Annotated in this window: 53 protein-coding genes (1 of these 53 running past the window's edge); 29 read left to right on the top strand and 24 right to left on the bottom strand. The window is 72.0% G+C overall.

Translation table 11 applies throughout. The features are described from left to right. From ACFCZ1_RS09170 to ACFCZ1_RS09155, 4 genes are all read right to left on the bottom strand, one after another. A protein-coding gene (locus ACFCZ1_RS09170) for an ABC transporter ATP-binding protein (RefSeq protein WP_376677763.1) crosses the window boundary here: on the bottom strand, positions 1–677 show its 5' portion. It extends 70 nt beyond the left edge of the window; 677 of the gene's 747 nt are visible here — the first part of the coding sequence; the start codon lies at positions 675–677; the stop codon falls past the left edge of the window. Positions 678–701: 24 nt separating this feature from the next. Next, positions 702–1,409, bottom strand: a complete 708-nt coding sequence (locus tag ACFCZ1_RS09165; RefSeq protein WP_376677762.1) for a PadR family transcriptional regulator — start codon at positions 1,407–1,409, stop codon at positions 702–704. Positions 1,410–1,495: 86 nt separating this feature from the next. After that, on the bottom strand, positions 1,496–2,104 hold the full coding sequence (locus ACFCZ1_RS09160) for a hypothetical protein (protein ID WP_376677761.1): 609 nt from the start codon (positions 2,102–2,104) through the stop codon (positions 1,496–1,498). Between the two features lie 139 nt (positions 2,105–2,243). Next, a complete protein-coding gene (locus ACFCZ1_RS09155; protein ID WP_376677760.1) occupies positions 2,244–3,896 on the bottom strand; it encodes a protein kinase in 1,653 nt (550 codons plus the stop codon). Positions 3,897–4,124: 228 nt separating this feature from the next. On the opposite strand from ACFCZ1_RS09155, the gene ACFCZ1_RS09150 reads away from it, so the two are divergent. Further along, positions 4,125–5,714, top strand: coding sequence for a protein kinase (locus ACFCZ1_RS09150; RefSeq protein ID WP_376677759.1), 1,590 nt, complete (start codon positions 4,125–4,127; stop codon positions 5,712–5,714). Between the two features lie 269 nt (positions 5,715–5,983). On the opposite strand, the gene ACFCZ1_RS09145 is transcribed toward ACFCZ1_RS09150, so the two are convergent. Continuing rightward, on the bottom strand, positions 5,984–6,646 hold the full coding sequence (locus ACFCZ1_RS09145; protein ID WP_376677758.1) for a response regulator: 663 nt from the start codon (positions 6,644–6,646) through the stop codon (positions 5,984–5,986). Between the two features lie 324 nt (positions 6,647–6,970). Here ACFCZ1_RS09145 and pdhA point away from each other — a divergent pair, with 324 nt between their 5' ends. The 5 genes from pdhA (at position 6,971) to ACFCZ1_RS09120 (ending at position 12,436) form a co-directional block, all read left to right on the top strand. Continuing rightward, positions 6,971–8,182 (top strand): pyruvate dehydrogenase (acetyl-transferring) E1 component subunit alpha, encoded by a 1,212-nt coding sequence (gene pdhA / locus ACFCZ1_RS09140; protein WP_376677757.1) that lies wholly within the window; start codon positions 6,971–6,973, stop codon positions 8,180–8,182. After that, positions 8,182–9,162 carry an alpha-ketoacid dehydrogenase subunit beta gene (locus ACFCZ1_RS09135; protein WP_376677756.1) on the top strand — a complete coding sequence of 327 codons (981 nt, stop codon included), beginning with the start codon at positions 8,182–8,184 and terminating at the stop codon, positions 9,160–9,162. Before pdhA ends, ACFCZ1_RS09135 begins: the two co-directional genes overlap by 1 nt. Before the next feature lie 12 nt (positions 9,163–9,174). Next, a complete protein-coding gene (locus tag ACFCZ1_RS09130) occupies positions 9,175–10,581 on the top strand; it encodes a dihydrolipoamide acetyltransferase family protein (RefSeq protein WP_376677755.1) in 1,407 nt (468 codons plus the stop codon). A gap of 128 nt (positions 10,582–10,709) precedes the next feature. After that, on the top strand, positions 10,710–11,645 hold the full coding sequence (locus ACFCZ1_RS09125) for a GNAT family N-acetyltransferase (RefSeq protein WP_376677754.1): 936 nt from the start codon (positions 10,710–10,712) through the stop codon (positions 11,643–11,645). A 26-nt stretch (positions 11,646–11,671) separates the two neighbouring features. Then, positions 11,672–12,436 carry a hypothetical protein gene (locus ACFCZ1_RS09120; protein WP_376677753.1) on the top strand — a complete coding sequence of 255 codons (765 nt, stop codon included), beginning with the start codon at positions 11,672–11,674 and terminating at the stop codon, positions 12,434–12,436. A 28-nt stretch (positions 12,437–12,464) separates the two neighbouring features. Here the strand turns inward: ACFCZ1_RS09120 and ACFCZ1_RS09115 are convergent, their stop codons facing one another. From ACFCZ1_RS09115 to ACFCZ1_RS09105, 3 genes are all read right to left on the bottom strand, one after another. Next, the gene (locus tag ACFCZ1_RS09115; RefSeq protein ID WP_376677752.1) at positions 12,465–12,806 is read right to left on the bottom strand and encodes a pyridoxamine 5'-phosphate oxidase family protein; all 342 of its coding nucleotides are present in this window, start codon (positions 12,804–12,806) and stop codon (positions 12,465–12,467) included. A gap of 144 nt (positions 12,807–12,950) precedes the next feature. After that, positions 12,951–14,177: a DUF1266 domain-containing protein gene (locus tag ACFCZ1_RS09110; protein WP_376677751.1), complete on the bottom strand. Its 1,227-nt coding sequence runs from the start codon at positions 14,175–14,177 to the stop codon at positions 12,951–12,953. 9 nt (positions 14,178–14,186) lie between these two features. Further along, entirely contained in the window at positions 14,187–14,591 is a 405-nt protein-coding gene (locus tag ACFCZ1_RS09105; protein ID WP_376677750.1) for an ATP-binding protein, read from the bottom strand. Positions 14,592–14,798: 207 nt separating this feature from the next. Between ACFCZ1_RS09105 and ACFCZ1_RS09100 the strand changes: the two genes are divergently transcribed. Genes ACFCZ1_RS09100 through ACFCZ1_RS09090 form a run of 3 tightly spaced genes read left to right on the top strand, consistent with a single transcriptional unit; the run spans position 14,799 to position 16,103 of the window. Continuing rightward, positions 14,799–15,680 (top strand): helix-turn-helix domain-containing protein, encoded by an 882-nt coding sequence (locus ACFCZ1_RS09100; RefSeq protein ID WP_376677749.1) that lies wholly within the window; start codon positions 14,799–14,801, stop codon positions 15,678–15,680. Between the two features lie 4 nt (positions 15,681–15,684). Beyond that, complete coding sequence (locus ACFCZ1_RS09095; protein WP_376677748.1) at positions 15,685–15,861, top strand: DUF397 domain-containing protein; 177 nt, start codon at positions 15,685–15,687, stop codon at positions 15,859–15,861. After that, positions 15,858–16,103: a glutaredoxin domain-containing protein gene (locus ACFCZ1_RS09090; protein ID WP_376677747.1), complete on the top strand. Its 246-nt coding sequence runs from the start codon at positions 15,858–15,860 to the stop codon at positions 16,101–16,103. The genes ACFCZ1_RS09095 and ACFCZ1_RS09090 overlap by 4 nt, the downstream gene beginning before the upstream one ends. A 9-nt stretch (positions 16,104–16,112) precedes the next feature. On the opposite strand, the gene ACFCZ1_RS09085 is transcribed toward ACFCZ1_RS09090, so the two are convergent. Next, positions 16,113–17,120 (bottom strand): GntR family transcriptional regulator, encoded by a 1,008-nt coding sequence (locus ACFCZ1_RS09085; RefSeq protein WP_376677746.1) that lies wholly within the window; start codon positions 17,118–17,120, stop codon positions 16,113–16,115. A gap of 166 nt (positions 17,121–17,286) precedes the next feature. Here ACFCZ1_RS09085 and ACFCZ1_RS09080 point away from each other — a divergent pair, with 166 nt between their 5' ends. From ACFCZ1_RS09080 to ACFCZ1_RS09070, 3 genes are all read left to right on the top strand, one after another. Then, positions 17,287–18,396: an FAD-dependent monooxygenase gene (locus tag ACFCZ1_RS09080; protein ID WP_376677745.1), complete on the top strand. Its 1,110-nt coding sequence runs from the start codon at positions 17,287–17,289 to the stop codon at positions 18,394–18,396. Positions 18,397–18,531: 135 nt separating this feature from the next. Further along, entirely contained in the window at positions 18,532–20,433 is a 1,902-nt protein-coding gene (locus tag ACFCZ1_RS09075; protein WP_376677744.1) for a C1 family peptidase, read from the top strand. A gap of 19 nt (positions 20,434–20,452) precedes the next feature. Next, positions 20,453–20,764, top strand: a complete 312-nt coding sequence (locus ACFCZ1_RS09070) for a protease inhibitor I42 family protein (RefSeq protein ID WP_376677743.1) — start codon at positions 20,453–20,455, stop codon at positions 20,762–20,764. On the opposite strand, the gene ACFCZ1_RS09065 is transcribed toward ACFCZ1_RS09070, so the two are convergent. Next, complete coding sequence (locus ACFCZ1_RS09065) at positions 20,748–21,929, bottom strand: DUF418 domain-containing protein (protein ID WP_376677742.1); 1,182 nt, start codon at positions 21,927–21,929, stop codon at positions 20,748–20,750. The genes ACFCZ1_RS09070 and ACFCZ1_RS09065 overlap by 17 nt on opposite strands. Before the next feature lie 175 nt (positions 21,930–22,104). Here ACFCZ1_RS09065 and ACFCZ1_RS09060 point away from each other — a divergent pair, with 175 nt between their 5' ends. The 3 genes from ACFCZ1_RS09060 to ACFCZ1_RS09050 are packed head-to-tail and all read left to right on the top strand — an operon-like array spanning position 22,105 to position 25,111. Continuing rightward, positions 22,105–22,752 (top strand): GntR family transcriptional regulator, encoded by a 648-nt coding sequence (locus ACFCZ1_RS09060; RefSeq protein ID WP_376677741.1) that lies wholly within the window; start codon positions 22,105–22,107, stop codon positions 22,750–22,752. Then, positions 22,749–24,083 carry a nitrate/nitrite transporter gene (locus tag ACFCZ1_RS09055; protein ID WP_376677740.1) on the top strand — a complete coding sequence of 445 codons (1,335 nt, stop codon included), beginning with the start codon at positions 22,749–22,751 and terminating at the stop codon, positions 24,081–24,083. Before ACFCZ1_RS09060 ends, ACFCZ1_RS09055 begins: the two co-directional genes overlap by 4 nt. 47 nt (positions 24,084–24,130) lie before the next feature. Continuing rightward, the gene (locus ACFCZ1_RS09050) at positions 24,131–25,111 is read left to right on the top strand and encodes a helix-turn-helix domain-containing protein (RefSeq protein ID WP_376677739.1); all 981 of its coding nucleotides are present in this window, start codon (positions 24,131–24,133) and stop codon (positions 25,109–25,111) included. 12 nt (positions 25,112–25,123) lie between these two features. On the opposite strand, the gene ACFCZ1_RS09045 is transcribed toward ACFCZ1_RS09050, so the two are convergent. Continuing rightward, positions 25,124–25,948 (bottom strand): maleylpyruvate isomerase family mycothiol-dependent enzyme, encoded by an 825-nt coding sequence (locus tag ACFCZ1_RS09045; RefSeq protein ID WP_376677738.1) that lies wholly within the window; start codon positions 25,946–25,948, stop codon positions 25,124–25,126. A gap of 155 nt (positions 25,949–26,103) precedes the next feature. Here ACFCZ1_RS09045 and ACFCZ1_RS09040 point away from each other — a divergent pair, with 155 nt between their 5' ends. The 4 genes from ACFCZ1_RS09040 to ACFCZ1_RS09025 are packed head-to-tail and all read left to right on the top strand — an operon-like array spanning position 26,104 to position 28,473. Beyond that, complete coding sequence (locus ACFCZ1_RS09040; RefSeq protein WP_376677737.1) at positions 26,104–26,889, top strand: carbon-nitrogen family hydrolase; 786 nt, start codon at positions 26,104–26,106, stop codon at positions 26,887–26,889. 22 nt (positions 26,890–26,911) lie between these two features. Continuing rightward, positions 26,912–27,079, top strand: a complete 168-nt coding sequence (locus ACFCZ1_RS09035) for a hypothetical protein (protein ID WP_376677736.1) — start codon at positions 26,912–26,914, stop codon at positions 27,077–27,079. Positions 27,080–27,113: 34 nt separating this feature from the next. Next, complete coding sequence (locus ACFCZ1_RS09030; protein ID WP_376677735.1) at positions 27,114–27,917, top strand: hypothetical protein; 804 nt, start codon at positions 27,114–27,116, stop codon at positions 27,915–27,917. Positions 27,918–27,945: 28 nt separating this feature from the next. After that, on the top strand, positions 27,946–28,473 hold the full coding sequence (locus ACFCZ1_RS09025; protein WP_376677734.1) for a DUF4240 domain-containing protein: 528 nt from the start codon (positions 27,946–27,948) through the stop codon (positions 28,471–28,473). Here ACFCZ1_RS09025 and ACFCZ1_RS09020 read toward each other — a convergent pair. Continuing rightward, positions 28,464–29,129 (bottom strand): MSMEG_1061 family FMN-dependent PPOX-type flavoprotein, encoded by a 666-nt coding sequence (locus tag ACFCZ1_RS09020; protein WP_376677733.1) that lies wholly within the window; start codon positions 29,127–29,129, stop codon positions 28,464–28,466. The two genes, ACFCZ1_RS09025 and ACFCZ1_RS09020, sit on opposite strands and share 10 nt — an antisense overlap. Positions 29,130–29,468: 339 nt before the next feature. Between ACFCZ1_RS09020 and ACFCZ1_RS09015 the strand changes: the two genes are divergently transcribed. Next, positions 29,469–31,310: an NHL domain-containing thioredoxin family protein gene (locus ACFCZ1_RS09015; protein ID WP_376677732.1), complete on the top strand. Its 1,842-nt coding sequence runs from the start codon at positions 29,469–29,471 to the stop codon at positions 31,308–31,310. Between the two features lie 51 nt (positions 31,311–31,361). Here ACFCZ1_RS09015 and ACFCZ1_RS09010 read toward each other — a convergent pair whose 3' ends face one another. The 5 genes from ACFCZ1_RS09010 to ACFCZ1_RS08990 all read right to left on the bottom strand — a co-directional run bounded on the left by ACFCZ1_RS09010 (position 31,362) and on the right by ACFCZ1_RS08990 (position 36,120). Then, on the bottom strand, positions 31,362–32,654 hold the full coding sequence (locus ACFCZ1_RS09010; RefSeq protein ID WP_376677731.1) for a M18 family aminopeptidase: 1,293 nt from the start codon (positions 32,652–32,654) through the stop codon (positions 31,362–31,364). Between the two features lie 102 nt (positions 32,655–32,756). Continuing rightward, on the bottom strand, positions 32,757–33,485 hold the full coding sequence (locus ACFCZ1_RS09005; RefSeq protein WP_376677730.1) for a hypothetical protein: 729 nt from the start codon (positions 33,483–33,485) through the stop codon (positions 32,757–32,759). A 129-nt stretch (positions 33,486–33,614) separates the two neighbouring features. Beyond that, positions 33,615–35,441, bottom strand: a complete 1,827-nt coding sequence (locus ACFCZ1_RS09000; protein ID WP_376677970.1) for an acyl-CoA dehydrogenase — start codon at positions 35,439–35,441, stop codon at positions 33,615–33,617. 116 nt (positions 35,442–35,557) lie between these two features. Continuing rightward, on the bottom strand, positions 35,558–35,917 hold the full coding sequence (locus ACFCZ1_RS08995) for an ATP-binding protein (protein WP_376677729.1): 360 nt from the start codon (positions 35,915–35,917) through the stop codon (positions 35,558–35,560). Beyond that, the gene (locus ACFCZ1_RS08990; protein ID WP_376677728.1) at positions 35,914–36,120 is read right to left on the bottom strand and encodes a hypothetical protein; all 207 of its coding nucleotides are present in this window, start codon (positions 36,118–36,120) and stop codon (positions 35,914–35,916) included. The genes ACFCZ1_RS08995 and ACFCZ1_RS08990 overlap by 4 nt, the downstream gene beginning before the upstream one ends. A gap of 117 nt (positions 36,121–36,237) precedes the next feature. Here ACFCZ1_RS08990 and ACFCZ1_RS08985 point away from each other — a divergent pair, with 117 nt between their 5' ends. From ACFCZ1_RS08985 to ACFCZ1_RS08960, 6 genes are all read left to right on the top strand, one after another. Beyond that, positions 36,238–37,089 carry a helix-turn-helix domain-containing protein gene (locus tag ACFCZ1_RS08985; protein ID WP_376677727.1) on the top strand — a complete coding sequence of 284 codons (852 nt, stop codon included), beginning with the start codon at positions 36,238–36,240 and terminating at the stop codon, positions 37,087–37,089. Further along, positions 37,070–37,363: a DUF397 domain-containing protein gene (locus tag ACFCZ1_RS08980; protein ID WP_376677726.1), complete on the top strand. Its 294-nt coding sequence runs from the start codon at positions 37,070–37,072 to the stop codon at positions 37,361–37,363. The genes ACFCZ1_RS08985 and ACFCZ1_RS08980 overlap by 20 nt, the downstream gene beginning before the upstream one ends. Before the next feature lie 81 nt (positions 37,364–37,444). Next, on the top strand, positions 37,445–37,903 hold the full coding sequence (locus ACFCZ1_RS08975) for an SseB family protein (RefSeq protein WP_356871053.1): 459 nt from the start codon (positions 37,445–37,447) through the stop codon (positions 37,901–37,903). Between the two features lie 56 nt (positions 37,904–37,959). Further along, complete coding sequence (locus tag ACFCZ1_RS08970) at positions 37,960–38,922, top strand: ArsR/SmtB family transcription factor (protein WP_376677725.1); 963 nt, start codon at positions 37,960–37,962, stop codon at positions 38,920–38,922. A 110-nt stretch (positions 38,923–39,032) separates the two neighbouring features. Then, the gene (locus tag ACFCZ1_RS08965) at positions 39,033–39,407 is read left to right on the top strand and encodes a hypothetical protein (RefSeq protein ID WP_376677724.1); all 375 of its coding nucleotides are present in this window, start codon (positions 39,033–39,035) and stop codon (positions 39,405–39,407) included. Positions 39,408–39,525: 118 nt separating this feature from the next. After that, the gene (locus tag ACFCZ1_RS08960) at positions 39,526–40,518 is read left to right on the top strand and encodes a pirin family protein (RefSeq protein ID WP_376677723.1); all 993 of its coding nucleotides are present in this window, start codon (positions 39,526–39,528) and stop codon (positions 40,516–40,518) included. Between the two features lie 68 nt (positions 40,519–40,586). On the opposite strand, the gene ACFCZ1_RS08955 is transcribed toward ACFCZ1_RS08960, so the two are convergent. Next, entirely contained in the window at positions 40,587–41,651 is a 1,065-nt protein-coding gene (locus ACFCZ1_RS08955) for an AI-2E family transporter (protein ID WP_376677722.1), read from the bottom strand. A gap of 45 nt (positions 41,652–41,696) precedes the next feature. Further along, positions 41,697–43,880: a SpoIIE family protein phosphatase gene (locus ACFCZ1_RS08950; RefSeq protein WP_376677721.1), complete on the bottom strand. Its 2,184-nt coding sequence runs from the start codon at positions 43,878–43,880 to the stop codon at positions 41,697–41,699. 159 nt (positions 43,881–44,039) lie between these two features. Between ACFCZ1_RS08950 and aspS the strand changes: the two genes are divergently transcribed. After that, positions 44,040–45,857 carry an aspartate--tRNA ligase gene (gene aspS / locus ACFCZ1_RS08945; protein ID WP_376677720.1) on the top strand — a complete coding sequence of 606 codons (1,818 nt, stop codon included), beginning with the start codon at positions 44,040–44,042 and terminating at the stop codon, positions 45,855–45,857. A gap of 99 nt (positions 45,858–45,956) precedes the next feature. Here the strand turns inward: aspS and ACFCZ1_RS08940 are convergent, their stop codons facing one another. Beyond that, on the bottom strand, positions 45,957–47,489 hold the full coding sequence (locus tag ACFCZ1_RS08940) for a VWA domain-containing protein (RefSeq protein WP_376677719.1): 1,533 nt from the start codon (positions 47,487–47,489) through the stop codon (positions 45,957–45,959). Positions 47,490–47,783: 294 nt separating this feature from the next. Here ACFCZ1_RS08940 and ACFCZ1_RS08935 point away from each other — a divergent pair, with 294 nt between their 5' ends. Then, the gene (locus ACFCZ1_RS08935; RefSeq protein ID WP_376677718.1) at positions 47,784–49,871 is read left to right on the top strand and encodes a PhoX family phosphatase; all 2,088 of its coding nucleotides are present in this window, start codon (positions 47,784–47,786) and stop codon (positions 49,869–49,871) included. Between the two features lie 84 nt (positions 49,872–49,955). Here ACFCZ1_RS08935 and ACFCZ1_RS08930 read toward each other — a convergent pair whose 3' ends face one another. The 4 genes from ACFCZ1_RS08930 to ACFCZ1_RS08915 all read right to left on the bottom strand — a co-directional run bounded on the left by ACFCZ1_RS08930 (position 49,956) and on the right by ACFCZ1_RS08915 (position 54,914). Beyond that, positions 49,956–51,239 carry a sensor histidine kinase gene (locus ACFCZ1_RS08930; protein WP_376677969.1) on the bottom strand — a complete coding sequence of 428 codons (1,284 nt, stop codon included), beginning with the start codon at positions 51,237–51,239 and terminating at the stop codon, positions 49,956–49,958. Next, positions 51,227–51,943 carry a hypothetical protein gene (locus ACFCZ1_RS08925; RefSeq protein WP_376677717.1) on the bottom strand — a complete coding sequence of 239 codons (717 nt, stop codon included), beginning with the start codon at positions 51,941–51,943 and terminating at the stop codon, positions 51,227–51,229. Before ACFCZ1_RS08925 ends, ACFCZ1_RS08930 begins: the two co-directional genes overlap by 13 nt. Before the next feature lie 71 nt (positions 51,944–52,014). Next, entirely contained in the window at positions 52,015–54,006 is a 1,992-nt protein-coding gene (locus tag ACFCZ1_RS08920) for an FUSC family protein (RefSeq protein ID WP_376677716.1), read from the bottom strand. 80 nt (positions 54,007–54,086) lie between these two features. Continuing rightward, a complete protein-coding gene (locus ACFCZ1_RS08915) occupies positions 54,087–54,914 on the bottom strand; it encodes a hypothetical protein (RefSeq protein ID WP_376677715.1) in 828 nt (275 codons plus the stop codon). A gap of 251 nt (positions 54,915–55,165) precedes the next feature. Between ACFCZ1_RS08915 and ACFCZ1_RS08910 the strand changes: the two genes are divergently transcribed. Beyond that, on the top strand, positions 55,166–55,576 hold the full coding sequence (locus ACFCZ1_RS08910; RefSeq protein ID WP_376677714.1) for a hypothetical protein: 411 nt from the start codon (positions 55,166–55,168) through the stop codon (positions 55,574–55,576). The last annotated feature ends 52 nt before the right edge of the window (positions 55,577–55,628 follow it).

Here is a 55,628-nt window from a genome sequence, read left to right as displayed (position 1 = left end):
CCGTCGCGCAGGAAGACCACGCGGTCCGCCCAGGCGGCGAACCGCGGCTCGTGCGTGACGAGGACCCCCGCCGCCCCGGCGTCGCAGCGTGACCGCAGCAGGGCGAGGACGGATTCGCCGGTCTCGGAGTCGAGGGCGCCGGTGGGCTCGTCGGCGAGGACGAGGCGGCGGTCGCCGACGAGGGCGCGGGCGATGGCCACGCGCTGCTGCTGGCCGCCGGACACCTCGTCGGGGAAGCGGTCGGCGAGCTGTCCGAGGCCCATCTCCTCCAGTGCGGCGAGCGCGCAGGCGCGGGCCTTGCGGGCGGAGGTGCCGTCGAGCTCCAGGGGCAGGGCCACGTTCTCGGCGGCGGTGAGGGCCGGTATCAGGTTGTAGTCCTGGAAGACGTAGCCGATGCTGCGCCGGCGCAGCGCGGCCAGCTCCTTGCGGCCCGCCGTGGTGATGTCGGTGCCCTCGACGACGACCCGGCCGCTGGTGGGGGTGTCGAGGCCGCCGGCGAGGGTGAGCAGCGTGGACTTGCCGGAGCCGGAGGGGCCCATGACGGCGACGAGTTCGCCGGGGAAGACGGCGAGGTTGATGCCGCGCAGGGCGTGCACCTCCGTGGCTCCGCTGCCGTGGGTGCGGACGAGCTGGTCCAATTGGAGTACGGGTTGCCGGGCATGGCGCTGGTCAGGCATGAAGGGTCCCCCCTGGAAGGCGGTTCAGCCCCGTCGCGTGCGGGCGCTACGGGTTCGGGCGGTGGTGGCCGGGGCCGTGGCACGGCCGGGGCCGTCGGTCTCGGTCTCGGTCTCGGCGTTGGCCTCGGTGTCGGCGTCGGCGTCGGCGGCCTGGGGCGGTGCGGGCGCGGCGGCTCTCCCGTCGGCCGCGAGGGAGAGCCGGACGAGCCGGGATTCGCAGTGGTCGAGCCAGCGGGCCTCGGCCTCGGTCTGGAAGATGAGCTGTTCGAGGACCAGCAGCCAGGCCACGTCGTCGCGTTCGCGGGACTGCCCGCTCTCGACCGCGGCGAGCGCCGTGGCCTTGAGCCGCGTGTAGTCCTGCATCGCCCTGATCGTGGCGTGCCGCTGGGACTGGATGACGGCGCGGATGTCCACGCCGGGGGCGCCCACGGCCATGGCGAGCTTGATGGACAGCTCGTCGCGGGGCGGGTTGGCGCGGTCGACGGGGCGCTCGTACCACTCGCGCAGTTCGGTGCGGCCGGTGTCGGTGATGGCGTAGAGGGTGTGCCCCGCTGCGTCCTCCCCGCCGGGGGCGACCAGGCCGTCGCGTTCCAGGCGGGCGAGGGTGGTGTACACCTGCCCGACGTTGAGCGGCCAGGTGGAGCCGGTACGTGATTCGAACTCGGTGCGCAGCTGGGAGCCGTACCGAGGACCCCGTTCGAGCAGGGCCAGAAGGCCGTGGCGGATCGACATACTCAGTATGTATACCGAGTATGTTCACGCTGGGCAACCAACTCCAGTCGTACGTCCGAGGGGGGACGCGCCGGCCGGTGGGGGGACTACAGCCCGCGCCGCAGCCGTACCCCGAGGTAGCCCAGCCCCAGTCCCATCAGGGCGAATCCGGTGCCCAGCGGCAGTATGTGGGCGGCCAGGTCGGCGGCCCGGTCGTTCGGCTCGGTACCGATCGCCCGGACGGTGACCTCGGGCGGAGTCGGTGCGACCCGCGGCGGGTCGGGGAGCGCGGGGCGTTCGGGCCGCAGCGGCCGGACCGGCAGCGCCGCCGGGTCCGGGCGGGAGGCGACCAGCATCTCCGGGTTCGCGGGCTCGCCGGCGGGCCTGCCCGGCCGCTCCCGCCCGGACCCGTAGCTGCTGCCGGCGAGCCCTTCGCGCACCTCTTCCGGTACGTCGTCCCGCAGGGGTGCGGGAGCGGCGGGCGCGGGAGCGGCGAGTGCGGGCCGGGGAAGTGCGGGGACGGGGAGGGCGGGGGCGGCGAGCGCGGGGAGGCGCAGTGCGGAAAGGGTGAGCGGCTGAGTGGCGAGCAGGGGAACGGCGAGTACGGGAGCGGCGAGCGCGGGCACGGCGCAGACGGGGCCGGCGACCGCGAGCGCGGCGGCGGCGGTCAGAGCGGCCCGGGCCAGCCGGCGCGGCGGGCGGAAGCCTTGGATCACGGGTGCCCCTCCCGTCCCGAGAGACCGAGCTGTCCCGCCCAGATTTACATAGTGGGGCAAAACCGGCATCCCGGGCCCCCTGTGGGGTACCCGGGATGCCGGTGTGTCGCGCCCTGACCGGGCCGAGGTGTCTGAGCCGTTACTCCGGATTGCCGGTGGACACGGTCAGTGTGTACTCCGTGCCCTCCTTGTTGATCGGGTCGTCGGGACGCGGGTTCTGCTCCAGGACCATGTCCTTGCCGTACACGGCCTCGTCCTTCTCGACGATCGTGTACTTGCCGCCCGACGCCTGGATGCACTCCTTCACGGAGAGCAGGTTCTTGTAGCGCAGGTCCGGCGCCTGGTACTTCCCCGCGTCCTTGTAGTGCTTCGTCGGTTCCTTGCACTTCTTCGGGTCGATCGTGCGCGAGGGGTCCGGCCCCTTGAACCCGGCCTTGCCGGAGCCGGACGGCGCCGCCGAGCTCCCCGCGGTCGTCGCGGTGTCCTTCTTCTCGCCCTTGCCGTTGAACGAGACCGCGGCGATCAGGCCGCCGACGGCCAGCACGGCCACCGCGATGGCGCCCACGATCACCGGCGTGTTCCGCTTGTCCCCGGCCCCGCCGGAGGCCGTGCCGGTGGTGGTCGCCGGCGAGATCGTGTACGGCGGCGGGGTCGACGGCGCGTACTGCTGGTGCGGCGGCGGAGTGTGCGGGTAGGCGTAGCCGCCCTGCTGCGGGGCGGGCGTCGGCGCGTACGGGGACGGCGCCTGGGTGTGCGGCTGCGGCTGGTACGGCTGCTGCACGGACTGCGGCGCCTGGAATCCGGAGTCCACCGGGGGGAACACGGCCGAGGCCACGCCCGCGCCGCTGCCGCCCGTGGGGGCGCCCTGGACGATGACCGGCGCCCCGGTCTGCCCGGAGCCCAGCACGCGCGCGACCTCGTCGCCCATGGCCGCGGCCGTGGGGAAGCGCTCGTTCGGGTTCTTCTTCAGCGCCCGCGCCACCAGCGCGTCCATCGCCGGGGTCACCGACCGGTTGATGGAGGACGGGGCGACCGGCTCCTCCTGCACGTGCGCGTACGCGATGGCCAGCGGCGAGTCGGCGTCGAACGGGATCCGCCCGGTCAGCAGCTGGAACAGCATGATGCCGACCGAGTACAGGTCGGACCGGGCGTCGACCCCGCGCCCCAGCGCCTGCTCGGGCGACAGGTACTGCGGAGTGCCGACGACCATGCCGGTCTGCGTCATCGAGGTGACGCCCGACTGCATGGCGCGGGCGATGCCGAAGTCCATCACCTTGACCACGCCGCGCTTGTTCACCATGACGTTGCCGGGCTTGATGTCGCGGTGGACCAGGCCCATCTCGTGGCTGGTCTCCAGCGCGGCCAGCACGTCGGCCGTCACCTTCAGCGCCTTCTCCGCCGGCATCGCCCCGTACTGGCGGATGTCCGCGTCGAGCACCGAGCCGAGCGGCTGGCCCTCCACGTACTCCATGACGATGTACGGCATGACCGCACCGTCGCCGGCGCCGGAGCCGAAGGTCACTTCCCCTTCACCGGTATCGAATACCGAGACGATGTTCGTGTGCGACAGTTTGGCTACAGCCTGAGCCTCGCGGCGGAAACGCTCCCGGAAGGACTGCTCGCGGCCGAGGTCGCTGTGCAGGGTCTTGATGGCGACCTGCCGGTCGAGCGCCGAGTCGTAGGCCAGGTACACGGAGGCCATGCCGCCCGCACCCAGCAAGTCCCTTAGCTGGTAACGGCCACCGGCCAGAGAGCCGCCCGCGTACTGGCCCTGAGTGCCGTCCTGGCTCATGACTGTTGCTTCCCCTCGGGATGTGTCCCTACGCGTCTGGCTGAGCGCATGTCGCGCCCAGTCTGCCGGAGGGCAAGCACACGTCAAGCCAGGTGCCCGTTCCGTGACCACACGGGCACACGGAGCCTTGTCCGGACGGCGACCGGTTCCGAGGCTGTAGCGTTCATCGGAGCATCAAAGAAGAGGACACCGCTGAGCGGCGGCCGAGAGAGACGACGGCGAGGACTGATGGCACCCGAACCCGAGGGAAACGGCGCCGGGATGGCCGATGATCCTGAGCACTGGGGCGCCGGCGGCCTGGTGGGGGACGGCCGTTACCGGCTGACCCACAGGCTGGGCCGCGGCGGCATGGCCGAGGTGTTCGCCGCCGAGGACGTACGTCTCGGCCGGACCGTCGCCGTGAAGCTGCTGCGCGCCGACCTGGCCGAGGACCCGGTGTCCAAGGCGCGGTTCACGCGCGAGGCGCAGTCCGTCGCCGGGCTCAACCACCACGCCGTCGTCGCCGTGTACGACTCGGGCGAGGACCGGGTCGGCCCGAACACCGTCCCGTACATCGTGATGGAGCTGGTCGAGGGCCGCACCATCCGCGACCTGCTGATCAGCGCCGAGGCCCCGGGCCCCGAGCAGGCGCTCATCATCACCTCGGGCGTCCTCGAAGCCCTCGCGTACTCGCACCAGCACGGCATCGTGCACCGTGACATCAAGCCGGCGAACGTCATCATCACCGAGACCGGCGCGGTCAAGGTGATGGACTTCGGCATCGCCCGCGCCCTGCACGGCGCCCAGTCGACGATGACCCAGACCGGCATGGTCATGGGCACCCCGCAGTACCTGTCGCCCGAGCAGGCCCTCGGCAAGGCCGTGGACCACCGCTCCGACCTGTACGCGACCGGCTGCCTGCTGTACGAACTGCTCGCGCTGCGGCCCCCGTTCACCGGCGAGACCCCGCTCTCGGTGGTCTACCAGCACGTCCAGGACGCACCCGTGCCGCCCTCGCAGCTGCCGGAGGGCCGGCACATTCCGCAGGAACTCGACGGCCTGGTCATGCGATCGCTGGCCAAGGACCCGGACGACCGGTTCCAGAGCGCCGAGGAGATGCGCGGGCTGGTCCAGTACGCGCTCCAGATGCTGCACGACCAGGGGCCCAACACCGGTACCTGGAACACCGGTCCGGTCGCCATGACCCTGCCGCACGGGCGGGGCGGGGCGGCGGCCACCACCGCCATGCCCGTGAGCGGGACCGGCGGGCAGCAGGCGTACTCCTCGCACGCCTCGACCTCGCAGTTCCAGCAGCCGATGGTGCCGGCGCTGAACCCTGACGACGGCTCGGCCTTCCCCGGCGGGGGCGGCAACGGCCAGCTCGGCCACGGCCACGGCGGCGGCTACGACGGATACGAGGACCGCGGCGCGGGCCGCTGGAAGATGTGGCTGTTCGCGGTGCTCGCGATCATCGCGGTCGCCGGCGGTGTGGCCTACGCGGTCAAGACCGTGGGCGCCGGAAAGGGCGACGAGAAGAACCCGCCGGGCACCGTCCAGACCACGCCCGCCGGTCAGCCGAGCGCCTCCGGCACCCCGCCGACCGCGCCGTCCCAGGCGAGCCCCGACGACAGTCCCGCGTGGAGCACCCCGCCCACGTCGAGCCGCACCAGGACCCAGAGCTTCAGCGCGTCGCCCACGCCCACGGCGTCGGCCTCGCCCTCGGCCTCGGCCTCGGCGACGAAGTCGGCCTCGTCCTCCCCGACGCCGACCGTGTCGAAGTCGGTCACGAACTCGCCGTCGAAGCCGGTGGAGACGGGCGGCGTCAACTCCGAGGAATGACCCCGGCCGAGTGCGTTGCCGGGAATCCCGTTCGGATTCCCGGCACCCGACTGGCCGGTGGCGAACTGAAGTTCGATCCGCGTGCGGCTGAGGGTGAAGTCCGCTCCGTCCGTGAAATGCGGACCGGGGTCGAATAGTTCCGGTTCGTCAGTGGCCGCGTGGCCCGCGTGGCCGGGTGGCCGGTCGGACGATCTGCGCGGTCGCGGTGAATCCGGTCCGAAAGGCACCGGCTCGGCGCCGGAAAAGGGGAAAAACGCCTGGCGGAGCCCTTAGCGGGCTTTCTCCGCCTGGAGCCGGGCCACGTACGCGGCGGCCTGCGAGCGCCGCTCCATGCCCAGCTTGGCGAGCAGGCTGGAGACGTAGTTCTTGATCGTCTTCTCGGCCAGGTGCAGCCGCTCGCCGATGACGCGGTTGGTCAGTCCCTCGCCGATCAGGTCGAGGATCTTCCGCTCCTGGTCGGTGAGGTGGGACAGCCGGTCGTCGCCCTTGCCGTTCCTGCCGTCGCGCAGCCGCTCCAGCACCCGCGCGGTGGCCACCGGGTCCAGCAGCGACTTTCCGGCCGCGACGTCACGTACGGCGCTGAGCAGCTCGTTCCCCCGGATCGCCTTGAGCACGTAGCCCGAGGCGCCAGCCATGATCGCGTCGAACAGTGCCTCGTCGTCGGCGAACGAGGTCAGCATCAGGCACTTGACGTCGTCGTTCTGGGAGCGGACCTCGCGGCACACCTCGACGCCGCTGCCGTCGGGCAGGCGCACGTCGAGGACGGCCACGTCGGGACGGGTGGCGGGGATGCGCACCATGGCGTCGGCGGCGGTACCGGCCTCGCCCACGATCTCGATGTCCTCTTCGACCGACAAGAGCTCGTGGACGCCCCGACGTACCACTTCGTGGTCGTCCAGGAGGAATACCTTGATTTTTCCGTCTTCGCGCACGAAGTCAGTTTCACACACTCACCCCTTCCCTGCCGGAGTTACCCGGGATAACGTGCCGTTGTTCCCGGCCCCTGCAAGGCTGTGACCAGTGGTTGTTCCCGCTTCCGCGGATTTACTTGGAAATCCAAGCAAAAACGCAGGTCAAACGGGGTTTCGCAGTTATGCGGCGCACTGGGTAACGTGCATTGCGCAGGGCACTCGCCGGGGCACCTGTCACGCCTGAATCCCTACACGACGCGCACCCACCCCGTGCGCTGGTACGGATCCAGGTGAGCCGCACTGGACCCCGGAGAACCCGGGTGCCGGACCGACGGAGGAGCACACGTGACCGTGGAGAGCACTGCCGCGCGCAAGCCGCGACGCAGCAGCGGCACCAAGCGGGCGGCAGGCGCGGCGAGCGCCGCCAAGCCCGCCGCCGCTGCCACCGCGCAGACGCAGGACGCCGTACCTCAGCTCGTACAGCTGCTGACGCCCGAAGGGGACCGGGTAGAAACCGCGGACAACGCGGAATTCGCCCCCTTCGTAGCGGACATCACCACCGAGGACCTGCGCGGGCTGTACCGCGACATGGTCATGACCCGCCGCTTCGACGGCGAGGCGACCGCCCTGCAGCGCCAGGGAGAGCTGGGCCTGTGGGCCTCGCTCCTCGGCCAGGAGGCGGCGCAGATCGGCTCCGGCCGGGCGCTGAACGACGAGGACTACGTCTTCCCGACCTACCGCGAGCACGGCGTGGCCTGGTGCCGCGGGGTCGACCCGACGAACCTGCTCGGGATGTTCCGCGGTGTGAACCACGGTGGCTGGGACCCCAACACCAACAACTTCCACCTCTACACGATCGTGATCGGCTCGCAGACGCTCCACGCGACCGGTTACGCGATGGGTGTGGCCAAGGACGGCGCCGACGCGGCCGTCATCGCCTACTTCGGCGACGGCGCGTCCAGCCAGGGCGACGTGATGGAGGCCTTCAACTTCGCCGCCGTCTACAACTCCCCCGTGGTGTTCTTCTGCCAGAACAACCAGTGGGCGATCTCCGAGCCGACCGAGCGCCAGATGCGCGTGCCGCTCTACCAGCGCGCGCAGGGCTTCGGCTTCCCGGGCGTCCGCGTCGACGGCAACGACGTGCTGGCCTGCCTGGCCGTGACCCGCTGGGCCCTGGACCGGGCGCGCCGCGGCGAGGGCCCGACGCTGGTCGAGGCGTTCACGTACCGGATGGGCGCGCACACCACCTCCGACGACCCGACGAAGTACCGGCGGGACGAGGAGACGGCGGCCTGGGAGGCGAAGGACCCGATCCTGCGCCTGAAGGCCCACCTGCTGGCCACCGGCGGTGCCGACGAGGCCTTCTTCGCCGACCTGGAGGCGGAGAGCGAGGCGATGGGCAAGCGCGTGCGCGAGGCCGTGCGCGCCATGCCCGACCCGGACACCATGGCGATCTTCGAGAACGTCTACGCGGACGGGCACGCGCTCGTCGACGAGGAGCGCGCGCAGTTCGCCGCCTACCTCGCGTCCTTCGAGTCGGCCGAGGAGGGTCACTGATGGCTGTCGAGAAGATGTCGATCGCGAAGGCGCTCAACGAGTCGCTGCGCAAGGCTCTGGAGCAGGACCCGAAGGTCCTGATCATGGGCGAGGACGTCGGCAAGCTGGGCGGTGTCTTCCGGATCACCGACGGGCTGCAGAAGGACTTCGGCGAGGAGCGGGTCATCGACACCCCGCTCGCCGAGTCGGGCATCGTCGGCACCGCGATCGGCCTGGCCCTGCGCGGGTACCGGCCGGTCGTGGAGATCCAGTTCGACGGCTTCGTCTTCCCCGCGTACGACCAGATCGTCACGCAGCTCGCGAAGATGCACGCGCGCGCCCTGGGCAAGATCAAGATGCCGGTCGTCATCCGCATCCCGTACGCGGGCGGCATCGGCGCGGTCGAGCACCACAGCGAGTCCCCCGAGGCGCTCTTCGCGCACGTCCCGGGCCTCAAGGTGGTCTCCCCGTCGAACCCGAGCGACGCGTACTGGATGCTCCAGCAGGCGATCCTCAGCGACGACCCGGTGATCTTCTTCGAGCCGAAGCGCCGCTACTGGGACAAGGGTGAGGTCGACGTCGACGCCATCCCCGGTGAGCTGCACAAGGCGCGGGTGGCCCGCGAGGGCTCGGACATCACGCTGGCCGGCTACGGCCCGATGGTGAAGGTCTGCCTGGAGGCGGCGGCCGCGGCCGCCGAAGAGGGCAAGTCGGTGGAGGTCGTCGACCTGCGCTCGATGTCCCCGGTCGACTTCGACGGACTGCAGGCGTCGGTGGAGAAGACCCGCCGGCTCGTGGTCGTCCACGAGGCGCCCGTCTTCCTGGGCATGGGCTCGGAGATCGCCGCCCGCATCACCGAGCGGTGCTTCTACCACCTGGAGGCGCCGGTGCTGCGCGTGGGCGGTTTCCACGCCCCGTACCCGCCGGCCCGCCTGGAGGACGAGTACCTGCCGGGCCTGGACAGGGTGCTCGACGCCGTCGACCGCTCGCTGGCGTACTGAGGAGCCACGTTCATGACCATCCGCGAATTCAAGATGCCCGACGTGGGCGAGGGCCTCACCGAGGCCGAGATCCTCAAGTGGTACGTCCAGCCGGGTGACACGGTCACCGACGGCCAGGTCGTCTGCGAGGTCGAGACGGCCAAGGCCGCCGTGGAGCTGCCGATCCCGTTCGACGGCGTCGTGCACGCCCTCCTCTTCGAGGAGGGCACCACGGTCGACGTCGGCCAGGTGATCATTTCGGTCCGGACGGAGGGCGGCGCCGCCGAGGCCCCGGCACAGGAGGCGGCCCCGGTCGCCGCCGCCGAGGAGCCGGCCGCTCCCGAGGCGCGCCAGCCCGTCCTGGTGGGCTACGGCGTCTCCACCGCGTCCACGAAGCGCCGCCCGCGCAAGGCTCCGGCGCCGGCCGTGGCCGCGCAGAACGGCACGGCGGCTCCGGTCGCCGCAGCGGCTCCGGCCGCCCCGGTGCTCCCCGCGGTCCCGGCCCAGCCGGCCGGCGAGCGGCCCCTGGCCAAGCCGCCGGTGCGCAAGCTGGCCAAGGACCTCGGCATCGACCTGGCCTCCGTGGTGCCCACCGGCGACGGCGGGGTCGTGACCCGGGAGGACGTGCACGCGGCGGCCGCCGCGGCGATCACCCCGCAGGCAGCGCCCGCGCCCGCGGCCGCTTCCGTACCGGCTCCGGCTCAGGCCCCCGCCGCGGCCGGGGCGTCGGTGCGGGAGGCCCGTGAGACCCGTATCCCGGTCAAGGGCGTCCGCAAGGTCAGCGCCCAGGCCATGGTCAGCTCCGCCTTCACCGCGCCGCACGTCACCGAGTTCATCACCTTCGACGTGACCCGCACGATGAAGCTGGTCCAGGAGCTCAAGGCCGATCCGGACCTCGCGGGGCTGCGCGTCAACCCGCTGCTCCTGATCGCCAAGGCCGTCCTGGTGGCCATCCGCCGCAACCCGGACGTCAACGCGTCCTGGGACGAGGCGGCCCAGGAGATCGTGCTCAAGCACTACGTCAACCTGGGCATCGCGGCGGCCACGCCCCGCGGGCTGATCGTCCCGAACATCAAGGACGCCGACGCCAAGACGCTCGGCGAGCTGTCGACGGCCCTGTCCGAGCTGGTCGCCACGGCCCGCGACGGCAAGACCTCCCCGGCGGACATGCAGAACGGCACCATCACCATCACCAACGTGGGCGTCTTCGGCGTCGACACCGGTACGCCGATCCTGAACCCCGGCGAGTCCGCGATCCTCGCTGTCGGCGCGATCAAGCTCCAGCCGTGGGTCCACAAGGGCAAGGTGAAGCCGCGGCACGTCACCACCCTGGCCCTGTCGTTCGACCACCGTCTCATCGACGGCGAACTCGGCTCCCGCTTCCTGGCCGACATCGCGGCGGTCCTGGAACACCCCCGCCGCCTGATCACCTGGTCGTAGCGGCACGCACGACGTCCCACCCGATGGCCGGTCTCCCCCGCGGAGGCCGGCCATCGGCCGTGGGGCGGCCGAAACCCCTGGGCCGAAAACCCCTGCCCGGCGAGAACGCTTGATGTGATCATCACCGGATGTTCTTCCGCGCTGCCACCGCAGACCCCGCAGACCTGGACCGCGCCGCCGCCTACCCGGCCGACGGCCCCGTCGCCGCCCTGACCGCCGAGAGGATCCGCGAGGAGCTCGCCGCCGGACGGTTCCGCCCCGAGTGGATCTGGTTCGCCGAGGACGAGGACGGTGAGGTCCTGGCCCGCGCCCTGTGGTGGGGCCGCGCCGACAGCGAGCGGCCCGTCGCCCTCGACTGCCTCCAGGTGCGGGCCTCCGTCACCGACCCGGCCGCCGTCGCCGCCGGGCTGCTGGCCGCGGGGCACGCCGCCTTCGGCGCGCTCCCGCTCTACAACCTCTCGCTCCCCCGGGGATGGCGGACCGACCCGGCGCTGGCCGAGGCCGTCGCCTGGCGCCGGAAGGCGGCGTACGAGACCGGTCTGACCAGCGTGATCGAGCGCCTGCGCTACGAGTGGACGCCGACCGCCGGGACGGCCGCGCCCACCGGGCGGCTGGTCTTCCGCGAGGGCACGGACGAGGAGTTCCTGGACGCCTTCGTCCGGCTGTCCAGCGGCAGCCTCGACGTGGCCACCCGGAACGAGCTGCGCGTGATGGACGCCGGGCAGCTGGCCCGTGAGGACTTCGCCTTCTACCTCGACTGCCCCGGCGAGCGCTCGTGGTGGCGCCTCGCCGAGCTCCCGGACGGCACGCCGGCCGGTATGGCCATCCCGTCAGCGACGCCCTACCACCGCAATGTGGGGTACCTGGGCGTCGTACCGGAACAGCGCGGCCGGGGCCTGATCGACGAGATCCTGGCCGAGATCACCCGCTTCCACGCGACTGCGGGCGCCGACCGGATCACCGCGACCACCGACACCGTCAACGTCCCGATGGCAGCCGCCTTCGACCGCGCCGGCTACGAGGTGACGGAGATCCGCCTCGTCATGGAAGGACCGACCCGCTGAAGGGTCGGACCGGGTAGCCTCCCGGCGTGTCGATAGCCGAGTTGCAGGTGTACTCCGTCGAGGAGGCCGACGTCACCGGCGGTGTGTGCGTGGTCCGCTGCGTCGGCGGGGTGGCGCGCACCGGGCAGGTCTACGCGGTGGGGGAGCTGCGGCTGTGGCTGCGCCGCATCGAGCGGTACGGGCGGCCCGTCGGCTTCTTCGACGCCGGTCACACGGCGAGGGTCCGCCTCACGGGCGCGGTCGTCGGGCTGCTCAGCCGCGGGCAGGTGCTGACCTCGGTGCCGCCCGACGGCCACTCGCTGGAGGAGCTGGAGGACTGGCTGGCCACCGGCCCGCCGCTGGGCGACGAGCCCCATCCGCGGACCCTGCGCATCCTGGCCGTGGGGTGGATGCAGAACGACCGGGTGCCCGACGGGATCCGGCTGCGATGGGGCCGGGTGGCGCTGGCCGCGACCTACCGCTGTGCGCAGGCGGAGGGCGGGAGCGACCTGGCCCGGGGAGCCGAGCTGGGAGCCGTACGCGGATACCTGATAGGGGAGTTCGGCCCGGAGCGCGGCGGAGATCCGGCGGCCCTGTGCCGGGAGCTGCTGGACCTGATCGACCTGACCCCGCAGGCGGCGGTGGCGGAGGCCCGCGGCTGGCGCGATCTCCCTCGCCCCCGCATCCTGCACCTGCGCCGCATCAAGAACCTGATCGCGCCGATGGCCCTCGTACGCCCCCACCTCCCGGACGCGGGCCCCCTCGCCGAGGCGGTCGACGCGTGGTCGGCGGCCCGGCCCCGCCTGCCCTGACGGGAAGCCCGTCGTACGGGCCCGGCCCTCAGCCTCCGGCCTTGGCGGCGTTGCCGAGGACCTTGGCCGGGGTGATGCGGACGACGACGCGGACGTTCTCGGCCGGGGCGTCCTGGTACTCCTTGCCGGCGCCCGGGCCGAGGTACTCCTCGGCGATCCGGACGGCGACGGCCCGGCCGGCGTCCTCGGTGACCGTGGCCGTGCCGCGGATCTCGGCGTACAGGAAGGGATTGGCCAGGTCGAAGACGGTGAGGCCGACCCGTCCGTCCCGGACGATGTTGCGCTCCTTGCGGCGGACCCGCTCGGTGGAGATCAGCCAGGTCGGCGCCCTCGCGGGACACCCAGACGACGGAACTCTGCGGGCTGCCATCGGGGTTGAGGGTGGAGAGGACCGCGGGGTGCGGGGCGTCGAGCAGGGTGCGCACGGTGTCGTTCAGCTCAGCAGTCATGTGCGGAAGGCTAGTTGCCGGTGGCCCGGCAGGCCCCGGCAATGCGCCGGGCGCGGCCGTCTTCGTCAGGTCCAGGGGATGTTGAGCCACGGGCTGCCGGGATCGGTCGTCAGCGCCCGGTGGGTGGCGACCATCTCCTCGTACCAGTGCCCGAACTCCTCCTCGTCGAAGTGCAGGCAGCGCCCGAGGATGAACCCGACGGACAGGTCCTCCCACGAGCGGTACGCGAGCTTGCAGACCCTTCCGGCCCGCACGACGGCGTCCTCGGTCTCGGCGAGGCTGCCGAAGCGGGCGCCGAGGCCCCAGCGGGCCATCTGCGAGGCCCGGCCGTAGTCCCAGGCCTCGACGGACCGGACGTACTTCCCTTCGGCGAGCAGTCCGTCGGCCCGGAACCGCTGCTCGTAGCGGGCGATGCGGCCGATCACCCGCTGGATGCCCGCGATCTCGCCCTCGACCTCGGCGGCCGGGCGCGGCTCGGCCATGGTGACGCCGTCGGGGGTGATGCGGGGCTCGGCGGCCCGTTCGGCGTTCGCCCGGAGGATGGACGCGGTGGCGCCGCGCCAGTGCTCGATGTCCACGGGTCCCGCGAACTCCTTGGCGAGGGCGCGGCGCACGCGGAGGGCGAACTCCCATACGGAGCTGACCATGTCGGCGCTCAGGAGCTGCTCGGTGCTGGTCAGCCACTCCTCGCGGGTGGTGACGCCCCACCACTCCTTGAGCTTGCGGCGCTCGGCGCTGTAGCCGTCGCCGTGGTAGCCGATGGCGTTCCAGAACATCCCGTTGTTCACGGACAGGTGCGCGCCGCAGGCCAGCCCGAAGGCGACGGGTCCGTGCAGCGGGCCGCCGAGGTGGAGGGCGTGGACCTTCTGCTGCTCCAGGCCGGCGTAGCGGGGCCTGCGGTCGCGGTGGAAGGCCCAGGTGGCGCGGTGGGCCGGGGTGGCAGGGAGGAAGACCTCGAAGGGGGTGCCGGGGTTGACGGCCAGGTAGGCGGGCCCGCCGGTGGCCGGGAAGGCGTCGACGAACCAGCTGAGGCTCTCGCGTTCGAAGACCAGGTCGGGGGTCGGGACGGGAAGCATGCCGGCCGTGAAGGTGACGTAGGCGTCGGCGCCGACCTGGGGGAAGTAGGTGCGTTCCCGGCGGATCAGGTCGGGATGCGCGTCCTGGTAGGCGCGGGACTGGGGGATGAAGAGTTCGGTGAGCGCGAGGGCGTCGAAGAAGGCGACCCAGTCGCCGCGGTCCTTGGCCTCTGCCAGTTCTCGTTCGATCGCGCTCGGAGCGGTCCAGTTCCCCATGCGGAAACCCTAGCCGGAGCCGTCGATCTCCAGTTCGGCCCATACGGTCTTGCCGACGACCCGGTCCGAGGCCCCCCACCGCTCGGAGAGCAGGCTCACGATCTGCAGCCCGCGCCCGTACTGCTCGTCGTCCCGCGCCGCTCGCAGTTCGGGCCGCCGCTCCTTTTTGGGATCGGTGACCGCGACGCGGAGCACTGCTCCGGTGAGCTCCACCTCGACCCGCAGGTACCGGTCCCACACCGAGCCGTGCAGCAACGCGTTCGTGGTCAACTCGCTGGTCAGCAAGGCCACATCCGAAGCCAGCCCGGGCTGGCCCCACGCGACGGCCAGCCAGGCGGCCCACCGCCGGGCCGCTGGTACGGAGTCCTGGCGGGGCGGGTAGTCCCGTACGTCGTACCGGGTCGGCTCGTCCATGTCCGGTGCACCTCCTGTGCGGGCGGTGGCATGCCGGTGCCTCGTGGACAGGCCGGTGCACTTCCGCCAACTGTTGCTGTGCGGTGAGCGGTTCGTCACCGACGGTAGGGGTGCGTCAGCTCTGGGAGCAAGCAGTACGGGGAAGATATTCCCCGTACGAGTTACGGGGGTGTCGACGCCGCACCGTGAGGGCGAGACACTGGGCCGGTGAACGCTGGAACACGTGAAGGCCGGGGAAGCCGGACGTCGACGGTGCTGGGGCGTCGACTGGGTGGCGAGCTTTACAAGTTGCGCACAGCGGCGGGCAGAACCCAGCTGCAGGCGGCGAAGGAAATCAGCGCCACCTCGACGAAGATCGTGAAGATGGAGAGCGGATGGGTGCCCATGCGGGACCCGGATATCCGCGTGCTGTGCGAGTTCTACGGCGTGACGGACGGGCAGTTCGTGACGGGACTGCTCGACCTGGCCCGGCTGGACCGGGAGCGCCGCAAGGCCAAGGGCTGGTGGCAGCACATGCCCATCGTGGGTGGCCTGGGCGAGTACATTGCGATGGAGCAGGTCGCTACGCGTGTCCGCACGTGGCAGCCCGCTCTCGTGCCCGGCCTGCTTCAGACTCCGGAATACATCCGGGCGTTGGGTGTCACGTCCAACTGGTCGCACCCCGACGAGATCGAAGCGCTGGTGACGTCACGGACCAAGCGGCAGGCGCGGTTGTGGGGCGACGGACCGCTGGAGTTCCACGCGGTGATCTGGGAAGCCGCGTTGCGCCAGCAGGTCGGTACCGCCGAGGTGATGCGCGCGCAGCTCGATCACTTGGTGGGGATGGCGAAACTGTCCCATGTCCACGTCCAGGTGTTGCCGTTCCGGGCCGGCAGGCACCATGGCGTCGACGGTTCCTTCAACATCGTCTCGTTCGCGGATCCCGGGGCGCTGGACGTCGGCTATGCCGAGACCCTCGGCTCTACTCTGTGGGCGGAAGGCGCGGAGGCCAACGAGGCATACAGCCGGGCGTTTGCCCGGGTGTCACGGCTGAGTCTTGCGCCGCACGACTCCGTGAGCCTGATTGCCGCGATCAGCAAAGGTATGTGAGCCCGTGAACCAGTTCCAGTTCGTGAAGTCCAGCTACAGCAATGACCAGGCCAACAGCGAGTGCGTCGAGGTGGCCACCAATGTGGCCGGAACCGTCGCGGTCCGGGACAGCAAGCAGGGCGACGGGCCCGTCATCCGGGTCAACGACACCGCGTGGGCGGCCTTCGCGGGGGCGCAGTGACTCCCGGGACCACCGTCTACTGGCGGCCCGGGTGCTTGTACTGCATCAAGCTGCGCACACGGCTGCGGCTGGCCCGGATCCCGTACCGGAAGGTCAACATCTGGCGGGACCCGGACGCGGCGGCCTTCGTGCGCAGTGTGGCGGACGGCAACGAAACCGTCCCCACCGTGGTCGTCGGGGATCGCCCCGCCATGGTCAACCCGAGCCTCCGGCGGGTCCGCGACGCCCTCTGCGGTGCGTAGGCGGGGGCTCTACGTCGAGGTGGGGGCGGTCCCGCCGGAACGAGGGCCTTCGATGACGGGCGTCAGGCCGTCCAGGAGGGCCCCCAGGCCGCATTCGAAGAGCGCGTCCAGCCGCAGGTCGTAGCCGTGCTCGAAGGAGCCGACGACCTTGGAGAAGACCGGGAAGCGGCCGGAATCGACCAGGTTCCGCAGGGCGGGGGCGCGGCTGTCCATCCACTGGTCCTCCGACTGGCCCGTGGCGGCTTCGGCCTGCGCCTCCATCTCCAGGTGCACCGCCAGGCTCTGGACGTGGCTGTACAGCAGGACGTGGATGTCGAACAGCGTGGTGGGGTCGAGGCCGTGCCCGTCGAGGGCGCCCAGCATCCACTCGCCGTGCACCATCAGACCCGGTGCGAGCAACGGGCGCGTGAGGGAGCCGAGTTGCGCCAGCCACGGGTGCTTCCGGTACAGCTTCCACATGGTCCGGGCGCCCAGCTCGATGCGCGGACGCCACTCCTCGGGGGCGCCCGGGGGATAGGACTCCTCGCCGAACGCGGCGTCGGCCATGTGCAGGACGAGGTCTTCCTTGCTCGGCACGTACCGGTAGATCGACATCGGTGCGACGCCGAGCCGGGCCGCGACGCCGCGCATGGAGAGCGCCGCGATCCCTTCGGTGTCGGCGATCTCGATGGCGGTGCGGACGATCCGGTCGAGGCTCAGCTCCTGCTCGGGGTCGGCGGCGGGAGACGGGCGCCTGCGAGCCGGCGCGGTCGGCGCGGCGGGCGCGGCGGGCGCGGCGGATGAGGATGCGGCGACGACCGTGCCGACGCGGGGCCGGGCCTCGACCAGCCCCTCCAGGCGCAGGGTGGTCAGGGCCTTGGTGGCGGTGGCGAGTGCGACGCCCCATTCCGCGGCGATCTGCCGGGTCGAGGGGATCCGGTCCCCGGGGGTGAGTTCACCGTCCGTGATGCGCCGCCGGATCGCGGCGACGATGCGCAGGTAGGGCGGATCTGCCGGTGTGGATGTGGTGTGCGTCACGTTCTCCCGCCTCCTTGTCCTGTACTAGTGCAGAGGGTAGCAGCGGCGATGTTCGGTCGCGGCTCGTCTGTCCTAGTGCATGTCTGCATGTGAGCAGTTGAAGGGGCTGCACGTACGACGTACGTTCAGGGCGCGTACACCGTACAAGCGGCTGAAGGAGCGTCCCATGCAGACCGTACTCATCTCCGGCGGCGGAATCGCCGGGCCCGTCTTCGCGTACTGGCTGCGCCGCCACGGCTTCGCGCCCACCGTCGTCGAACGCGCCCCGGGCCGACGCCCCGGCGGCCAGGCCGTGGACGTCCGCGGCGTCGCGCTCGATGTCGTGGAGCGCATGGGCCTGCTGGAACGGGTGCGGGGGGTACGGACCCGGATGCGCGGCATGTCCGTCCTCGGCCCCGACGGCCGTGAGATCGACCGCTCCACCGAGGCGACCTTCAGCAGCGGCCGGCTCGACAGCGAGGACGTCGAGGTGCTGCGTGAGGACCTGGTGGAGATCGTGTACGAGCACACCCGCCCGCACGTCGAGTACCTCTTCGGCGACACCGTCACCGCGCTCGACGAGGACGGGAGCGGCGTGCGCGTCGCCTTCGCGCAGGGGGCGCCCCGTACCTTCGACCTCGTGGTCGGGGCCGACGGCCTCCACTCCACCGTGCGGCGCCTGGCCTTCGGGCCGGAGGAGGACTACGCCCACCACCTGGGCAGCTACCTCTCGGTGTTCGGCGCGGACAACTTCCTCGCCCTGCAGGACTGGCAGATGTGGCTGCGGGCCGGTGACACGGGCTTCGGCATCATGCCCGTACGCGACAACACCGAGCTCAGGATCGCCTTCGGCTTCGCGTCCGAGCCCCTCGCCCCCGCCCTGCGCGAGGGTGACGCCCTGCGGCAGACCGTCGTGGACAAACTCGCCCCGATGCGGTGGGAAGGGGCCCGCCTGGCCGAGGCCGCCCGGAACGCGCCCGACTTCTACTGCGACGCGATGGCGCAGATCCGCATGGACCACTGGTCGCGGGGCCGGGTGGCCCTGCTGGGCGACGCCGGCTACTGCCCCTCCCCCCTCTCGGGGCAGGGCACCAGCCTGGCCCTCGTGGGCGCCCATGTGCTGGCCGACAGCCTTGCCCGGTCATGCGGCGACCACCGCGCCGCGTACGCCCGGTACGAGCGCCGGATGCGCCCCTACGTCACCCTCAACCAGGCCCTGGCCACCGAGAACCCCGGCGGACCCGCCTCGGAGGAGTCCGTGGCCCACGCCAAGAACGCGATGTCGCTGGACAGCTGACCCGGGCGCCGGGGCCGCCGCCCCAAGAGCCCCCCTCGTGCCCCCGCGCGACCGTACGGCCCCCCTTGACGCTCCCCGGCACCGGCGGGAGGCTCCCGGGGCCGGGATCCGAACGGTTGCAGCTGGGGGGCCGCCATGCCGGAGGAATCTGTCCAGACGGTGGGGGAGCTGCGGGCACGGCTCGCGGCGCTCGGGGCCCGCTGGTCGGTCCTTGAGCGCCTGGCCGACGAGGAGCCGGTACCGCGCCCCTCGCTCGGCCTGGAGCCCGGCGCGAACCTGACCCCCGCCGAGGCGGTGCGGACCGTCGACCTGCGGGCGCTCATCGGCCGGGAGAGCGCCAACCCGCACCTGACCCGGCGCCGGGCCGCTCACGGGCTGCTCCCGGGAACGCGGACGGCCGCGGGGGCCGCGGGCCCGGCCGCCCGGCCCGCCGCCGTGGACTGGCGCAGCCGCTGGGGCCGGCCCTGGATCACCAAGGTCAAGGACCAGAACCCGTGCGCTTCCTGCTGGGCCTTCGGCGCGGCCGGCCTGGTGGAGTCCATGGCCCGCATCGAGCACGGGGTGTGGGCCCCGCGCTCCGAGGGGGACGTGCACGACGGCCTGAAGTCCAGCTGCGGGCAGGGCGGCAACCCGGAGACCGCGCTGGACTGGATCAAGGACAACGGCGGGCTCGCCGACCCGGACTGCTGGCCGTACAGCACCCCGCCCGACGGACTGCCCGCGGCCCGGCGCGACGCCTGGCGCGCCGAGTACACGCCCAGCTGGGACCGTTCGGGGCGGACCGTGCGCATCGCCGGATACGTCCGCCTCGGCGACGTCGAGCAGCAGAAGGTCTGGCTGGACACGGTCGGCCCGCTGACCGCCTGTTTCGACGTGTACGACGACTTCTTCGCCCTGGGCTCCGGCGTCTACCACCGCACCAGCGACCAACTCGCCGGCGGGCACTGCGTGCTGATCGTCGGCTACGACGACGCGGCGGGCTGCTGGCTGTTCAAGAACTCCTGGGGGACGGGCTACCACGTCGGCGGCTACGGCCGGATCGCCTACGGCGAGGTCAACATCGACTACTGGGCCAAGTGCGGCCTGGGCGGCACCAGCACCGACCCGTGGACCAAGCGCCGCCTGCACACCGGCAACGTCTACGAGAGCGGCAACGGCCGAGCCCACCGCAACTTCGAGCTCCTCGCGCGGGCCGGCGGCGGCCGCCTCCAGCACTGGTGGCGCGAGGGCGACGCCCCCTTCGCGTGGGGCCGGGCGGGCACCTTCGCGAACGACGCCTCGGGCCAGCCCGCCTTTACCGGGACCACCTACAACCGGAACATGGAGTCCCTGCACGTGACCACGGCCGGCCGGCTGCGCCACTGGTACTACGAGCAGTCCGCCGGTCTCTGGCGCGACGGCGGCGCCTTCGGCCCGGGCGACGCGGCCATCGGTTCGACCCCGGCCTTCATCCAGAGCGACTACGGCAAGCCCGGCAACTTCGAGGTGGTCGTGCGGACCGCGGACGGCCGCCTGAACCACTGGTGGCGGATCAACGGCGCCCCCTGGAACTGGAACGACGGCGGCCGCTTCGCCTCCGGCATCGCCCACTACGGGCCCGCCCTCGTCCAGACCCGCCGTCGCCACCTCGACCTCGTCGCCACCCGCACCGACGGCCGGATGCAGATGTGGTGGCGGGACGACGCGAACGCCTTCGTCTGGCGCGCCGGGGAGGTGTTCGGCGAGGGGGTGACCTCCGCGCCCTGCCTGATCGAAGGGCAGTACGGAGCTGTGGACGAGGACACGGCCGGGAACTACGAGCTGTGCGTGGCCGTCTCCGGCGGGCGGGTCGAGCACTGGTGGCGCGGCAACGCGGCCGGCTCGGCCTGGAGCCGCAGCGCGGTCTTCGGGCGCGACGCCGTCGCGGTCACCGGGATGCTCCAGGGCAGTTTCGGGTTCAACCTGGAAGTCGTGGTCCTGCGCGCCGACCGCCTGCTCCAGCACTACTGGAGGGACCGGGCGGGCTGGCACGAAGGGCCGGTGATCGGCCCCGCCTGAGAGGCCCGGGAGGAGCAGGGTGGAGGTACGGAGGGTCGTACTGGGCCCCGGTGAGCCGTACGAGCTGCGGCTCACCGGCCGCGGGGCGCGGGGGTACGTGTGGACCTGGCAGGTCAGCGGCGACACCGACGCGGTGGCCGTGTCGGCGGGGCCCGCGGAGTCCGGCGAGGGCCTGCCCGGGGCGGCGGTGGAGCGCACGTACGTCGTCCGGGGCCGTGCCCCGGGCGGCGGCCGGGCCCGGATCCGGTTCGCGCAGGTCCGGCCGCCCTACCCGGACGAGGCCCCGTACGACGAGTTCGTGCTGGACGTGGAGGTCACCGCCGCCCCCTGAGCGCGACGTGCTGGACGTACTCCAGCGGGCCGCGGCCGAAGCGGCGCAGCCACAGCCACGACCCGGCCGACAGGGTCAGCGCGACGGCCGCCCACAGGCCCATCACCCACCAGGGCCCGGACCCGGCGAGCCGGCCGGCCAGGCCCAGCCCGATCCCGTAGCAGAGCAGCACGCAGAGCACGTTCTGGGCGACGTAGCAGGACAGGGCGGTGCGGCCGACGGAGCCGAGGGCGGTGGTGACGGGCTTCGGGATCCACAGCCGGTCGAGGGCGACACCGATCAGGCCGATGTAGCCGACGGCGACCAGCGGCGCGACCCCGTAGCGACCCAGGACGAAGAAGGCGTCGCCGCCGAGGGTGGTCGCCGCGTTGAGCGGCAGTCCGAGGCCGAGGCCCCAGGCGGCCGTCCGGGTCCGGATGCGGCGGCCTTCGGCGGTGGCGGTGAAGGCGCCCGCGCGGTGGAGGCGGACACCGAGGAGGAAGAGGAAGACGAGCAGGCCGAAGGAGAAGACGGGCTCGACGCGCAGCGCGGCGAAGTTCTCCAGGCGGAAGGCGATCTGGGCGCCGTAGCCGCCCCGCTCGTACAGTTCGACGGCGTCGGCGGCCGGGGCCTTCGGCGTGCCCTCCGGCTTCGTCACGGCCGCCAGGGTCACCAGCGCGACCAGGGTCAGGTGCACCGCGGCGGCCGCCCGCATGGTGTTCCTGCGGACCCTCTCGGAGCGGGCCAGCAGCCAGGCGACGAGGAGGGCGGTGACGGCGTACCCCATCAGCACGTCCCAGGCGAACACGAGGACGAAGTGGACGGTGCCCTCGACGAAGAGGAAGGCGGCGCGGCGCGGGTAGCGGCCGGGCCAGGGGTCACCGCGGCGTGCGGCGGAGTCGTACTGGATGGCGAGGCCCACCCCGAACAGGACCGTCAGCAGCGCCAGGAACTTGCCGTCGGCGAGGAAGCGGAAGACGGACTGCGCGATGGTCGCGGCGGAGGGGTCGGCGAGCGGGTCGGGGGAGGCGAGCCCGCCCGTGAGGACGCTCCACTCCGAGCCGGGTGAGGCGAAGATCCAGACGTTGGTCATGAGCGTGCCGAGGATGGCGGCGCCGCGCAGGACGTCGAGGAGCGGGAGCCGGGCGGTCTTCCGGTCCACCGGGGCGATGAGTGTGTCGGCCATGTCCTCAGCGTCCCGGCGCGCGCGGCGCCGTACGTCGTGCCGGTGGACGAAGTCCCGCTACATCCTTCGATGCAGTCCTCGCCGCGGTCCCCGCCCCGCCCGGGAGGAGGCCGCGCACGGTCTCGGATGCCGGGACGCGATACGGGTGTACCCCTCATGTATCTATGCTGTGCCCATGTCAGCACCCGCACCCGCACCGGCCGCCGACCGCGTCTACCGGCACCTCAAGCAAGGCGTGCTCGACCGCCGGTACGAGGGCGGCACGCTCCTCACCGAAGGCGAGGTCGCCGAAGCCGTCGGCGTCTCCCGTACGCCGGTGCGCGAGGCCCTGCTGCGCCTGGAGACGGAGGGGCTGATCCGGCTCTACCCGAAGAAGGGCGCGCTGGTCCTGGCCGTGTCGGCGCAGGAGATCGCGGATGTCGTCGAGACCCGGCTGCTGGTCGAGGAGTTCACCGTACGGCGGGCCGTCCCGGCCCCGGCCGCGCTGCTCGGGCGGCTGGAGGAGCTGCTGCGGGCGCAGGAGCGGCACGCGGACGGCGGCGACCTCGCGGCGTTCGCCGCCCTGGACCGCTGCTTCCACGCCGAGATCGTCCGGCACGCCGGAAACCAGATCCTCTCCCGTCTGTACGACCAACTGCGCGACCGGCAGCTGCGGATGGGCGTAGCGGTGATGCACGCCCACCCGGACCGCGTCGCGCAGAACCTGGCCGAGCACCGCGAGATCCTGACGGCGGTGCGCGCGGGCGACGCGGAGGGGGCGGCGGCGTGCGTACGGGCCCACGTGGGCCGGGTCGGAAGCCTGATGCGCGGCGACGCCCGGTGAGCGCCCTCGATCCTCCCGGCGGCCGCAGGGCCGTCGCCGTCTGGGGCATAGGCGTCGCCGTCTACTTCGTGGCGGTGATCTTCCGGACCAGCCTGGGCGTCGCCGGACTCGACGCCGCCGACCGCTTCCACGTCAACGCCTCGGCGCTGGCGACCTTCTCGCTGCTCCAGCTCCTGGTGTACGCGGGGATGCAGATACCGGTGGGGCTGATGGTCGACCGGCTCGGCACCAAGAAGGTGCTGACCCTGGGCGCGGTGCTCTTCACCGTCGGCCAGCTCGGCTTCGCGCTCTCGCCCTCGTACGACATGGCACTGGCCGCGCGGGCCCTGCTGGGCTGCGGCGACGCCATGACCTTCATCTCGGTGCTGCGGCTCGGCACCCGGTGGTTCCCGGCCCGTCGCGGGCCGCTGATGGCGCAGCTGGCCGGGCTGGTGGGCATGGCGGGCAACCTCGTCTCCACGCTGGTGCTGGCGCCCGTCCTGCACGGGGCCGGCTGGGTGGCCGCCTTCGGGGGGAGCGCGGTGGCGGGGCTGGTCGTCCTGGTCCCGCTGGTGCTGTTCCTGCGGGACCATCCGGAGGGCCACGGCCCGCCCTCCCCGGCCCGCGGTACGGCGGCGTCCGGAGGGTTCGTACGCCGTCAGATCCGCGCATCGTGGAGCGAACCGGGTACCCGGCTCGGCCTGTGGGTGCACTTCACCACGCAGTTCCCGGCGATGGTGTTCCTGCTGCTCTGGGGAATGCCGTTCCTCGTCGAGGCGCAGGGGCTGTCGCGGACCACCGCGGGCGGGCTGCTGACGCTGGTGGTCGCCTCGCACATGGCGCTCGGCCTGGTCTACGGACAGATCGTCGGCCGCCGGCAGTCCGCGCGGATACCGCTGGCCCTGGGAACGGTCGGCCTGACGGCCCTGCTCTGGGCCTCGGTGCTGGTCTACCCGGGCCAGCGGGCGCCGATGTGGCTGCTGGTCACCCTGTGCGCGGTGCTGGGCTCCTGCGGCCCGGCGTCGATGATCGGCTTCGACTTCGCCCGCCCCGCCAACCCGGCGGAACGCCAGGGCACCGCCTCCGGGATCACCAACATGGGCGGCTTCATCGCCTCGATGACCACCCTGCTGGCGGTGGGCGTCCTGCTGGACGCCACCGGGGACGACTACCGCGTAGCCTTCTCGACGGTGTTCGTCCTGGAGGCGTTCGGCACCGCGCAGATCCTGCGCCTGCGGGGCCGGGCCCTGGCGCGCGAACGTGAGCGGAGGCCGTCCGCGCCGGTCGCGGAACCGGTGCCGGCCGTCGCCGCCTGTCCCCTCCCGGAACCAGGAGGCCGCACGGCCCGGTAGCGCCGTCCCGCCGGGGGATCGGGCACCGCGGAGGAGGGATCGGGGAGATGTGGGCTGAGCTGTCCGCGGACATGATCGCGCCGAAGGAGAGGTTCGACTGGTACAACGAGGTGGTCGCCAGCTCGCTGGTGCCGGTCGACCTCACGAGCGAGCGGTCCGCGGACTTCCGGTGCGGAGCGTCGGTGCTGGACCTCGGCGCCGCCCAGCTGGCCGCCCACGCGTACGGGCCGCTGTACTCGCGCCGGACGTCCGCGCTCATCCGGCGCTCGGACCCGGAGCAGTTCCAGCTGGGGCTGATGGTCCGCGGTGGGATGTGGATGTCCCAGCACGGCGGCGGCGACGCCCAGGTGGGCCCCGGCGACATGATCCTGTGGGACACCTCGAAGCAGTGGGAGGCCGCGACACGCGCCGGGGACGCCACGGTGGAGGCGGTCATCCTCCAGATACCGAGGGCCGCACTGCCGCTGCGGGAGGACCGCGTCGCCGGGCTGTTCGGCCGTCGCATCGGCGGGGAGAGCGGCATGGGGGCGGTCCTCGCGCGGTTCCTGTCCTCGCTCCGCTCGCACGGTGCCGAATGCGGGCCGCCGGAGCTGCGCCGGCTGGGATCGGTGGCCGTCGATCTGGCGGCAGCCGTCCTGGCCCAGCGCGCCGACGCCTACGACGAACTCCCCGCCGAGGCCCGCGCCCGCGCCCTGCGCGGGCGGATCGACGCCTTCATCGACCACAACCTGGGGGATCCTGCGCTCACCCCGGCCCTGATCGCGGCCGCCCACGGCATCTCCGTACGCGCCCTGCACCTGCTGTTCCGCGACCGGCCGCAGAGCGTCGCGGCGACCGTCCGCCGCCGGCGCCTGGAGCGCTGCCGCAGTGATCTGGCCCGCCCCGAGCTGGCCGCCCGGTCCGTCCACGACATCGCCGCCCGCTGGTGCTTCACCAGCGCCCCGGTCTTCAGCCGTTCCTTCCGCGAGGCGTACGGGACCAGCCCCAGCGAGTTCCGCCGGGCAGCCGCCCGGGTGCCCGGGCGGTGACGCCCGCGGCTGCTACGGGGTGACGGCGAAGTTGGCCAGGATGGCGCCCGCCAGCTCCGTGTCGCCCTCGATCTTCACCCGGTCGGCGACGGACTGCGCCCGGACCCGGCCCGCGGCGAGGCGGACGTACGTCTCCCAGTCCAGCGTCAGGGTCACGGCGGGGCCCAGCGAGGGCGACTTGTCCACCGTCCCCCGCCCGTCCGCGTCGACCCGTACCGTCCGCATGAACTCGACCGGACCGTGCACGTCGATCACCACGGCCGAGTTCGCCGGCGCGCCCGCCAGCTTCGCGACCACCCTGGGCAGCTCGGCGAGGAGGATGTCCCGCGCCACGTACGCCCCCGGCGAGTCCCAGTTCCCGGGCACGCCCAGCGCCGTGCGCAGGTCCTGCTCGTGGATCCACACGTCGAACGCCCTCAGCCGGAGGGCGAATTCCAGCGTCACCTGGTCACCCAGCGGCCCCCGCACCATCGTGGAGGGATCCCGCTTCTCGTTCCGCAGCTGCCGCGAGCGCCGGATGATCGTGTACTCCAGCTCCGAGGTCATCTCCGGCGCGGTGTGGTGACGCCGTACGTCGACCTGCACCTCCATGTACCGGCTGAACTCGTCCACCACGTGCCGCAGGTCCCGGGCCACGGTGTGGATCGGCCGCGGGTCGCCGAGCTGCTCGCATTCGATGCCGATGATGTGTGACACGACGTCGCGGACCGACCAGCCCGTGCACGGCGTCGCCCGGTTCCACTCGCCCTCCGCCAGCGGGAGGACCAACTCGGATATCGCCTCGATGGAGTGCGTCCACGCGTCGGCATAGGGCTGAAGGCTGGGATGGACGGTCAACGGGACCCCTCGCGGTGCTGTTCAGTGGCGCGTTCTGGAGCTCTGGACATCAGACTCGGTTTCCAAAACTACGCTGCCGGTGAGCACCCCGGCAGTGCTTTCGTGTGACGATCGTAGGCCCGAGTTGACGGCTTGAACGCCAGGACGGTGGTAATGTGCGCGCCTCGCTAATCCAAATCGCGGTGAACGAGGGCGAGTCGGTATCTTCCCGGCGCGCCCGGGCGGCCGAGCTCGTACGGGAGCAGTCCGCCTCCGATCTCGTCGTCCTGCCCGAACTGTGGACGGTCGGCGCATTCGCCTACGAGCAGTTCGAGACCGAGGCGGAGCCGCTGGACGGCCCGACCTTCGAGGTCATGTCGAAGGCGGCGGCCGACGCCGGGGTCTGGCTGCACGCGGGCTCGGTCGTGGAGCGCGCCGGCGACGGCTCGCTCTACAACACCGCCCTCGTCCTCTCCCCGGAGGGCGAGCTGGCCGCCACCTACCGGAAGATCCACCGGTTCGGCTTCGACCAGGGCGAGGCCGTGCTCATGTCGGCGGGCGAGTCCCTGACCACGGTGGAGCTGCCGGAGCAGACCCTCGGCATCGCCACCTGCTACGACCTGCGCTTCCCCGAACTGTTCCGCGGCCTGGTCGACGCCGGGGCCACCACCATGGTCGTCGCGGCCGGCTGGCCCGCGCGGCGCCGCTCGCACTGGACGCTGCTCAGCCGGGCGCGCGCGGTGGAGGACCAGTCGTACGTGCTGGCCTGCGGGCTGGCCGGCACCCACGCGGGCGTCGAACAGGCCGGGCACAGCCTGGTGGTCGACCCGTGGGGCGAGGTCCTGGCGGAGGCGGGCCCCGGTGAGGACGTCCTCACGGTCGACCTCGACCCGGCCAAGGTCCGCGACACCCGCGCCCAGTTCCCGGCCCTCAAGGACCGCCGCCTGGGCGCAGGGCTCTGACCGGGCGGAACGCCTCATCGGCATGTTCCTGATGATCCCGTCGGCCGTGCCGTTGCTGCCGGCCCGCGGGGCCGACCCCCGCCGCCACCCGGTGGGAGCCCGGGTACGGGCCGGCATCGCGGGTGCCATCGGCCTGTGCACGGCCGGGGGGATCGTCTACGGCATCGCCGCCGTGGCCTCCCGGGCCTGAGAGGCCCCATCCGCGCCCGCGATAGGTTGCCGTCATGCCCCTGCTCTACGTGACCGACCTGGCGTACCCGGCGCGCGGCCGCCGGTACTGCGACGAGGACATATTCCTCACGTCCCGGCTGCGCGCCCACTTCGACCTGGCCCTGTGCCACCCCGAGGACGCGGAGGCGCTCCTGCCCCTGGGCTTCGACGCGGTGATCGTCCGCAACAGCGGCCCGGTCCTGCACTACCAGCGGGCCTACGACTCCTTCCGCGCCGCGGCGCTCGCGGCCGGCACCCGCGTCTACAACCCGCTCACCGGCCGCGGCGACATGGCGGGCAAGCAGTACCTCCTCGACCTGACGGCCGCCGGCTACCCGGTGATCCCGACGATCGACGACCCGGCGCGGCTGCCCGAGCTGCCGCAGGTGCCGCAGTACGCGGTCAAGCCCAAGCAGGGCGCGGACTCCATCGGCCTCACCTTCACCGACGACCCGACGGGCCCGGCGGGGGAGATCCTCATCCAGCCGCGCATCGACTTCGCGTACGAGGTGTCCTTCTACTTCGTCGACGACGCCTTCCAGTACGCCCTCTACGCCCCGGACCCGGCCCGGCGCTGGGAGCTGCGCCCCTACGCCGCGACCGACGCGGACCTGGCCTTCGCCCGGGCCTTCGTCGCCTGGAACACCCTCTCCCACGGCGTCCAGCGGGTGGACGCCTGCCGGGCCCCTTCGGGCGAACTCCTGCTGGTCGAACTGGAGGACCTGAACCCGTACCTCTCCCTGGACCTCGTCCCCTCCGACGTCCAGGACGGCTTCGTCGCATCGCTCACCGGGTCTCTCCGCTCCTTCCTCACCTGATGTCAGACCCGGGTGCGAGGCTCTGCGCATGGACAAGCAGACCTTCTGGAAGCTGATCGACACGGCGCGCGCGGAGGCGGCGGACGGCCAGGTGGCGGAGCACACGGCGGGGCTGCTCGCCCGCCTGCCGGAGGCGGAGATAGCCGCGGCCCAGCAGGTGCTGTGGGACCTGCTGGCGGAGTCCTACCGCAGCCCGCTCTGGGCCGCGGCCTATGTGATCAACGGCGGCTGCTCGGACGACGGCTTCGACTACTTCCGGGGCTGGCTGCTGACGCAGGGCGAGGCGGCCTTCGAGGCGGCCCTGGCCGACCCGGACTCCCTGGCGGCCCACCCGCAGGTCCGCGCGGCCGCCGCGGAGGGCCTGGAGCTGTGGGACGAGGAGGCGCTGTCCATCGCCTGGACCGCCTACGAGGCCGCCACCGGCCGTGAACTCCCCTCGGACTCCTTCACGATCAGCTACCCGGCCCTGGACCCCTCCTGGGACTTCGACTTCGACGACGACGACGAGATCACGGCCCGGCTGCCCCGCCTGAGCTCCCTCTTCGACTACTCGTAGCGGTAGAGCAGCGATTCGCGCTCGTGCTGCCGGATCTCCTCGATCGTCAGGCCGGGGAGGTCCAGGTGGGAGAGGGTGACCTCGGCGGAGCTCGGGACGGCGTCCTCGGTGAGCCACTTCTCGGGCTTCCAGGCGTCGCTGCGCAGGAACGCCTTCGGGCAGTGCTGGTAGGCCTCCTCGACCTCCACGACGATCGCGCTGCGCGGGGGCTTGCCGACGGCGGTCAGCTGCTCCAGCAGACGCGGATCGGCGGACACGCAGGCCCTTCCGTTCACGCGCAGCGTCGTGGCCCGGCCGGGGATGATGAAGATCAGCCCGGCCCGGCCCGTCTCCACGATGTTGTGGGCGGTGTCGAGCCGCTTGTTGCCGGTGGCGTCGGGGATGGCGAGGGTGAAGTCGTCCAGGACGGCCACGAATCCGGGCGGACCGCCCCGGGGAGTCACATCGCAGTGGCCGTCGGCGCCGGCGCTCGCGATGAACACCAGCGACGATCGCCCGATGACGGCGCGGGCGGCGTCGTGGATCCGGTCCACGGCCTTGCGGCGGGCCAGCTCGCCGGGCTCTTCGTAGAGTTCCCGCAGCTGGGCCGTGCTCCGGACGGCGGTGGCGTCCACGGCATCGAATGTCCGCCCGCTCGGCGGCGTAGTGGCTGTCATGTCCACGCACGCTACCGGGTGATCACGACCTGGAGCCCGCTGGTGTCGAGGTCGATCCCGAACGGCTAGGGCAGCCGCACCGACGTCCCGAAGGGGTGCGGCCCGTCGACCTCCGTGTGTACTCGGCGTACCGGTCACCCTGCATGTGCCGGATGGCGTACTTCAGCGCACGCTCGGGATCGATGTCCTCGCTATGGCCGCGGGCGGTGTTGGTCATGCCCGACGCCTCCTTCACTGCTTTCGGCCACGGTCCCACGAGGGTCCGCGCTCCGTCGTCACCCCTGGGGGTCGTCGTACTGCCGTGACCGGGCGTTCATGGGCGGATGGCAAGCTTGAAGGATGAACGATGCTGCCCCGGCGCCCACCCCCGCGCCCGCGCCCCGCCGTGCCCGTGTCCGTGCCCCCGAGCTGATCGGCAAGGGGGGCTGGCTGAACACCGGAGGCAAGCCGTACACACTCGCTGACCTGCGAGGACGGATTGTCATTCTCGATTTTTGGACCTTCTGCTGCATCAACTGCCTGCACGTCCTCGACGAGCTGCGCGAGCTGGAGGAGAAGCACCGCGACACCGTCGTGATCATCGGCGTGCACTCGCCGAAGTTCGCGCACGAGGCCGAGCACGCATCCGTCGTCGACGCCGTCGAGCGGTACGAGGTGCACCACCCCGTGCTGGACGATCCGGAGCTCGCGACCTGGAAGCAGTACGCCGTACGCGCCTGGCCCACGCTCGTCGTGATCGACCCCGAGGGGTACATCGTCGCCCAGCACGCCGGTGAGGGGCACGCACACGCCATCGAGCGGCTCGTCGAGGAGCTGGAGGCCGAGCACGAGGCCAAGGGGACGCTGCGGCGCGGCGACGGGCCGTACGTGGCGCCCGAGCCGGTCGCGAGCGACCTGCGGTTCCCCGGGAAGGCGCTGCTGCTGCCGAACGGGAACCTGCTGGTGTCGGACACCACGCGGCACCAGCTCGTGGAGCTGGCCGCCGACGGGGAGAGCGTCGTACGGCGCGTCGGCAGCGGGAAGCGCGGCTTCACCGCCGACAGCTTCAGCGAGCCGCAGGGGCTGGCGCTGCTGCCCGACGGGACCGTCGTCGTCGCCGACACCGTCAATCACGCGCTGCGCCGCTTCGACCCGGTCACCGGGACCGTCGAGACCGTCGCCGGTACCGGGCGCCAGTGGTGGCAGGGCTCGCCCACCTCCGGGCCCGCGCTGGAGGTGGACCTGTCCTCGCCGTGGGACGTGGCCTGGTGGCAGGGCAAGGTGTGGATCGCCATGGCCGGTGTCCACCAGCTGTGGTCCTGGGACCCGGAGAGCGGGACGGTCGAGGTCGCGGCCGGGACCACCAACGAGGGACTCCTCGACGGGCCCGCCGCCGAGGCCTGGTTCGCCCAGCCCTCCGGGCTCGCGGCCGCCGGGGACCGGCTGTGGATCGCCGACTCCGAGACCAGCGCCCTGCGCTACGTGGAGGCGGGCGAGGGCGGGTACGTCGTCAAGTCCGCCGTCGGGACCGGCCTGTTCGACTTCGGCCACCGGGACGGGGACGCGGGCCAGGCCCTGCTCCAGCACCCGCTCGGGGTGACCGCCCTGCCCGACGGCTCGGTCGCGGTGTGCGACACGTACAACCACGCGCTGCGCCGCTACGACCCCGCCAGCGGCGAGGTCTCGACGCTCGCCACCGACCTGCGCGAGCCGAGCGACGCCGTGCTGGTCGGCGACGACATCGTGGTCGTGGAGTCCGCCCGGCACCGGCTGACCCGGCTGCGGCTCCCGGAGGAGGCCGTACGGGTCGAGTCGGTGGCCCACCGTACGCAGCGCGCCGCCACCGAGGTGGCCCCCGGCACGCTCCGTCTCGACGTGGTCTTCCAGGCCCCGAGCGGGCAGAAGCTCGACACCCGCTACGGGCCCTCGACGCGCCTGCTGGTCTCCTCGACCCCGCCCGAGCTCCTCGCCGGTGGAGAGGGCGCCGGGACGGACCTGTTCCGGGAGCTCGCCCTGAACCCGGACGTCACCGAGGGCGTGCTGCACGTCTCCGCGATGGCGGCGTCCTGTGACGACGACCCGGCCAACGAGTACCCGGCCTGCCACGTCCACCAGCAGGACTGGGGGGTACCCGTCCGTGTCACCGACGGCGGCGCCGCCCGGCTGCCCCTCGTCCTCGCCGGAATGGACGACGAGGGGTAACCGGGACCTCGGTCGCGGCGGGAAGGCCGCGCTGCGCGGCCTTCCTGGGGCTCAGCCCTCCAGGAAGGCCAGCAGGGCGTTCGCCAGCAGGAACGGGTCGTCCGCGCCGCACAGTTCGCGGGCGCTGTGCATGGAGAGGATCGCGACGCCGATGTCGACGGTCTGGATGCCGTGGCGGGCGGCCGTGATCGGGCCGATCGTCGTGCCGCACGGCATCGAGTTGTTGGAGACGAAGGTCTGCCACGGCACGCCGGCCCGCTCGCAGGCGCTCGCGAACACCGCGCGCCCGCTGCCGTCGGTCGCGTAGCGCTGGTTGACGTTGACCTTCAGGATCGGTCCGCCGTTGGCCCGCGGGTGGTGCGAGGGGTCGTGGCGCTCCGCGTAGTTGGGGTGCACGGCGTGACCGGTGTCGGAGGACAGGCAGATGGTGCCCGCGAAGGCGCGCGCCCGGTCCTCGTATGAGCCCCCGCGCGCGAAGACAGAACGTTCCAGCACGTTCCCCAGAAGCGGCCCGTCCGCGCCGGTGTCCGACTGCGAGCCGTTCTCCTCGTGGTCGAAGGCGGCCAGCACCGGGATGTGGTCGAGCTTCCCGCTGGTGGACGCGGCCGCCAGCGCGGCGACGCCCGCGTGCACGGAGAGCAGGTTGTCCATCCGGGGACCGGCGAGCAGTTCGCGGCCGCGGCCGAGGTAGGCGGGGGGCTCGATCGAGTGGACCATCAGGTCCCAGCCGGCCACCGAGCCCTGTGCCAGGCCCTCTTCCTCCTCCAGGAACGCGATCAGGTCGCCCTCCTGGACCTCGCCCAGACCCCAGATCGGCTGCATGTGCCGCTGCTTGTCGAGCTTGAGCCCGTCCGAGTTCACCGACCGGTCCAAGTGCACGGCCAGTTGGGGCACGCGCAGCAGCGCGCGGTCCACGTTCACCAGGCGATCGGTGCCGTCCCGCAGGGTCAGCCGCCCGGCCAGGCCCAGGTCGCGGTCGAGCCAGGTGTTGAGCAGGGTGCCGCCGTAGATCTCGACGGCGATCTGCCGCCAGCCCTGTGAGCCGGTGTCAGGCAGCGGCTTGACCCGCAGGTTGGGCGAGTCGGTGTGCGCGCCGACGATCCGGAAGGGGGTGTGCGCGGACGCGCCTTCGGGGACGAACCAGGCGATGAGCGCGCCGCCGCGGAGCACGAACTTGCCCCCGGTGCCGGCATCCCAGGCGTCCGTTTCCGACAACTGCCTGAAGCCTGCCTTCTCCAGCCGCTCGGCCGCGTTGGCCACGGCGTGGTACGGCGACGGACTGGCCGTCAGGAAGGTCATCAGGTCGTCGGTGTGGCCGCGGTCGAAGCGGGCGGGAGAGCTCATGTGGTTCACCTTAACGACGGTCGTGTACGCCATGGCCGGACTGCGGCGGATGGCCGAGGGGTCGGGGACCGCAGGGTGTGTGATCTGCGGGCGCGTCGATTCTCAGCCCGGCGGGCGCTCGAATCTGCGGTGCAGTTGTCTGCGCTCGCCCCGGCGGATGCGCGGGAGCATCTCCGGGGTCTGCGCGGAGCGCTGCGCGCGCCTCTTGCGTCCGGCGCAGAAGATACAGGCCTCACCGGGGGGCGCGTCGGGATCGATGGGCGCACCGGGGTGCTCGGAGCAGCCCGAGGCGTTGCGGGGCCGGGACAGCTCGCGCGCGACGATGAAGGCGCGGTGGAGGTCGTCGGCGATGCGGACGAAGTCCTCGGCGGGCGAGGACAGGCTCAGGTGGAAGCGCTGGTCCTCGACCGTGCGCAGGAACGCGCGCAGCGCCGACAGCGTGTACGGGCCCTCCGGCACGGGGTAGCCCAGGCGCCGCTGCTCCCCGGCGGGGCCCGCCGCCCGGCCGCCCTGCAGGCGCTGCCCGAGGCGTCGCCGGTCGTTGCAGATGAGGCAGCGGCCCCAGCCTTCCGGCGCCTCGGGGTCGAGGGCGCCGTTGGGGTGCTCGGGGCAGCCGGTGTAGCTCTTGGCGGGTGCCAGCCCGGCGGCGGTCTGGAAGGCCACGTAGAGGGCGTCGGCGATCCCGTCGTACTCGGCGGGGTGCGCGCCGTCGTACAGCTCGCGCAGGTGGTCGCCGAGGCTGCCCAGGCTCGCCTGCAGCTCCTTGAGGGCGTACGGCCGCCCGGTGGGGACGGAGTACCCCCTGCTGCCGTGCTGATCCTGTGGACTCATGTGTACGAGCGTCCCATGAACGACCGACAACGGGGAAAGCCGCAGGACACAGGCCTGTGGCGAGGTACGGCAGCGGCCGGGCCCCCGTGCGGAGGACCCGGCCGCTGGACGTTCGGTGCGGGGTGCGGGCTAGAACGCGGCCTCGTCGAGCTCCATGAGGGAGTTGTCGACGACCTCGGCCAGCTGGCGCTGGACCGAGACGCCCGGCAGGACCTGCGCCGCGAAGAACTTCGCGGCGGCGATCTTGCCGGTGTAGAACGGCACGTCCTTGGCGGAGGCGGTGGCGAGCTTCTCGGCGGCCACGGCCGCGCCCTTGAGCAGCAGGTATCCGACGACCACGTCGCCGGAGGCCATCAGCAGGCGGGTGGTGTTCTGGCCGACCTTGTAGATGTTCTTGACGTCCTCGCCGGTGGCGGTGAGGTCGACGATCATCTGGCCGACGATGGCCTCCAGGTCCACGGCGGCCTTGGCGAGCGCGTCGCGGGCGCCGGCCAGCTCCTCGCCGCCGACGGCCTCGGCCAGGAACTTCTTGATCGTCTCGGAGAGGACGTTCAGGGAGGCGCCCTGGTCGCGGACGATCTTCCGGAAGAAGAAGTCCTGGCCCTGGATGGCCGTGGTGCCCTCGTAGAGGGTGTCGATCTTGGCGTCGCGGATGTACTGCTCGATCGGGTACTCCTGCAGGTAACCGGAGCCGCCGAAGGTCTGCAGGGACTGCGCGAGCTGCTCGTACGACTTCTCCGAGCCGTAGCCCTTCACGATCGGCAGGAGCAGGTCGTTCAGGCCGATCTCGACGGAGGCGTCCTCGCCCGCGGCCTGCTTGAGCTGGATGGTGTCCTGGACGGAGGCGGTGTACAGGACGAGGGCGCGCATGCCCTCGGCGTACGCCTTCTGCGTCATGAGCGAGCGGCGCACGTCGGGGTGGTGCGTGATGGTGACCTTGGGCGCGGTCTTGTCCATGAAGTTCGCGAGGTCCGGGCCCTGCACGCGCTCCTTGGCGTACTCCAGCGCGTTGAGGTAGCCGGTGGAGAGGGTGGCGATGGCCTTCGTGCCGACCATCATCCGGGCGAACTCGATGATCATGAACATCTGGCGGATGCCGTCGTGCTTGTCGCCGATCAGCCAGCCCTTGGCGGGGTGCTGGTCGCCGAAGGTCATCTCGCACGTGTTGGAGGCCTTGAGGCCCATCTTGTGCTCGACGTTCGTCGCGTAGACGCCGTTGCGCTCGCCCAGCTCGCCGGTCTCCCAGTCGAAGTGGAACTTCGGGACGAGGAAGAGGGACAGGCCCTTGGTGCCCGGGCCGTGGCCCTCGGGGCGGGCGAGGACGTAGTGGAGGATGTTCTCCTCCATGTCGTGCTCACCGGAGGTGATGAAGCGCTTCACGCCCTCGATGTGCCAGGAGCCGTCGGCCTGCTGGACCGCCTTGGTGCGGCCGGCGCCGACGTCCGAGCCGGCGTCCGGCTCGGTGAGGACCATGGTGGAGCCCCAGCGCTTCTCGACGGCTATCTGCGCGACCTTCTTCTGCGCCTCGTTGCCCTCTTCGAAGAGGATGCCGGCGAACGCCGGGCCGGAGGAGTACATCCAGATGGCCGGGTTCGAGCCGAGCAGCAGCTCCGCGTAGGCCCAGATGAGGGAGCGGGGCGAGGTGGTGCCGCCGATCTCCTCGGGCAGGCCCAGGCGCCAGTACTCGGATTCCATGAAGGCTTCGTAGCTCTTCTTGAACGAGGCCGGGACCGGCGCGGTGTTGGTGGCCGGGTCGAAGACCGGCGGGTTGCGGTCGGCGTCCGTGAAGGACTCGGCCAGCTCGTTCTCGGCGAGGCGGGTGAGCTCCGACAGGACGCTCTTGGCGGTCTCGGTGTCCATCTCCTCGAAGGGACCGGTGCCGTACAGCTTGTCGCGGCCGAGCACCTCGAAGAGGTTGAACTCGATGTCGCGGAGATTCGACTTGTAGTGCCCCATGGCGACGGCTCCGTTAAGGCTCGGGGAGACAGGTTCCTCGTACATACCAATCGGTAACGTAATGATGCTACCCGTGGGTAATAAGGCGCAACCCTTGGCGCGCAATGTGACCAGCGTCAAAGCTCGCACCAGACGGTCTTGGTGTCCGGGCCCCGGACGACGCCCCACCGGAGCGCCACCGCGTCGAGCAGGACGAGGCCCCGCCCGGACTCGTCGCCGTCGGCCGCCTGCCGCGGTACGGGCCACACCCGCGGCTCGGGATCGGTGAGCTCGACCCGCGTACGGGTTGCCCTTCCGGTGATCCGCAGGGTGACGGGCGTGCCTTCGCCGAGGTGGGTGATCGCGTTGGTCAGCAGCTCGCTGACGCAGAGCTCCGCGTCGGGGCAGGCGCCGTCGCCGAGGTGCTCGCGCACGGCGTGGCGGAGGAGGGGTACGGCCCCGGGGACGGCGAGCAGCCGGATGGTGAGGGCGTTCACCGGTCGCCCAGGGCGGCGGCGAGGAGCCGGGCGGTGGCCGGGTTGCAGTTGCCGAGAGTGATGAGGGGCGGCGTGCGGTGGCTGCTGGCGTAGGAGGGGAGGTGCAGGTCGAGGGAGGGCAGCGTGATGCCGTGCGCGGCGAGTGCGGCGCGGAGCTCGGCCAGGGCCTCGATGGCGAGACGGTTGCCTGCGTGGTCGCTCATGAGAAGCAGCCATTCCTGTGCGGAGTGTGACGAACTGCTCACAGGCTGCCGTGACCCGGAGTAGCGTGGAAGGGTTTCCGGTTACGCAGGGCAAGTGGCAAATGGCGGTGGTGGGTTGTGCCCCCTCGTAAGGACACCGACGCGTCGGCGAATGTCCCCTCCTTCTACGGCGCCGAGCTGCGCTACAAGCGGGAGGCTGCCGGGTTCACGCTGGAGCAGCTGGCGGACGGCAGCTTCAGGGGTGTGCCGTTCCTGAGCCAGATCGAGCGCGGCGAACGCCGGATGCCACCGGATCTGGCCCGGCACGTGGACGCGAAGCTGGGGACGGACGGCTTTTTCGAGCGCCGTTGTGAAGATGCGCGGCGGGCGAAGCAGTCCGGGCACGCGGAGTACTTCGCGGACGTCGCGGAAATGGAGCCGTACGCCGAGACGATCGAGGAATGGGCGCCGATGCTGGTGCCGGGGCTTCTCCAGACAGCCGCATACGCCACGGCGGTTTCGCGTACCACGCTGCCATGGCTGCGACCTGCGGTCGTGGAGAAGCAGGTCCACGCCCGTATGGAGCGGGCAAAGCTGTGGGACCGCGAGGACCGTCCGGCGTTCTGGGTGATCCTCAACGAGTTGCTGATCCGCAGACCGCTGCTGCCCCATGAGGAAATGGCGGACCAGTTGGATCGGATCGCGCATGTGGTGCGGTCCACGCAGAGCGTTTTGCAGCTCCTTCCGGAAACGGCGGCTGCCCATCCCATGATGATGGGCATGACCAAGACCATGACCTTCCCCGATGCGCCGCCCGTCGTGTATACGGAGGGTCTGCACAGCGGTCAGCTCATCGACTATCCGGCCCTCGTGAAGGACTACCGCAGGTCGTACGATCTGCTCAGGGCTGCCGCGCTGTCACCTGAGGCGTCCCTGGCGATGATCGACGCAGCTGCAGAGGACTTCCGACATGGCAAGCACCGACATTGACTTGGCGTCCGCCCGCTGGCGCAAGAGCAGCTACAGCAACGGCAGCGGCGGAGACTGCGTCGAGGTCGCCGAGGCATTCCCCGGTGCCGCCCGCTGGCGCAAGAGCAGCTACAGCAACGGCGATGGAGGCAACTGCGTCGAGGTCGCGGACGGCCTGGTCGGGATCGTTCCCGTCCGCGACTCGAAGAGGCCGCACGGGCCCGCAGTGATCGTCACGGCCGGTGCGTGGGTGCCGTTCGTGCGGGCGCTGAAGGCCGCGGAAATTCCCGCCTGAGGCCGACCCCCTCCGCCCGCCCCCGGAGGGACTGGCCCGTACCGGCCGGTTCGGTGCCGGTCGCTCGGTAGGGTGGGCCGCATGTACGGCTACGACCAGAACCCGGGTGCCCAGCAGCAGTATGCGCAGCAGCCCCCGCAGGGCTACGCGCAGCAGGCGCCGCCGCTGTACCCGGAGCCGTCCCCGCCGTCCCTCGCGGACGCGGTACGCGCCTTCACCACCGGGTCGCTGTCGGCCGAGGACTTCCAGCAGATCTTCGCCACCTCGAAGGTCTACTGCCCGCGCGGCGAGACCCCGGGCTTCCTGGCGCTGCACAACACGCAGCAGCCGGTCATCCCGATGTTCACCACGCTCAAGGAGCTGCGCCGGTACGCCGGCAAGGAGTCCAAGTACTTCGTGATCACCGGCGCGGAGGTCATCGACCTGCTGCCGACCGGGTACGGCTTCGTCCTCGACATGGAGGGCGACCACCGGATGGTCTTCGACGCGAAGGCGGTCGAGCAGATGGTCGACTTCGCGATGCGCCGCATGTACGGCTAGACGCCGTTGCTGCGCAGACGGCTAGCCGACGCCTGACGGGGGGCTCGTTGCTGAGGGTGCAGTTCACCACCGAGGACCTGCTCAACGTCACCTTCGCGAGCGAGCCGCTCCCGCTGGTGGAGCTGGCCATGGCGCTCGTCGCCTGGCAGCGCACCGACGAGCAGGCGGTTTTCGGCCGCTGGCGGGGCCACGTCGCCCGGGAGTTACCGGGCCGGGTGCGCCCGCTGCTGGACCTGGTGCGGCCGGACGGTGACAACCCGCAGTTCGTCGAGCCGTACTCGCGCACCCTGGACGAGGGGCTGGTGGCCGTACGGGACGCGGGCCCGCTGCTCACCACCGGCGAACTGGGCCGCACCGCCGCCCGGGCCCCCGGCGGTGCGTCCTGGCTGCGCGCGCTGTGGGGCCAGGACCGCGAGGCGTGGGGTCAGCTCGACAGCGCGATCCGGTCCGCGTACGAGGTGGTCGTCGCCCCGAACTGGCCGCGGATCCGGCAGTCCTTCCAGGCGGACGTGGCCTGGCGCACCCGGCTGCTGGCCGCCCACGGCATCAAGGCGTGCCTGGCCAGCACGCATCCGCAGGCCGACTGGACGGGCTCGGTCTTCGAGGTCGGGCTGCCGCCGGACTACGCGACCACCCTCGGCGGCCGTGGCCTGCTGCTGATGCCCTCGCCGTTCTGGACGGGGCGTCCGCTGCTCGCGGAGGGCCCGGAGGGTCCGGACGGCAGGCGCCTGCTGTTGTACCCGGCGCTGACCCCGCTGCCGCTGGTCGGACCGGGCCCGGCGGAGGGGGCGCTGGACGCGCTGCTGGGCCGGACCCGGGCGGCGGTGCTCCAGCTGCTGATCCAGCAGCGCACGACCAGCGAACTGGCCAGGGACCTCGACATCAGCCTCCCCTCGGTCTCCGAACACACCCGCACCCTGCGCGCGGCCGGCCTGATCACCACCCAGCGCGACGGCAAGGCGGTCCTCCACTCGGCCACCGGCCTGGGCGTGGACCTGCTCCACAGCGGCGGTCTCTGATCCTTTCGGGCAGGCCCGAAAGGATCGCGGCGGGGGGCCGCGGCTCCCGACCATCAGTGCTGCGGGGGAATCCACGGGGGGTCCCCCGCCTCACATACGAGGAGGCAGTGATGGTTGGTACGTCGATCCGCACGAAGCTCGCCGTGGTCGCGGCGGCCGGGATGCTGGCGCTGGGCACGGGGGTCCTGGCGGCGGGGCCGGCCCAGGCGTCGGATTACGAGATCCTGGGGTGCCCGTCCGGTTTCGCGTGCATCTACACCGAAGGCTGGAACTCGACCACCGTGTCCCAGAAGTGGGACCGGGCCGGCACCTACAACCTCAGCAACCAGGAGAACTACCACTGGGTCATCAACAACCAGACCCAGAACTGGAAGTTCAAGCTGTGCACGGGCTACGGCGGCACCGGTACGTGTGAGTCCATGCCCCTGGACCAGTGGGAGTGGCGGAACCTCACGCCGGTCAACTCGGTGATCGTCTCGCCGTAACCGCAGGTCGGACCACCCGCAGGCCCCGGGGGAATTCCCCCGGGGCCCGCTCTGTTCTGTGGGGTGTGGCAGAAAGTTCGAGTTTCAACTAAACTCGACGCAGAAGGAGGTCCTGACCATGCCCGCAGTGACTGTTGAGAACCCGTTGACGCTTCCGCGCGTGGCCCGGCCGCAGGCCGTCGTTCCGCGCAAGGTGCTGGCCGTCACCACCGCTCCCGGTGGTTTCGAGGGTGAGGGATTCCCGGTGCGCCGCGCGTTCGCGGGGATCAACTACCAGTACCTCGACCCGTTCATCATGATGGACCAGATGGGCGAGGTGGAGTACGCCCCGGGCGAGCCCAAGGGCACCCCGTGGCACCCGCACCGCGGCTTCGAGACCGTCACGTACCTGATCGACGGAACGTTCGTCCATCAGGACAGCAACGGCGGCGGCGGCGTCATCAACGGCGGTGACACGCAGTGGATGACCGCCGGTTCGGGCCTGCTCCACATCGAGGCTCCGCCGGAATCCCTCGTCGTCAGCGGCGGGCTGTTCCACGGCCTCCAGCTGTGGGTGAACCTCCCGGCCTCCGACAAGATGATGCCCCCGCGCTACCAGGACATCGGCGGCGGCCAGGTCCAGCTGCTGTCCACCCCGGACGGCGGCGCCCTGCTCCGCGTGATCGCCGGTGAGCTCGACGGACACCAGGGCCCGGGCATCACCCACACCCCGATCACGATGATCCACGCGACCGTCACCCCGGGCGCGCAGATCACCCTGCCGTGGCGCGAGGACTTCAACGCGCTGGCGTACGTGCTGGCCGGGCGCGGGTCGGTCGGCGAGGACCGCCGGCCCGTCCACACCGGGCAGACGGCCGTCTTCGGCGAGGGCGGATCGCTCACGGTGCGGGCGGACGAGGCCCAGGACTCGAACGCCCCGGACCTGGAGGTCGTGCTCCTCGGCGGCCGTCCGATCCGGGAACCGATGGCGCACTACGGTCCGTTCGTCATGAACAGCAAGCACGAACTCCAGCAGGCCTTCGACGACTTCCAGGCCGGCCGGCTGGGGCGCATCCCCACCACCGCCCGCACGGGCCTCGGCCACCGCGGCGCCGGCGACGCGGAGGACTGACCGGCCCGGACGTGCTCCCGGCAGGCAGGACGTCCCGCCGGGCAGGACGTCCCGCCGGGCGGGATCCGTCAGGCGGGATCCACGGGCCCGGGCCGCGGCGCATCGCCGTACCGGGCCCGCAGTTCCGAGACCACCCCGAAGAAGGCCGCGGTCAGCGGTACCGCCAGCAGCATTCCCAGGATCCCGGCGATGCTCGCCCCGGCGGTGATGGCCAGCATCACCACGGCCGGGTGCATCTGCACCGTGCGGCTCTGCACCAGGGGCTGGAGCACGTACCCCTCGAGCATCTGCACCGCCAGCACCAGACCGAGCGCCCACAGGCCGATGACCCAGCCCCGGTCGGCGAAGGCGACGAGGACCGCCACGGCGCCCGACAGGATGGCCCCCAGGTAGGGGATGTAGGCGGTCACGAAGACCAGGGAGGCCAGCCCCAGGGCGCCCGGCACGCCGAGGACCAGCAGGCCCGCCCCGATCAGCACGGCGTCGACCAGGGCCACGAAGGTGGTCCCGCGCATGAAGCCCTCGACGGCCGCGAAGGCGTGCCGCCCCATGGCCTCCATCAGGTCGCCCGACCGGCTCGGCACCAGCGAGCGCAGCGCCCCCGCGGCCCGGTGGGAGTCGCGGAGGAAGAAGAAGATCAGCACCAGCGAGAGCAGGGCCATCGCGAGCACCGAGCCGACCACGCTGAGCCCGGTGACCACGCCCGACGCGGCGGTGCCGCCGAACTTCGTGAGCAGCTCCTTGGAGTTCGCGGTGATGTCCTCCAGCGAGGTGCCCACCGCCCCGACGTGCTCGGCGAGGGCCTCGCCGGCCCGCCGCAGGGCGTCGATGATCTGATCGCCGGTCTCGATGAGCGCGAGGACGACGACGTACGTGGCCCCGCCGGTGACGGCGACCACGGCGAGGCAGGTCAGGGCCGCGGCGAGCGAGCGGTTCATTCCCGCGCGGACCAGGCGCCGGTGCATCGGTCCGAGCAGGGCCGTGCCGAGCACGGCCAGCAGGACGGGTGTGACGGCGGTCTGGAAGACGATGCACAGCCATACGCCGACGGCGAGGACCGCGGCCACGAGCAGGGCGACGGCGCACCAGGCGGCGACGCGCCGTACGGGCGCAGGCAGGAGGGGATCGGACACCGCTGTATCCAATCACGGTCCGTCAGCCCGCCCCCGGTGCCGGGCTCAGCGCACCGGTTCCGCGTCCGGCTTCGACTGCTCGCGCAGTTCGAACCAGATCGACTTGCCCTCGCCCTGCGGGTCCACGCCCCAGGTGTCGGCCAGCATCTCCATCAGCAGCACGCCGCGGCCGCTGGAGGCCATCTCGCCGGGGTGCCGCTTGTGCGGGAGCTCGTCGCTGGCGTCCGCGACCTCGACGCGCAGCCGACGCCCGCCCAGCTCGCCCGCCGCCTCCGCGACCAGGAGCGCGTCGCCGTCGGTGTGCACCAGTACGTTCGTCACCATCTCGGAGACCATGAGCACCACCGAGTCCACCTGCTCGGGGTCGGCCCAGTCGTGCAGCAGCTCGCGGATCTGGCGGCGGGCGCCCGCGATCTGCTCCGGTTCGGCCTGGGCCACGGTCAGCATCGTGCGACGGGCCGGCCGGCCGGGGTGGAGCTGCGGGGAGCCGCAGCCGCACCCGCCGCCCTCGCGGCACAGCAGCACCACCGCTATGTCGTCCTCGCGGCGGTCGGCCAGCGGGCCGGTGGTGTGGTGCGAGGACGGTCCGTGAACGGCCTGGACCAGCAGGTCGGCCAGCTTTTCGAGGTGGCCTGCGGCGAGGTCCGCCTCGGTCTCCAGGATCGCGCGCAGCCGGGCCCAGCCGGTGTCCAGGTCGTGCCCGCCGGTCTCGATGAGCCCGTCGGTGCACAGCATCATCGTCTCGCCGGGTTCCAGGGTGAACCGGGTGGTCGGATAGTCGGTGTCCGGGACGATCCCGAGGGGCAGGCCGCCCGCCGTGGGGCGCACCAGGACGGTGCCGTCCGTCATCCGGATCGCGGGGTCGGGATGGCCTGCGCGGGCCACCTCCAGCACTCCGGTCCGCGGGTCGCACTCCACGTACAGGCAGGTCGCGAACCGCGGGCTCTGGAAGTCCGGGTCGGCGCCTCCGCCGAGGTCCGGGTCCTCGGCGGAATCGGACTCCTGCGAGGAGCACAGCCCGGCCAGGAAGCGGGAGGCGCGGGAGAGCACCGCGTCGGGGCGGTGGCCCTCGGAGGCGTACGCCCGTACGGCGATCCGCAGCTGGCCCATCAGTCCGGCCGCGCGCACGTCGTGGCCCTGCACGTCGCCGATGACCAGCGCGAACCGTCCCGAGGGCAGCGGGATCATGTCGTACCAGTCGCCGCCGACCTGCAGCCCGCCGCCGGTCGGGACGTACCGGGCGGCGATCTGCATGCCGGGGATCTCGGGGCCGAGCTGCGGCATCATCGACCGCTGCAGGCCGGTGGTGAGTTCCCGCTCGGATTCGGCCACCCCTGCGCGCTGGAGGGCCTGCGCGAGCATCCGGGCCACGGTGGTCAGCACGGACCGTTCGTCGGGGGAGAAGGACACCGGGTGCTTGAAGGCGGCCATCCAGGCGCCCATGGTCCGTCCGGCCACGATCAGGGGCAGGAACGCCCAGGACTCCCGGTCGAAGCGCTGGGCGAGCGGCCAGGTGGCCGGGAAGCGCCGCTTGTAGTCCTCGGGGCTGGGCAGGTAGATGGCCCGGCCGGAGCGGACGACCTCCGCGGCCGGATAGTCCGTCTCCAGCGTCATGTCCGTGAAGGGCCCCTCGTCCCCCGGACCGTGCCCGTGGTGCCCGATGATCGACAGCCGGTCCCCGGCCACGCCGAAGACGGCGAGACCGTCCGGGTTGAAGCCGGGCATGGACAGCGAGGCCGCGACCCGCAGCACCTCCGCCGTGGAGCGGGCCTCCGCCAGCGCCCGGCCCGCGTCCAGCAGGAAGGCCTCGCGGGAGCGCCGCCAGTCGCCGGTGATCGGGGTGTGCGCGGCGGTGGTGCCGGGCTGCGGCTCGGCGATCTCCTGGATGGTGCCGATCAGCTCGTAGTCGACGCGGCCGTCCGGGTCGCGGTTCTCGACCGGTTTGGAGCGGCTGCGTACGGTGCGCAGGACCCGCCCGTCCTCGTCCATGATCCGCAGCCTGGCCTCGGCGAGCGTGCCCTCGGCGACGGCCAGGTTCACGATGCCGTTGATCTCGTTCCAGTCCACCGGGTGGAACCGCGACCGCACGGCGACCTCGGGCAGCACCACGGGCTCGGCGGGCAGCCCGAGGAGCCGGGCGGCCTCGGTGTCGAGTGTGACCGTCCCGGAGGCGTTGTCCCATCGCCACAGGCCGGTCGCGATGGCGGCCAGGACGTCCTCGGTGCGCACCCGGCCATCTTTACAGGTCATCACTCTCACGTGCCTGTTCACCGGGCCCCGGTGGGCTCTTGCGCGGGGCCCGGCGGGCGTGCCCGACCCGGCCGCCGCCCGGACGGTAACCTTGTGACGGTTGAATCCACCCTGGTATCGCGAAGAACTGGATGACTGATGCATCGGTACAGGTCCCACACCTGCGGCGAGCTCCGCGCCTCTGACGTCAACGCCGACGTCCGGCTGAGCGGCTGGCTGCACAACCGTCGAGACCTGGGCGGCATCCTCTTCATCGATCTGCGTGACCACTACGGCATCACGCAGCTCGTGGCCCGTCCCGGCACCGCCGCGAACGAGGCGCTGAGCAGCGTCACCAAGGAGACCGTCGTCCGCATCGACGGCAAGGTCGTCTCCCGTGGCGCGGACAACGTCAACCCCGAGCTCCCCACCGGCGAGATCGAGATCGAGGTCGCCGAGGTCGAGGTGCTCGGCGCGGCCGCCCCGCTGCCCTTCACCATCAACACCGACGACGGTGTGAACGAGGAGCGGCGCCTGGAGTACCGCTTCCTCGACCTGCGCCGTGAGCGCATGCACCGCAACATCATGCTGCGCTCGGCCGTCATCGCGGCCATCCGGCACAAGATGGTGGCCCTCGGCTTCAACGAGATGGCGACCCCGATCCTCACCGCGACCTCCCCCGAGGGCGCCCGTGACTTCGTGGTGCCGTCCCGTCTGAACCCGGGCAGGTTCTACGCCCTGCCGCAGGCCCCGCAGCAGTTCAAGCAGCTGCTGATGATCTCCGGCTTCGACCGGTACTTCCAGATCGCGCCGTGCTTCCGCGACGAGGACGCCCGCGCCGACCGTTCGCCGGGCGAGTTCTACCAGCTCGACGTGGAGATGTCCTTCGTCGAGCAGGAGGACGTCTTCCAGCCGATCGAGCGCCTGATGACCGAGCTCTTCACCGAGTTCGGCAACGGCCGCGAGGTCACCTCCCCCTTCCCGCGGATCCCGTTCCGCGAGTCGATGCTGAAGTACGGCAACGACAAGCCCGACCTGCGCGCCAAGCTGGAGCTCGTCGACATCACCGACGTGTTCGAGGCCTCGGAGTTCAAGGCCTTCGCCGGCAAGCACGTGCGCGCCCTGGCCGTCCCGGACACCGCCGCGCAGCCGCGCAAGTTCTTCGACGGCCTCGGCGAGTACGCGATCTCGCTGGGCGCCAAGGGCCTGGCCTGGGTCCGCGTCGGCGAGGACGGCGCCCTGAGCGGCCCGATCGCCAAGTTCCTCACCGAGGAGAACGTCAAGGTCCTCACCGAGCGCCTGGGCCTGGTCCCCGGCCACGCCGTGTTCTTCGGCGCGGGCGACTTCGACGAGGTCTCCAAGATCATGGGCCCGGTCCGGGTCGAGGCCGCCAAGCGCGCCGGCCAGTTCGAGGAGAACGTCTTCCGCTTCTGCTGGATCGTCGACTTCCCGATGTACGAGAAGGACGAGGACACCGGCCGGATCGACTTCTCCCACAACCCCTTCTCCATGCCGCAGGGCGGGATGAAGGACCTGGAGGAGAAGGACCCGCTCGACATCCTGGCGTGGCAGTACGACATCGTCTGCAACGGCATCGAGCTGTCCTCCGGCGCCATCCGCAACCACGAGCCCGAGGTCATGCTGAAGGCCTTCGAGATTGCGGGCTACGAGGCCGAGACCGTCGAGCGCGAGTTCGCCGGCATGCTGCGCGCCTTCCGTCTCGGCGCCCCGCCGCATGGTGGCATCGCCCCGGGCGTGGACCGCATCGTGATGCTGCTGGCCGACGAGCCGAACATCCGCGAGACCATCGCCTTCCCGCTGAACGGCAACGCGCAGGACCTGATGATGGGCGCGCCCACCGTCCTGGAGGAGTCCCGCCTGCGTGAGCTGAACATCGCGCTGCGCAAGCCGGTCGAGGCGAAGCCGGCGGAGGCCAAGCCGATCGCCGAGGCCGTCCACCCGGACGCCGCGCGGTAACGCGACGCGCTGATCGAGGAAGGGCCCGGGATCCTTGGATCCCGGGCCCTTCCGTCGTACCTGAACCTTCCCGGACCTTCCCGGGTCTCCCCGGACCTACTAGAACCGGTCGAGGATGCCCTTGAGGAGGGCGGCGGAGGTCAGCTCGCGCGGGGCGGGGCCGGCGTGGAAGAAGCCGGCGTTCTCGGCGTCCAGCTTGCGCAGGAAGTCGAAGGCCTTCGCGTCGTGGTCGCCGAAGGCGACGAACTGCCAGTGGATGCCGGGGGCGGTGGTGGCCGCCTCGGCCAGGGCCGCCTTGGCGGGCTGCCGGTTGTCGGGGGCGCCGTCGGTCTGGAAGACGACGAGGGCCGGGCCCTCGCCACCGTCCTTGCGGTAGTGCTCGACGACGGCCTCGACGGCGACGTGGTAGCTGGTGCGGCCCATCCGGCCGAGCTCGGCGTGGCGGGCCTCGACCCAGCCCTCGTCGTGGCCGTCGAGGGCCAGGTCGGCGGTGCCGTCCAGTTCGGTGGAGAAGAAGACGGTGTGGACCGTGGCCTGGTCGTCGAGGTGCGCGGCCAGGGCGAGGGCGTGGTCGGCGAGGTACTGGGCGCTGCCGTCCTTGTAGAACCCGCGCATCGATCCGGACCGGTCCAGGACGAGGTACACCTTGGCGCGCGCCCCGGCCTTGCCCTTGCCCCGGAGCACCTGCCCGGCGGCCTTGTAGGCCCCGGCGACCCCGGGAGCCCGCTTGCGCACCGCGGCTGCCGCGTGCGCGGGCCCTGCCTCCTCGGCCTCCTCGGCTTCGACGACCGGCTCGGGACCGGCCTCGGCGGCGAGGGGCTCTGCCTCCGGTGCTGGTGCGGCGGCCTCGACGGCGACCGGCTCGGGTTCAGCCTCGGCTTCGGGGGCGACGGCTTCGGCAGCGACCGGCTCGGGCTCCGCCTCAGGTGCGGCGGCTTCGGCGGCGGCCGGCTCGGGCTCGGCCTCGGCGGCGGCCGGCTCGGGTTCGGCCTCCGCTTCGGGGGCGACGGCTTCGGCGGTGACCGGCTCGGGCTCGGCGGCGGCCGGCTCGGGTTCGGCCTCCGCTTCGGGGGCGACGGCCTCGGCGGTGACCGGCTCCGGCTCCGCCTCGGGTGCGGTGGCTTCGGCGGCGACCGGCTCCGTCTCCGGGGCGGCTGCCTCGGCGGCTGCCGGCTCCGGTGCGGTTTCGGCGTCGGCGTCGGCGTCGGCTTCCGGCTGTGCCTGCGGCACGACGGCCTCGCCGACCGGCTCGGGGTCCGCCTCCGGCGCCGGAACGTCCGCCTCGGCCGGCTCGGCCTCGGCTTCGGGCGCCACCGGCCCGGTGGGGCCCTGCTGTACCGACGGAGGAACGGGGCGGCGGGCCTCCGGCACCGTGGCGTCCGCCGACGGCGCGGACGCGGGCGACGGGTCCGGGGCCGGGGCCGTGAGGACCGTTCCCGGCTCGCGGTCCCGCGGTGCGGACTGCGGCGGAACGGTGGGGTTGTCGAAGGACGCGGCCACCAGCTCGGCCGCCACGTCCAGCGGGGTGCGTTCTGTCTGGCTCGGGAGGTTCGCCGAGGGGGTGTCCGAAGTCTCCGGAACGGGTTCCGCGGACCGTCCGAACACCTTGCGCAACAAGCTCCGAATACCCATGGGCCAGGCCTTTCGCATGAGTGCGTGCGTCGTTTGTCCGTGCTGCGCGGATGATCCCTGCCCAGAGTGGACACGTAAGGTTATCGGCCGCCCGGCTGGATCTTCGGGAGGGGCACCTTTCGTGGTGTCCGGTTTCCGGACGCGCTCACCCCCTTCCCGAACTCCCGCTCCGACGTGCTGGGTTCACCGACCGTTCATCCCCGCGCCGCCGCTTCGGCGCACCTCCCGCCTAGCGTCACCGCTGGATCGTTCCGACACGTTGTCGGCGCCCACGCAGCTACCCGGAGGACATTCGTGCGCAAGCTCCTGCCGCTCATCGGCAACCCGCATGGGAGCGGCCGTTCCGCTCTCACCTGCCGCTACCGCTGTGGCGACGCCTGCTTCCACGAGGTGCCGAACACCAGCGACAACGAGTACGCCGGCGATGTCATAGCCCGCGCGTACTCCCGCCGCTCGATGCTGCGCACCGCCGCCGTCGTGACCGTCGCCACCGCCGCGGGCAGCGCCATCGCCCTCAGCGGCCCCGGCCAGAGCGCCCTCGCCGCGCCCGTCGGCGAGGCCGGGGCCGCCGGTGCCTCCAAGAGCGGCGAGGCCGCCCGCGGCCTGCGCTTCAAGGCCGTCGCCCCGAACACCGACGACAAGGTCACGGTCCCCGAGGGCCACGACCAGAACGTGGTCATCCGCTGGGGCGAGCCGATCCTCAAGGGTGCCCCGGGCTTCAACGCCGACAAGCAGACCGCCGCCGCGCAGGCCGGTCAGTTCGGCTACAACAACGACTTCCTGAGCCTTCTCCCGCTCGGCGGCGACTACGAGCGCCAGCAGCTGCTCGTGGCCAACCACGAGTACACGGACGAGAACCTCATGTTCAAGGGGTACGACCCGGCCAACCCGACCCGCGAGCAGGTCGAGATCGCCTGGGCCGCGCACGGCCTGTCCGTGGTCGTCGTCCAGGAGGACCACCGCAGCGGCAAGCTGACCGCAGTCACCCGCCACCAGCTCAACCGCCGCCTGACCGCCACCAGCGAGTTCAAGCTGACCGGCCCGGCAGCGGGCAGCGCCCTGCTGAAGACGTCGGCCGACGCCACCGGCACCAAGGTGCTCGGCACCCTCAACAACTGCGCCGGCGGCACCACCCCGTGGGGCACCACCCTCCACGGCGAGGAGAACTTCAACCAGTACTTCGGCAACGCCGGCCAGGTCACCGACCCCGCCCAGGCCGCCCGCCTGAAGCGCTACGGCGTGACCGCCGGTGCCACCGAGCGCAAGTGGGAGCGGTTCGACAAGCGCTTCGACGTCGCGCAGGAGCCCAACGAGTCCCACCGCTTCGGCTGGGTCGTCGAGCTCGACCCGTACGACCCGCACTCCACCCCGCGCAAGCGCACCGCGCTCGGCCGCTTCAAGCACGAGGCCGCGCAGCCCCGCCTGACCGAGGACGGCCGTCCGGTCGTCTACATGGGCGACGACGAGCGCTTCGACTACTTCTACAAGTTCGTCTCGTCGAAGCAGATGAAGAAGGGCAACTCGCGCGCGGCGAAGGAGCACAACCTCACGCTGCTCGACGAGGGCACCCTCTACGTCGCCAAGCTGACCGGTGATTCCCCGGCCGACGCGATCGACGGCTCCGGCAAGCTGCCCGCCGACGGCGAGTTCGACGGCTCCGGCGTCTGGATCAAGCTCGCCACCGGCAACGTCTCGCACGTCGAGGGCATGACCGCCGAGGAGGTCTACGTCTTCACGCGTCAGGCCGCCGACAAGGTGGGCGCGACCAAGATGGACCGCCCCGAGGACGTCGAGCCGTCCCCGCGCACCGGTCGTGTCTACATCGCGCTGACCAACAACACCGACCGCGGCAAGGCCGGCAAGGCGGGCGCGGACGAGGCCAACCCGCGCAACCTGAACAAGCACGGCCAGATCCTGGAGCTCGCCGAGAACTTCGACGACCCGGCCGGCGACGGCTTCGCCTGGCGCCTCTTCCTGGTCGCCGGTGACCCGAACGACCCGGCGACCTACTTCGCGGGCTTCCCGAAGGACAAGGTCAGCCCGATCTCCTGCCCGGACAACGTGGCCTTCGACCCGCACGGCAACCTGTGGATCTCCACGGACGGCAACCAGCTCGGCTCCCACGACGGCCTGTTCGGTGTGGCGACCGCCGGTGACCGCCGCGGTGAGCTGAAGCAGTTCCTGACCGTCCCGCGCGGCGCCGAGACCTGCGGCCCGCTCATCCAGGACAAGCGCGTCCTGGTGTCCGTGCAGCACCCGGGCGAGATCGACGGCGCCTCGGTCGAGAAGCCGCAGTCCGTGTGGCCCGACGGCCCGGGCAAGATCGTCCGCCCGGCGGTCGTCTCCGTCTGGCGCAAGGACGGCAAGAACATCGGCGTCTGACCCGGTCGATGAGCACGCACAGTTGAGGGGAGCGCGAGGGGATGTTTCACGTGAAACATCCCCTCGCGCATGCCCTGGCGTTGGTCAACTCCCGTCCGTCAGACGCCCGACGGGAAGCCGGAGCGTGGTCACCGCGCCCCCGTCCGGGGCGTTGGCGAAGTCGAGCGTGATCTCCAGGACCGCCGCCTGCCCGGCCACGATCGTCAGCCCCAGCCCGTGGCCCCGGCCGCGCCCCGGGTCCCCCGTGCGGAACCGCTGCGGCCCCTGCTCGATCAGCTCGGGCGGATAGCCGGGCCCGTGGTCGCGGATCACCACCACCGGGCCCTCGACGATCACCTCGACCGGCGGCCCGCCGTGCTTGTGGGAGTTGACCAGCAGGTTGGCCAGGATCCGGTCCAGGCGGCGCCGGTCGGTGAGCACCACCGTGTCCCGGAGCACCCGTACGGAGGCGTCCAGGCCGGTCGCGGCGACGGCCCGCCGCACGGCCCGGCCCAGCTCCACCCGGTCGAGCTCCGCCCGTTCCACGCCGGAGTCCAGCCGGGAGATCTCCAGCAGGTCCTCGGTGAGCAGGTGCAGGGCCTTCAGCCGGTCGTTGATCATTTCCTTGGGGCGCCCCTCCGGCAGCAGCGCCGCCGCGGCCAGTGAGCCCGTGAGCGGGGTGCGCAGCTCGTGCGCGACATCCGCCGTGAAGCGCTTCTCCGCCTCCAGCCGGCCCTGGAGCGACCCGGCCATCGAGTCCAGCGCCTGTGCCACGTCCCGCACTTCGTCCCGGGAGCGGGCCTGCCGCGGACCGTCCGCGTCGTCCTTGGCGCGGGCGTCCCCGTCGGCGGGGAAGTCCACCCGGGCGTCCAGGTCCCCGGCGCTGATCCGGCGCGCCACGGCGGCCGTGGTCGTGAGCCGCCGGCTGATCCGGTTGGCGAGGAACAGGCCGGCCAGTGCGACCACTCCGGCCGCGAGCAGCGAGGAGGCGAGGATCGCCGCGTCGATGTCCCGCAGCCGGTCACGGGTGCTCTCGTACGGGAGCCAGACCGCGAGGGCATGGTCGTCGGCGGGTCCGGCGGCCCACATGACGGGCTTGGCCCCGTGCTCGCCGACCATGCTTCCGGTGTCCCCGCGGGCGACCAGCTCACGCAGTCGCTCCGGCAGGTCGGGCGGGTCCAGGACGGCGGCCACATCGCCGTGCGCGGTGCCGTACTCGTAGTGGCCGAGGGCGTGGTCCAAGTCCCCGTACGCCTCCTTGCGGACCTCCCCGACGATCTGCCGGGCGACGACGTTGTGGACCAGGATCCCCAGCGCGGCGGCGACCATGCAGCACACCATGGTGGTGGTCAGGGCGATCTTCCAGCGCAGGCTGCTCAGCGCGCGCATCGCGATCCGCTCCCGCGCAGCGGTGTCTGCGTGAGCGTCGGGCACTCGTCGAGGGTGAGCTGCGAAAGACTCATCAGCCCGGTCCCGGGGTCCCACACGTAGTCGGAGACGGCGACGTACTTCGGGTTCGAGGTGGGCTCGCGTACCGCCAGGTGCTCGGCGGCCACCTCCACGCCCTCCAGCACCCCGCGCCGGGCCAGGATCCGGGCGACGGAGCCGTCGTCGCGGGCCGTGTAGACGCGCAGCTCGCTGACGCGGCCGTCGATGTCCAGGGCGGTGATCAGCTCGTCCTTGCCGTCGCCCGTCAGGTCGTGCAGGACGCCGGGGCGCACCGGGCAGCGGGGGCCGCCGTCCCCGGCCCGTGTGCAGAGCGCGAGCCGTTGTGCCGCCCGGGGGTCGACGAGGCGGCCGGTGCCGCCGTCCTGGGTGAGGTCGGCGGTGATGTCGGCGCGTACGACGGCGAGCGCGTCGACGCCGCGCATGCCCTTGTTCTTGTCCGGGACCTTGGGGCCGGGCACCGGGGCGGCCGTGCCCGGCTGCTGTCCGGGGTCGGGCGGGCCGGGGCGGATGTCCTGCCACAGGGTGCGGGGGGCGTGCACCGTGCCGAGGTCACCGTCGCTCTGCAGTCCCTCCACGTCGGCGCATCCGGCCGTCACCGCCAGAACGGCGGCGAGGACCGGTATGGCGGCCAGCGCGCGGTGCATGTACCGATGCTCTCCCGCCGGGGTGCCTCCGGCCCGGCCACTGGGCCATTCGGGGGCCGGGCGGGGCCGGGTCAGCCGCGCGGGTCGGTGATGGCGCGGGCCGCCGCCAGTTCCTGGTGGAGCGAGAACAGGACGCCCGACTCGTCGTCCGTCGGTTCCGGTTCGGAGCGGACCGGGGTGGTGGTGCTGCGGACGGCCCCGGCCAGGGCGCGGAGCCGGAGGGTGATTCCGTCGACCTCGGCGGGCTCCGGGGGTCGGGCGCCGTGGTCGACGCGGACGCGGGCGGCGGTGGTCGCGTCCACGATGCGTTCGACGGCGACGACCAGGGGCCACCACGCGGCGGCCCGGGTGCCCGTCGGGGGCGGTTCGGTCAGCGCCCGCTGGAACTCGCTGCGCACGTCCGACAGGTCGCGGTAGATCCGGCGCCGCGCCTGGAGGCGGGCCGTGCGGGTCTTACGCAGGCCCGCCTCCGTCGGCGGATGGGCGCCGAACGCCCGCTCCACGTACCGGGCGGCGTCGTCCACGGTGTCGGCGAGCCGGTCGCCGATGCGCGTGTGCCAGCTCTCGGGCCACAGCAGGTAGCCCGCGACGAGGGCGATGGCGCAGCCGATCAGGCTGTCCACCAGCCGGGGGCGGATCAGGTCGAATCCCTGGTGGTTGAGCAGGTCCGAGAGGAGGAGGATGACCGGGGTGATCGCCGCGGTCTGGAAGGCGTACCCCTTGGCGGAGAAGGCGGGGATCAGGGCGGCCAGGACCATCATCACCGGTACGTCCCACCAGCCGCGCGGCACCTCGGCCAGCACGGCCGCCGCGATGACCAGCCCGGCCGCGGTGCCCAGCGCGCGCAGCACGGCCCGGGAGAACACCGAGCCGAAGTCGGGCTTGAGGACGAAGGTGACGGTCAGCGCGACCCAGTAGGAGCGCTCGACCTCGATGAGCGAGACGAGGGACTGCGCGAGCCCGATGCACAGCGCGAGCCGCAGCCCGTACCGCCAGGAGGCCCTGGACAGCATCATGTCGCGCACCGCGCGCCGGGCCCGGACGTGCAGGGCGGCGGGCCGGCCGAGCCGGTCGTCGAGGACGTAGGGGTCCGGTTCGGCGAGGAACACGTGGCTCGCCGCGTGCCGCAGGGCCGAGTCGACGGCCCGTTCGGCCGGTGTGTGAGGGGCGGGCAGTTCCAGTACGGGTGTTCCGGTGCGCCCCTCCTCGACGGCGGCCGCCAGGTCCCGGACGGCCGCGGGGATCTCGGGCGGCAGCGGCCGGCCGCGCAGGTGTGCGGCCGGCGCGGCCTCCACCAGCGGGATCACCACGTTGAGCTGTGTCAGCAGCCGCACCAGCGCGGGGCTGTGGCCGTGGAGCCGGGCCCGTCGGCCCAGAACCAGGTCGTAGGCCTGGTTCAGGGCCTGGGTGAGCTGCTGGCGGTGCTCCGCGTAGTCCGGTCCGCCGGCGGCCTGCAGGGTGTCGGCCAGGGCGCGGTAGGTGGCGGCGACCGCGTCGCGCTCCGGCTGACGGCCGCGCAGTGGCCAGCCCAGCAGGGTCAGGGCGAGGACGAACAGTCCGCCCGCGCACATCAGCAGGGGCGCCGTCCACCAGGGCTGCGGCAGCGGCAGACCGGCCCCGATCACGGCGTTGAGCAGGAGCAGCAGCCCGGACACGGAGGCGACCGTGCCGATGGAGGAGATCATCCCGGAGACCAGGGCGATGAGGGTGAGGGCGCCGACGGCCAGCCAGCCGTGTCCGAAGACCAGGGTGCCCAGTGCGACCCCCACGGCGCCGAAGAGCTGCGGTACGGCGATGTTCAGGATCCGCATCCGGTAGGCGTCGGCGGTGTCGCCGATGACTCCGGAGAGGGCGCCCATGGAGACGAGCGCACCGTACTCGGGCTCGTCCAGGGCGAATCCCACGGCGAGGGGGACGGACAGTGCGACCGCCGAGCGCACCACCGCGGCCCAGGGGATCGGCGCGGTGCTCGGCCGCAGTCCGTTCAGCAGCCAGGCGGGTGGAGCCAGCGGACGGTGCCGGTCTCGCCCGGACGGTATGTGGTCGGTGCGTTCGGTGCTCATTCCGCTTCCGTGCCGCCGCTCGCGAATCGGTTCTTCCGGTCTCTTCTGCGTCGTTCTGTGTGCGTTGGTACCTTCCGAGCTTATGGGGTGCGGCGCAGTCGGCCGGTCACCCAGGCGCCCAGCGCGGCGGCGAGCCCGATCGCCAGGACGATCCAGGCGCTGGTGCGCAGGAACGCGGTGAGTGCGTCGTACACCGCTCCGGCGGCCGCGCGGTCGATGTCGGCCGGCAGGTCGTCCAGGGTGAGCCGGCGGCACAGGTCCACGGCGATCCACAGGAGGACGGCCCCGGCCGCGAGCCCGAGACCGGTGGCGATGACGGCGCGCCGGCGGTGGACGGCGACCGCGACGGCCGTCGCGGCCAGGACCACGGTCAGTACGGGAAGCCAGATGCCGGCGATCTGGAGCATGCGGAATCCCTTCCGGAGAGCGCCGAGGTTGTCGTACTCCATGACCTCCACGGAGACGTGGGTCACCGGGATGCGGTCGGCGAAGGGCACGCCGTCGGCGACGAGTTCCCCTTTGACCTGTGCGATGACGGGCGCGAGGTCGATGGTGACGGCGTTGCCGTGGCCGGTGGTGAGCGCCTTCAGGAAGGCGGCGTGGGCGGCGCGGTTGGCCGCGTCCCAGGCGGTGCGGTAGGCCGGGGTGCCGGCAAAGGAGCTCAGGGCCTCACCGAGCAGGGCGTCCAGGTCGCCCTGGAAGGGGCCCGCGTCGATCTGCCCGGAGAGGGCGCGGCCGGCCTGGGTGACGACGAGGCCCTGTACGGCGGGGGCCGCGGCGAGCGGGGACATGACGGCGGTGTAGCGGTCGGCGTCGCCCAGCTCGTGCTCGGCCCAGTACGCGACGGCGCTCGCGGGCACGAGGAGGGCCGCGAGCGCGATGAGGACCGCCGACAGGATGGTGCGCACGTCACCAGGGAATGCCGAAGCGGGGCACCCGCGCGAGCCCCGTTGCTGCGGGCGGGTGCGGGTATCACCCGTGCGGGTTCTGATCCGGATATCCGGCGTCCGGAGGATGAAGAGTGAAGAGGGGCGAGGGCGTCGGGTGGGCGCTGCACGGCTGCGTCAACCTGGCGCCGGCGCGGCCGGACCGGGCCGTGATCCACTTGCCGGTCCGGGTCCGCGGGTGTGCCCTGGAGGATGGGAGAGAGGAGCCCGTCATGGCACATGCGGCACCCACCGCCCTTCGGCGGCACCCCTACCGCGGGTCGGCGGCCGTCGACCATTCCGGCAGGAACGCCCTCATCCGCGCCCTGCTCCTCGGACTCGTCTACGGAGTCTGGGCCGCCTTCATCAAGCGCGACACGGGCCCGGTGGACGCGGGCAACGTCTTCTACGGGATCCTGTGCGGCGCGCTCTTCGCCGCCTGCATGTTCGGTCTCAACCGTGTCGGTCCGCGCCTCATGCGCGAGGTCCACGCCACCGCGTACGGAGCCTTCGCGGGCATCGCCGTCGGCTACCTGCACAGCCTCACCGGTGCCAGCGTGTTCAGCTCCACCGTCATCGGCCTCTTCTCCGGCGTGGGCATCGGCGCAGTGGCGTTCTACCGCTACTACACGCGCGAGCCCTGAGGGCCGCAACCGCCCGCCGTACCGCCGCAGACCGCCCGGCCGTACTCACGGC

It is taken from the genome of Streptomyces sp. NPDC056224 (genome assembly GCF_042267665.1).
Lineage (GTDB): Bacteria > Actinomycetota > Actinomycetes > Streptomycetales > Streptomycetaceae > Streptomyces.
Note: the sequence above shows the minus strand (reverse complement) of the source record. Positions and strands in the feature narration are given on the sequence as shown.

Excerpts from the sequence above, each read along its gene's own strand:
- ACFCZ1_RS08925 (WP_376677717.1), bottom strand. The coding sequence starts at position 51,943 with ATGCACCGCGCGCTGGCCGCCATACCGGTCCTCGCCGCCGTTCTGGCG.
- ACFCZ1_RS09010 (WP_376677731.1), bottom strand. The coding sequence starts at position 32,654 with ATGAGCTCTCCCGCCCGCTTCGACCGCGGCCACACCGACGACCTGATG.
- ACFCZ1_RS08980 (WP_376677726.1), top strand. The coding sequence starts at position 37,070 with ATGGCAAGCACCGACATTGACTTGGCGTCCGCCCGCTGGCGCAAGAGC.
- ACFCZ1_RS09025 (WP_376677734.1), top strand. The coding sequence starts at position 27,946 with ATGGACAAGCAGACCTTCTGGAAGCTGATCGACACGGCGCGCGCGGAG.
- ACFCZ1_RS08940 (WP_376677719.1), bottom strand. The coding sequence starts at position 47,489 with ATGGGTATTCGGAGCTTGTTGCGCAAGGTGTTCGGACGGTCCGCGGAA.
- ACFCZ1_RS09150 (WP_376677759.1), top strand. The coding sequence starts at position 4,125 with ATGGCACCCGAACCCGAGGGAAACGGCGCCGGGATGGCCGATGATCCT.
- ACFCZ1_RS08960 (WP_376677723.1), top strand. The coding sequence starts at position 39,526 with ATGCCCGCAGTGACTGTTGAGAACCCGTTGACGCTTCCGCGCGTGGCC.
- ACFCZ1_RS09035 (WP_376677736.1), top strand. The coding sequence starts at position 26,912 with ATGTTCCTGATGATCCCGTCGGCCGTGCCGTTGCTGCCGGCCCGCGGG.
- ACFCZ1_RS08920 (WP_376677716.1), bottom strand. The coding sequence starts at position 54,006 with ATGAGCACCGAACGCACCGACCACATACCGTCCGGGCGAGACCGGCAC.
- ACFCZ1_RS08975 (WP_356871053.1), top strand. The coding sequence starts at position 37,445 with ATGTACGGCTACGACCAGAACCCGGGTGCCCAGCAGCAGTATGCGCAG.
- ACFCZ1_RS09020 (WP_376677733.1), bottom strand. The coding sequence starts at position 29,129 with ATGACAGCCACTACGCCGCCGAGCGGGCGGACATTCGATGCCGTGGAC.
- ACFCZ1_RS09050 (WP_376677739.1), top strand. The coding sequence starts at position 24,131 with ATGTGGGCTGAGCTGTCCGCGGACATGATCGCGCCGAAGGAGAGGTTC.
- ACFCZ1_RS09005 (WP_376677730.1), bottom strand. The coding sequence starts at position 33,485 with ATGAGTCCACAGGATCAGCACGGCAGCAGGGGGTACTCCGTCCCCACC.
- ACFCZ1_RS09130 (WP_376677755.1), top strand. The coding sequence starts at position 9,175 with ATGACCATCCGCGAATTCAAGATGCCCGACGTGGGCGAGGGCCTCACC.
- ACFCZ1_RS09075 (WP_376677744.1), top strand. The coding sequence starts at position 18,532 with ATGCCGGAGGAATCTGTCCAGACGGTGGGGGAGCTGCGGGCACGGCTC.
- ACFCZ1_RS09165 (WP_376677762.1), bottom strand. The coding sequence starts at position 1,409 with ATGTCGATCCGCCACGGCCTTCTGGCCCTGCTCGAACGGGGTCCTCGG.
- ACFCZ1_RS09125 (WP_376677754.1), top strand. The coding sequence starts at position 10,710 with ATGTTCTTCCGCGCTGCCACCGCAGACCCCGCAGACCTGGACCGCGCC.
- ACFCZ1_RS08910 (WP_376677714.1), top strand. The coding sequence starts at position 55,166 with ATGGCACATGCGGCACCCACCGCCCTTCGGCGGCACCCCTACCGCGGG.
- ACFCZ1_RS08930 (WP_376677969.1), bottom strand. The coding sequence starts at position 51,239 with ATGCGCGCGCTGAGCAGCCTGCGCTGGAAGATCGCCCTGACCACCACC.
- ACFCZ1_RS09080 (WP_376677745.1), top strand. The coding sequence starts at position 17,287 with ATGCAGACCGTACTCATCTCCGGCGGCGGAATCGCCGGGCCCGTCTTC.
- ACFCZ1_RS09000 (WP_376677970.1), bottom strand. The coding sequence starts at position 35,441 with ATGGGGCACTACAAGTCGAATCTCCGCGACATCGAGTTCAACCTCTTC.
- ACFCZ1_RS09115 (WP_376677752.1), bottom strand. The coding sequence starts at position 12,806 with ATGGCAGCCCGCAGAGTTCCGTCGTCTGGGTGTCCCGCGAGGGCGCCG.
- ACFCZ1_RS09110 (WP_376677751.1), bottom strand. The coding sequence starts at position 14,177 with ATGGGGAACTGGACCGCTCCGAGCGCGATCGAACGAGAACTGGCAGAG.
- ACFCZ1_RS09030 (WP_376677735.1), top strand. The coding sequence starts at position 27,114 with ATGCCCCTGCTCTACGTGACCGACCTGGCGTACCCGGCGCGCGGCCGC.
- ACFCZ1_RS09065 (WP_376677742.1), bottom strand. The coding sequence starts at position 21,929 with ATGGCCGACACACTCATCGCCCCGGTGGACCGGAAGACCGCCCGGCTC.
- ACFCZ1_RS09155 (WP_376677760.1), bottom strand. The coding sequence starts at position 3,896 with ATGAGCCAGGACGGCACTCAGGGCCAGTACGCGGGCGGCTCTCTGGCC.
- ACFCZ1_RS09015 (WP_376677732.1), top strand. The coding sequence starts at position 29,469 with ATGAACGATGCTGCCCCGGCGCCCACCCCCGCGCCCGCGCCCCGCCGT.
- ACFCZ1_RS09105 (WP_376677750.1), bottom strand. The coding sequence starts at position 14,591 with ATGGACGAGCCGACCCGGTACGACGTACGGGACTACCCGCCCCGCCAG.
- ACFCZ1_RS09060 (WP_376677741.1), top strand. The coding sequence starts at position 22,105 with ATGTCAGCACCCGCACCCGCACCGGCCGCCGACCGCGTCTACCGGCAC.
- ACFCZ1_RS08990 (WP_376677728.1), bottom strand. The coding sequence starts at position 36,120 with ATGAGCGACCACGCAGGCAACCGTCTCGCCATCGAGGCCCTGGCCGAG.
- ACFCZ1_RS08965 (WP_376677724.1), top strand. The coding sequence starts at position 39,033 with ATGGTTGGTACGTCGATCCGCACGAAGCTCGCCGTGGTCGCGGCGGCC.
- aspS (WP_376677720.1), top strand. The coding sequence starts at position 44,040 with ATGCATCGGTACAGGTCCCACACCTGCGGCGAGCTCCGCGCCTCTGAC.
- ACFCZ1_RS09135 (WP_376677756.1), top strand. The coding sequence starts at position 8,182 with ATGGCTGTCGAGAAGATGTCGATCGCGAAGGCGCTCAACGAGTCGCTG.